At 58.1% G+C, this 57671-nt stretch carries 53 protein-coding genes and 3 tRNA genes (2 of these 56 running past the window's edge); 21 read left to right on the forward strand and 35 right to left on the reverse strand.

Translation table 11 applies throughout. The annotated features are described in order from the left end of the window. The 6 genes from GLP52_RS04795 to GLP52_RS04820 form a co-directional block, all read left to right on the forward strand. Positions 1–251, forward strand: the end of a protein-coding gene (locus GLP52_RS04795) for a DUF2927 domain-containing protein (RefSeq protein ID WP_093732158.1). It extends 1114 nt beyond the left edge of the window; only the last 251 of its 1365 coding nucleotides appear in the window; its start codon lies off the left edge, out of view; it ends in the stop codon at positions 249–251. Between the two features lie 18 nt (positions 252–269). After that, positions 270–443 carry an apolipoprotein acyltransferase gene (locus tag GLP52_RS04800; protein WP_093732157.1) on the forward strand — a complete coding sequence of 58 codons (174 nt, stop codon included), beginning with the start codon at positions 270–272 and terminating at the stop codon, positions 441–443. Between the two features lie 3 nt (positions 444–446). Further along, a complete protein-coding gene (locus GLP52_RS04805; protein ID WP_237271694.1) occupies positions 447–1634 on the forward strand; it encodes a vWA domain-containing protein in 1188 nt (395 codons plus the stop codon). 67 nt (positions 1635–1701) lie between these two features. Then, a complete protein-coding gene (locus tag GLP52_RS04810; protein WP_237271695.1) occupies positions 1702–2916 on the forward strand; it encodes an IS256 family transposase in 1215 nt (404 codons plus the stop codon). Positions 2917–3058: 142 nt separating this feature from the next. Then, positions 3059–3484, forward strand: coding sequence for an OsmC family protein (locus GLP52_RS04815; RefSeq protein WP_093733835.1), 426 nt, complete (start codon positions 3059–3061; stop codon positions 3482–3484). Between the two features lie 112 nt (positions 3485–3596). Next, positions 3597–4280 carry a M48 family metalloprotease gene (locus tag GLP52_RS04820; protein WP_093733836.1) on the forward strand — a complete coding sequence of 228 codons (684 nt, stop codon included), beginning with the start codon at positions 3597–3599 and terminating at the stop codon, positions 4278–4280. Here the strand turns inward: GLP52_RS04820 and GLP52_RS04825 are convergent. The 5 genes from GLP52_RS04825 to GLP52_RS04845 form a co-directional block, all read right to left on the reverse strand. After that, on the reverse strand, positions 4277–4822 hold the full coding sequence (locus GLP52_RS04825; protein WP_414718545.1) for an RSP_2648 family PIN domain-containing protein: 546 nt from the start codon (positions 4820–4822) through the stop codon (positions 4277–4279). The two genes, GLP52_RS04820 and GLP52_RS04825, sit on opposite strands and share 4 nt — an antisense overlap. After that, a complete protein-coding gene (locus GLP52_RS04830) occupies positions 4819–6048 on the reverse strand; it encodes an RSP_2647 family RNA methyltransferase (protein WP_237271696.1) in 1230 nt (409 codons plus the stop codon). The genes GLP52_RS04825 and GLP52_RS04830 overlap by 4 nt, the downstream gene beginning before the upstream one ends. 57 nt (positions 6049–6105) lie before the next feature. Next, on the reverse strand, positions 6106–6735 hold the full coding sequence (locus GLP52_RS04835) for a DUF6778 family protein (protein WP_093733839.1): 630 nt from the start codon (positions 6733–6735) through the stop codon (positions 6106–6108). A gap of 148 nt (positions 6736–6883) precedes the next feature. Continuing rightward, the gene (locus GLP52_RS04840; RefSeq protein WP_093733840.1) at positions 6884–7156 is read right to left on the reverse strand and encodes a hypothetical protein; all 273 of its coding nucleotides are present in this window, start codon (positions 7154–7156) and stop codon (positions 6884–6886) included. Then, positions 7153–9966: a bifunctional [glutamine synthetase] adenylyltransferase/[glutamine synthetase]-adenylyl-L-tyrosine phosphorylase gene (locus GLP52_RS04845; RefSeq protein WP_237271697.1), complete on the reverse strand. Its 2814-nt coding sequence runs from the start codon at positions 9964–9966 to the stop codon at positions 7153–7155. The genes GLP52_RS04840 and GLP52_RS04845 overlap by 4 nt, the downstream gene beginning before the upstream one ends. A 227-nt stretch (positions 9967–10193) precedes the next feature. On the opposite strand from GLP52_RS04845, the gene GLP52_RS04850 reads away from it, so the two are divergent. The 3 genes from GLP52_RS04850 (at position 10194) to GLP52_RS04860 (ending at position 12006) form a co-directional block, all read left to right on the forward strand. After that, the gene (locus GLP52_RS04850; RefSeq protein ID WP_093733842.1) at positions 10194–10601 is read left to right on the forward strand and encodes a DUF2852 domain-containing protein; all 408 of its coding nucleotides are present in this window, start codon (positions 10194–10196) and stop codon (positions 10599–10601) included. A gap of 70 nt (positions 10602–10671) precedes the next feature. After that, a complete protein-coding gene (locus GLP52_RS04855) occupies positions 10672–11118 on the forward strand; it encodes an RDD family protein (protein ID WP_093733899.1) in 447 nt (148 codons plus the stop codon). Positions 11119–11184: 66 nt separating this feature from the next. After that, complete coding sequence (locus GLP52_RS04860; protein WP_237271698.1) at positions 11185–12006, forward strand: arginyltransferase; 822 nt, start codon at positions 11185–11187, stop codon at positions 12004–12006. Positions 12007–12106: 100 nt separating this feature from the next. Here GLP52_RS04860 and GLP52_RS04865 read toward each other — a convergent pair whose 3' ends face one another. The 3 genes from GLP52_RS04865 to GLP52_RS04875 all read right to left on the reverse strand — a co-directional run bounded on the left by GLP52_RS04865 (position 12107) and on the right by GLP52_RS04875 (position 16675). Continuing rightward, entirely contained in the window at positions 12107–14461 is a 2355-nt protein-coding gene (locus GLP52_RS04865; protein ID WP_237271699.1) for a TRAP transporter large permease, read from the reverse strand. 15 nt (positions 14462–14476) lie between these two features. After that, complete coding sequence (locus GLP52_RS04870) at positions 14477–15445, reverse strand: TRAP transporter small permease subunit (protein ID WP_093733845.1); 969 nt, start codon at positions 15443–15445, stop codon at positions 14477–14479. Between the two features lie 141 nt (positions 15446–15586). After that, entirely contained in the window at positions 15587–16675 is a 1089-nt protein-coding gene (locus tag GLP52_RS04875) for a TRAP transporter substrate-binding protein (RefSeq protein WP_093733846.1), read from the reverse strand. 261 nt (positions 16676–16936) lie between these two features. On the opposite strand from GLP52_RS04875, the gene GLP52_RS04880 reads away from it, so the two are divergent. From GLP52_RS04880 to ilvN, 4 genes are all read left to right on the forward strand, one after another. Next, positions 16937–18340, forward strand: a complete 1404-nt coding sequence (locus GLP52_RS04880; protein ID WP_093733847.1) for a cache domain-containing protein — start codon at positions 16937–16939, stop codon at positions 18338–18340. 76 nt (positions 18341–18416) lie between these two features. Beyond that, positions 18417–19037 (forward strand): response regulator, encoded by a 621-nt coding sequence (locus tag GLP52_RS04885; protein WP_237271700.1) that lies wholly within the window; start codon positions 18417–18419, stop codon positions 19035–19037. A gap of 335 nt (positions 19038–19372) precedes the next feature. Then, positions 19373–21124, forward strand: a complete 1752-nt coding sequence (locus GLP52_RS04890) for an acetolactate synthase 3 large subunit (protein ID WP_237271701.1) — start codon at positions 19373–19375, stop codon at positions 21122–21124. 74 nt (positions 21125–21198) lie between these two features. Beyond that, entirely contained in the window at positions 21199–21759 is a 561-nt protein-coding gene (gene ilvN, locus GLP52_RS04895; RefSeq protein WP_093733850.1) for an acetolactate synthase small subunit, read from the forward strand. Positions 21760–21789: 30 nt separating this feature from the next. Here the strand turns inward: ilvN and GLP52_RS04900 are convergent, their stop codons facing one another. Further along, the gene (locus GLP52_RS04900) at positions 21790–22143 is read right to left on the reverse strand and encodes a hypothetical protein (RefSeq protein ID WP_237271702.1); all 354 of its coding nucleotides are present in this window, start codon (positions 22141–22143) and stop codon (positions 21790–21792) included. Positions 22144–22351: 208 nt separating this feature from the next. Here GLP52_RS04900 and GLP52_RS04905 point away from each other — a divergent pair, with 208 nt between their 5' ends. Then, positions 22352–23134: a helix-turn-helix domain-containing protein gene (locus GLP52_RS04905; RefSeq protein ID WP_093733852.1), complete on the forward strand. Its 783-nt coding sequence runs from the start codon at positions 22352–22354 to the stop codon at positions 23132–23134. Between the two features lie 8 nt (positions 23135–23142). Here GLP52_RS04905 and GLP52_RS04910 read toward each other — a convergent pair whose 3' ends face one another. From GLP52_RS04910 to GLP52_RS04930, 5 genes are all read right to left on the reverse strand, one after another. Continuing rightward, a complete protein-coding gene (locus tag GLP52_RS04910) occupies positions 23143–24555 on the reverse strand; it encodes an amidase (protein WP_237271703.1) in 1413 nt (470 codons plus the stop codon). 115 nt (positions 24556–24670) lie between these two features. After that, positions 24671–25792, reverse strand: coding sequence for a peptide chain release factor 2 (gene prfB, locus GLP52_RS04915; protein WP_093733854.1), 1122 nt, complete (start codon positions 25790–25792; stop codon positions 24671–24673). Positions 25793–25895: 103 nt separating this feature from the next. Then, the gene (locus tag GLP52_RS04920) at positions 25896–28448 is read right to left on the reverse strand and encodes a penicillin-binding protein 1A (protein ID WP_093733855.1); all 2553 of its coding nucleotides are present in this window, start codon (positions 28446–28448) and stop codon (positions 25896–25898) included. Between the two features lie 129 nt (positions 28449–28577). Then, positions 28578–29792 carry an N-acetylmuramoyl-L-alanine amidase gene (locus tag GLP52_RS04925; protein ID WP_237271704.1) on the reverse strand — a complete coding sequence of 405 codons (1215 nt, stop codon included), beginning with the start codon at positions 29790–29792 and terminating at the stop codon, positions 28578–28580. A 68-nt stretch (positions 29793–29860) separates the two neighbouring features. Then, complete coding sequence (locus tag GLP52_RS04930; protein WP_093733857.1) at positions 29861–31003, reverse strand: pyridoxal phosphate-dependent aminotransferase; 1143 nt, start codon at positions 31001–31003, stop codon at positions 29861–29863. Between the two features lie 139 nt (positions 31004–31142). Between GLP52_RS04930 and GLP52_RS04935 the strand changes: the two genes are divergently transcribed. Together GLP52_RS04935 and GLP52_RS04940 are read left to right on the forward strand one after the other, a co-directional pair. After that, positions 31143–31886 carry a DsbA family protein gene (locus GLP52_RS04935; RefSeq protein WP_093733900.1) on the forward strand — a complete coding sequence of 248 codons (744 nt, stop codon included), beginning with the start codon at positions 31143–31145 and terminating at the stop codon, positions 31884–31886. 1 nt (position 31887) lies between these two features. Then, positions 31888–32370: a disulfide bond formation protein DsbA gene (locus GLP52_RS04940; protein ID WP_237271705.1), complete on the forward strand. Its 483-nt coding sequence runs from the start codon at positions 31888–31890 to the stop codon at positions 32368–32370. Between the two features lie 3 nt (positions 32371–32373). Here GLP52_RS04940 and GLP52_RS04945 read toward each other — a convergent pair whose 3' ends face one another. The 5 genes from GLP52_RS04945 to hemA form a co-directional block, all read right to left on the reverse strand. Next, on the reverse strand, positions 32374–32913 hold the full coding sequence (locus GLP52_RS04945) for a GIY-YIG nuclease family protein (protein WP_093733859.1): 540 nt from the start codon (positions 32911–32913) through the stop codon (positions 32374–32376). Further along, positions 32910–34064 (reverse strand): DNA cytosine methyltransferase, encoded by a 1155-nt coding sequence (locus GLP52_RS04950; RefSeq protein WP_093733860.1) that lies wholly within the window; start codon positions 34062–34064, stop codon positions 32910–32912. Before GLP52_RS04950 ends, GLP52_RS04945 begins: the two co-directional genes overlap by 4 nt. Before the next feature lie 60 nt (positions 34065–34124). After that, positions 34125–35258, reverse strand: coding sequence for a flavodoxin-dependent (E)-4-hydroxy-3-methylbut-2-enyl-diphosphate synthase (ispG, locus tag GLP52_RS04955; protein ID WP_093733861.1), 1134 nt, complete (start codon positions 35256–35258; stop codon positions 34125–34127). Positions 35259–35356: 98 nt separating this feature from the next. Next, entirely contained in the window at positions 35357–36610 is a 1254-nt protein-coding gene (locus tag GLP52_RS04960; protein ID WP_093733862.1) for a helix-turn-helix domain-containing protein, read from the reverse strand. A 117-nt stretch (positions 36611–36727) separates the two neighbouring features. Then, positions 36728–37951, reverse strand: coding sequence for a 5-aminolevulinate synthase (gene hemA / locus GLP52_RS04965; RefSeq protein WP_093733863.1), 1224 nt, complete (start codon positions 37949–37951; stop codon positions 36728–36730). Between the two features lie 337 nt (positions 37952–38288). Between hemA and GLP52_RS04970 the strand changes: the two genes are divergently transcribed. After that, positions 38289–39665, forward strand: coding sequence for a M20/M25/M40 family metallo-hydrolase (locus GLP52_RS04970; protein ID WP_237271706.1), 1377 nt, complete (start codon positions 38289–38291; stop codon positions 39663–39665). 75 nt (positions 39666–39740) lie between these two features. Here the strand turns inward: GLP52_RS04970 and GLP52_RS04975 are convergent. The 10 genes from GLP52_RS04975 to GLP52_RS05020 form a co-directional block, all read right to left on the reverse strand. Then, positions 39741–39817 (reverse strand) — tRNA-Asp (locus GLP52_RS04975). Positions 39818–40034: 217 nt separating this feature from the next. After that, positions 40035–40111 (reverse strand) — tRNA-Asp (locus GLP52_RS04980). Between the two features lie 185 nt (positions 40112–40296). Beyond that, on the reverse strand, positions 40297–40656 hold the full coding sequence (locus tag GLP52_RS04985) for a Na+/H+ antiporter subunit G (protein ID WP_093733865.1): 360 nt from the start codon (positions 40654–40656) through the stop codon (positions 40297–40299). Next, entirely contained in the window at positions 40649–40918 is a 270-nt protein-coding gene (locus GLP52_RS04990; protein WP_093733866.1) for a K+/H+ antiporter subunit F, read from the reverse strand. The genes GLP52_RS04985 and GLP52_RS04990 overlap by 8 nt, the downstream gene beginning before the upstream one ends. Then, entirely contained in the window at positions 40915–41406 is a 492-nt protein-coding gene (locus GLP52_RS04995) for a Na+/H+ antiporter subunit E (RefSeq protein WP_093733867.1), read from the reverse strand. Before GLP52_RS04995 ends, GLP52_RS04990 begins: the two co-directional genes overlap by 4 nt. 1 nt (position 41407) lies before the next feature. Beyond that, complete coding sequence (locus GLP52_RS05000; RefSeq protein WP_237271707.1) at positions 41408–43057, reverse strand: monovalent cation/H+ antiporter subunit D; 1650 nt, start codon at positions 43055–43057, stop codon at positions 41408–41410. Further along, positions 43054–43431, reverse strand: coding sequence for a Na+/H+ antiporter subunit C (locus GLP52_RS05005; RefSeq protein WP_093733869.1), 378 nt, complete (start codon positions 43429–43431; stop codon positions 43054–43056). Before GLP52_RS05005 ends, GLP52_RS05000 begins: the two co-directional genes overlap by 4 nt. Before the next feature lies 1 nt (position 43432). Beyond that, entirely contained in the window at positions 43433–46294 is a 2862-nt protein-coding gene (locus GLP52_RS05010) for a monovalent cation/H+ antiporter subunit A (RefSeq protein ID WP_237271708.1), read from the reverse strand. Between the two features lie 248 nt (positions 46295–46542). Continuing rightward, a complete protein-coding gene (locus tag GLP52_RS05015) occupies positions 46543–47331 on the reverse strand; it encodes an RlmE family RNA methyltransferase (RefSeq protein WP_093733871.1) in 789 nt (262 codons plus the stop codon). After that, positions 47331–48446, reverse strand: coding sequence for a Ppx/GppA phosphatase family protein (locus GLP52_RS05020; protein ID WP_093733872.1), 1116 nt, complete (start codon positions 48444–48446; stop codon positions 47331–47333). The genes GLP52_RS05015 and GLP52_RS05020 overlap by 1 nt, the downstream gene beginning before the upstream one ends. 262 nt (positions 48447–48708) lie before the next feature. On the opposite strand from GLP52_RS05020, the gene GLP52_RS05025 reads away from it, so the two are divergent. The 4 genes from GLP52_RS05025 to GLP52_RS05040 all read left to right on the forward strand — a co-directional run bounded on the left by GLP52_RS05025 (position 48709) and on the right by GLP52_RS05040 (position 53205). Continuing rightward, entirely contained in the window at positions 48709–49005 is a 297-nt protein-coding gene (locus tag GLP52_RS05025; protein WP_093733873.1) for a virulence factor, read from the forward strand. A gap of 33 nt (positions 49006–49038) precedes the next feature. Beyond that, complete coding sequence (locus tag GLP52_RS05030; RefSeq protein ID WP_237273427.1) at positions 49039–49983, forward strand: methylenetetrahydrofolate reductase; 945 nt, start codon at positions 49039–49041, stop codon at positions 49981–49983. Positions 49984–49999: 16 nt separating this feature from the next. Next, on the forward strand, positions 50000–51076 hold the full coding sequence (locus GLP52_RS05035) for a dihydropteroate synthase (protein WP_093733874.1): 1077 nt from the start codon (positions 50000–50002) through the stop codon (positions 51074–51076). A gap of 275 nt (positions 51077–51351) precedes the next feature. Continuing rightward, positions 51352–53205 carry a sensor histidine kinase gene (locus GLP52_RS05040; protein WP_237271710.1) on the forward strand — a complete coding sequence of 618 codons (1854 nt, stop codon included), beginning with the start codon at positions 51352–51354 and terminating at the stop codon, positions 53203–53205. A 41-nt stretch (positions 53206–53246) separates the two neighbouring features. Here GLP52_RS05040 and GLP52_RS05045 read toward each other — a convergent pair. The 6 genes from GLP52_RS05045 to sufC form a co-directional block, all read right to left on the reverse strand. Then, a tRNA-Arg gene (locus GLP52_RS05045) sits at positions 53247–53323 on the reverse strand. A 58-nt stretch (positions 53324–53381) separates the two neighbouring features. Beyond that, positions 53382–54602 carry a cysteine desulfurase gene (locus GLP52_RS05050; protein WP_237272653.1) on the reverse strand — a complete coding sequence of 407 codons (1221 nt, stop codon included), beginning with the start codon at positions 54600–54602 and terminating at the stop codon, positions 53382–53384. Beyond that, the gene (locus GLP52_RS05055; protein ID WP_237271711.1) at positions 54595–55194 is read right to left on the reverse strand and encodes a Yip1 family protein; all 600 of its coding nucleotides are present in this window, start codon (positions 55192–55194) and stop codon (positions 54595–54597) included. The genes GLP52_RS05050 and GLP52_RS05055 overlap by 8 nt, the downstream gene beginning before the upstream one ends. Next, on the reverse strand, positions 55191–55676 hold the full coding sequence (locus GLP52_RS05060) for a YIP1 family protein (RefSeq protein ID WP_093733877.1): 486 nt from the start codon (positions 55674–55676) through the stop codon (positions 55191–55193). Before GLP52_RS05060 ends, GLP52_RS05055 begins: the two co-directional genes overlap by 4 nt. After that, positions 55676–56959 carry a Fe-S cluster assembly protein SufD gene (gene sufD, locus GLP52_RS05065; RefSeq protein WP_093733878.1) on the reverse strand — a complete coding sequence of 428 codons (1284 nt, stop codon included), beginning with the start codon at positions 56957–56959 and terminating at the stop codon, positions 55676–55678. The genes GLP52_RS05060 and sufD overlap by 1 nt, the downstream gene beginning before the upstream one ends. Then, positions 56959–57671, reverse strand: the 3' portion of a protein-coding gene (gene sufC / locus GLP52_RS05070) for a Fe-S cluster assembly ATPase SufC (protein ID WP_093733879.1). It continues 43 nt past the right edge of the window; only the last 713 of its 756 coding nucleotides appear in the window; the start codon falls outside the window, past its right edge; the stop codon is at positions 56959–56961. The genes sufD and sufC overlap by 1 nt, the downstream gene beginning before the upstream one ends.

Below are 57671 nucleotides of genomic sequence, written 5' to 3' on the forward strand. Positions count from 1 at the left end.
CCAAGGGTCAGGGTGACGAAGCGCTGCGTCTGATCGCGCCCCATATCAACACCGCACGCTTGCGCGAAAATGCCGCCTTGCTCAGCACCTTGCTGTTGTTGCGTGCCGAAGCGCTTGAACTGGAAAACCGCGCGGCCGAGGCGCAGGCCGTCAGGCTGGACAGTCTGGGCTGGGCACGGTACGGATTTGGCTCTGACTGGGCTGTGCGGGCCAAAATGCGCGAGATCGCGTCGCTTAACCCGCTCAAATAATTAGCGAAACGGGTTAAAATGATCGTCATACTTCTCGCCGTGATCGGCGCTGTTATCGGGGGGCTGACCGCCCGTAAACGCAACGGAAACCGCAAGGATATTGCTCAATACGCGGTGGGCTTTGCGATGGCCTTTATCATCGTGGGCATGATCCTTACAGTCGTTCTGGACCGAGTCCTAACCGGAGCGTAATATATGTTTCTGCCGTTCTTTGAGCAACTGCGCCAGCATAAGGTGCCTGTGTCCATGCGCGAGTTTCTGGCGTTTCTCGATGGTATGTCGGCCGGGCTTGCGACCTATGACGTAGACGCGTTCTACTATCTTGCGCGCACCAGCATGGTCAAAGACGAACGCAACATCGACAAGTTCGACCGCGCCTTTTCGGCAGCCTTCTCTGGTCTTGAAAACATCAGCCTCGACGAGGTGATGGAGGCGGTGGATATCCCGCATGAATGGCTGGAAAAGATGGCTGAAAAGCATCTGACCGCGGAAGAAAAAGCCGAGATCGAAGCCGCGGGTGGTTTTGACAAACTTATGGAGACGCTGCGCAAGCGGCTTGAGGAACAAAAAGAACGGCATCAGGGCGGCAACAAATGGGTTGGAACGGCGGGCACCTCGCCTTTCGGCGCATATGGCTACAACCCAGAAGGCGTACGCATCGGCCAGAATGAATCGCGCCATCAACGCGCGGTCAAGGTCTGGGATAAACGCGAATTCAAGAACCTTGACGATTCCGTTGAACTGGGCACCCGCAACATCAAGGTCGCGCTAAAACGTCTGCGCCGGTGGGCCCGTGACGGAGCGAATGACGAATTCGATCTGGGCGGCACGATCCGCGCCACGGCAGAACACGGCTATCTCGATGTGAAAACCCGCCCCGAGCGGCGCAATGCGGTCAAGGTCTTGCTGTTTTTGGATATTGGCGGCTCTATGGACCCGCATATCAAAACCGTCGAAGAACTGTTCAGCGCCGCCAAGTCCGAATTCAAACACCTCGAACACTTCTATTTCCACAACTGTCTCTACGAAGGCGTCTGGCGCGACAACCGTCGCCGCTGGACCGAACAGCTGGACACAATGGAAGTTCTGCGCACCTACGGTTCTGATTATAAATGTATTTTCGTCGGCGACGCATCCATGTCCCCCTACGAGATCGCCTATCCCGGCGGGGCCAACGAACATTGGAATGCCGAAGCCGGATCAGTCTGGCTGTCACGCGCGCGCGAACAGTGGACCAGCAACCTTTGGATTAACCCGATCCCCGAGAAATACTGGCCCTACACGCAATCGATCAAAATGGTGCAGGAAATCTTTGGACAGGATGCCATGGTGCCCATGACCCTCAAAGGGCTGAGCCGCGGGATGAAGACGCTGACCCGGTAATCAGGAGAGTGTCCGATCTTCTGTGTAACTGCGATCTGGTCCATGCTTCCTGAGAGGAGCAAGGACGATGACCATATCCGAGGAACTGCTGGACGAACTACTGAAGGGCTGCGAGCGGCCTGAAGACCTGCTTGGCGATGCCGGTCTAATGAAAGAGCTCAAGATCAAGCTGATGGAGCGAATGCTCGGTGCTGAGTTGACGTCACATTTGGGCTATGAAGACGGCAAGGATGCCCCGCCTGATCAGACCAACCGTCGCAACGGGTCATCCGCCAAGAGATTGAAGGGGCAAGACGGCGAACTGCCTATCGCTGTGCCACGGGACCGGGACGGTAGCTTCGAACCTGAACTGGTGAAGAAGGGTCAGACCCGCATTGATGGGATGGATGACAAGATCATTGGCCTCTACGCAGCCGGTCTGACGGTCCGCGATATCCGTGCTCATCTTGAGGACGTCTATGGCCTGCAAGTTTCGCCAGACTTGATCAGCCGCGTGACCGATGCGGTGCTGGATGAGGTTCGGGAATGGCAGTCCCGGGCGCTGGACCGGATGTATCCCATCGTCATTTTTGACGCTCTACGGGTCAAAATCCGTGACGCCGATAGCCGCATGGTCAAGAACAAAGCCGTCTACGTGGCCCTTGGCGTCAGCAAGGATGGCGTGCGCGAGGTTCTCGGTCTTTGGATCGCTGACAACGAGGGCGCCAAATTTTGGCTCTCCGTGATGACAGAGCTTAAGAACCGTGGGCTGCAAGACATCCTGATTGCGGTCGTAGACGGTCTCAAGGGCTTCCCTGATGCCATCACAGCAGCCTTTCCGGACGCGACCGTGCAAACGTGCATTGTCCATCTCGTGCGCCACTCGTTGAACTTCTGTGCCTGGAAAGATCGCAAGGAAGTGGCCGCTGATCTACGGCGGATTTACAGCGCCCCTACAGCCGATCAAGCTGGTTTGGAGTTGGATGCCTTCGAGGAAAAATGGGCCGGAAAATATGCCTCCATCGCACCGGCCTGGCGCAGGGCTTGGCAGGAAGTGATCCCGTTCTTTGCTTTTGATCCCGCCATCCGAAAGATCATCTACACCACCAACGCAATTGAAAGCTTGAACCGTGTAATCCGCAAATCGATTAAGACGCGGGGATCGTTCCCGACCGAAGACGCAGCCACGAAGCTGATCTACTTGGCGATCCGCAAGTTTGAGAAAGGCGGCCGAAATGTTCGAGAATGGTTTGCGGCCCGCAATCATTTCGCCATAATGTTTGAGGATCGCTTCAATGCGTGACTGTATCTAAAACCCGCATGGGCCAGACCAGATACACAAAGTTCATGACACTCCCGTAATCAGCCGCAACCCCACCACAGATCGGAACATTCCACCGCGCCTTGCGTTTTCACCAAGAACCCAAATGGTGAAAGGACTTTCCATGATCAAGAAATCAGGCTCCGCAAAATGGACAGGCAACCTCAAAGAAGGCAAAGGTCACGTCTCTACCCAGACCGGCGTGATCAGTGACCAGCCCTACGGCTTTAACACGCGCTTTGAGGGCAAAGACGGCACCAACCCCGAAGAGCTGATTGGCGCGGCCCATGCGTCCTGCTTTTCTATGGCCCTGTCGATGATCCTTGAAGACTACGATCTGATCGCGGACAGCATCGAAACCAAAGCCACCGTATTTCTCGAACAAAAAGATGGCGGCTTTCACGTGCCGAAAATCCACCTTGATGTTGAATGCGTGATCCCAGATGCCACGCAAGAGCAGTTCGAAGAGGCGACAAAAACCGCCAAAGAAAACTGCCCGATTTCCAAGCTGATGACCGCAGAGATCACGATGGACGCAAAACTGTCCTGACCCTGCCCAAGGAGGGCCGCGCTTGCCGCGGCCCTTGCACTTCCCCCTTCACCCTTTTCTCAAATACTCATTCCACCCTTGCACCCCGCGCCCCCCCGTCCATATTGGACATATGATCCGCATCCTCCCCATCGTCCTCGCCGTGCTCTTCGGGCTTGCCATGTACCGCTTTTCTGCGTGGCGCACCGCCAAGGAGCTTGACGAGAAATCGACCGAGCTTTTGGACCCTGCCCTGCGCGAAATGACATCGAAACTGGCCAGTGCCCTCGATCTGCCGCGGATCAAGGTCCATATCTACGAGGTGGCCCCCGTCAACGGTCTTGCAGCGCCGGATGGGCGGATCTTCATCACCCGCGGCTTTTACGATAAATTCAGGTCCGGTGCTGTCACTGCCGAGGAACTTGCCAGCGTGATCGCGCACGAGCTGGGCCATGTGGCCTTGGGCCATTCCCGGCGACGGATGATTGATTTTTCCGGCCAGAATGCCATGCGTGCAGCACTTGGCATGATTTTGGGGCGCATTATCCCGGGTGTCGGCGTCTGGATCGCCAACATGCTTGCGAGTTTGCTGGCAGCACGGCTATCGCGCGGTGATGAATACGAGGCGGATGCTTATGCCGCCGCTCTTTTGACCAAAGCAGGCATCGGCATCGCGCCGCAAATCTCTTTGTTCAAAAAGCTTGAAGCGTTAACACAAAGTAACCACGGGACGTCGCCCGCATGGTTGCTTAGCCATCCTAAAACGGCGGACCGGATCAGTGCGTTGACTGCGTTGAAATCCGCGTGGGACCGCTAACCGAGCGCTTTGGCAAGCCGCGGCAAACGCGCTTTTTTCAGCAGCGGACGCATTTCCCATGGCTGCCCCGACAGGCGGCGCGCTTCTTCCAGAACAGAACCGGCAACCTGTTGAATTAGCTCCGGCTGGGCCAGCCAGACACCGTGCAGATAGCTATCGGGATCCACCCGTGCCAAGCCTTCTTCGGCCAGAGTGCCACGGGGAAAATCCTTGGCATTCAGCGTCATGATGATATCGGCATGGCCGCTGATCGCGGCGGCCAGCACGTGTATGTCGTTTTCGTCCGGCAGGTACAACCGTGCCGCCAGACCGGGGCTTGGGGGCACTTCTGCCTTGGGCCAGGCGGCGCGCAGCAACGCAATCTCTGCGCGGGCCTGCGCCTCGCCCTCGGGGCCAAGCTTGATCGCGGCGCGCGCCCATTCCTCCAACAGGCGCGCTGACCATAGCGGTTCAAATACCCCCGCCCGCGCCGCACCCATCACCATTTCACGCATCACGGTGGGATAGAGGACGCAGGCGTCGATCAGGATGCGCAGCGTCACGACAGACGGAAGAAAAGTGACTTTAGGTATCCGGTTTCGGCCAATTGTGGCAACTGCGGGTGGTCCGGACCGGCGAAACCGGTGTGCAGCAACGCCGCTCGACGTCCTGCACGTCCAATACCGCGCACGGACGCAGTGCGGAACTGCGTCAGATCGGCCGCGTGTGAACAGGAACAAAGTCCCAGCACACCATTCTCTGCGACCAGCTGCGCTGCCAAACGGGCAACACGTTCATAGGCACGCAGCCCTGCTTCAAGCGCAGGCTTGCCGGGGGCAAATGCGGGCGGGTCACAGATCACGACATCAAATTCTTCGCCCTCGGCACGCAGGGCAGTCAGTATATCAAACGCATCCCCCTGCCGCGTCGCAAAACGGTCCGATACGCCCATGGCATCGGCACCCTGCTGGGCCAGTTCCAACGCCGGAGCAGACCCATCGACCGCAACCGCAGAGGATGCGCCATTTGCCAGCGCTGCCAAAGAGAACCCACCGACATGCGCAAACACATCCAGCACGCGTTTGCCCTTGGACAGGTTGGCCGCAAAGGCGTGGTTGGGGCGTTGATCGTAGAACAGTCCGGTTTTCTGGCCACCTGTAAGGTCTGCCATATAGGTCGCGCCGTTCATCGGCACCGGCACTGCCGCGCCAGGCGCGTCGCCATGAAGCACACCGCTGACGTCGTCCAACCCTTCAAGGCTACGCGTCCGGCCCGCTGCGTTTTTCAACACGTGGCGCACGTCGGTTTGTGCGACCAGTGCTGCGGTCAGCGCGTCGATATGAACGTCGGCCCAAGCGGCATTCGCCTGAATAACAGCCGTATCGCCAAAGCGATCAATCACGACACCGGGGAGCCCGTCGGCTTCGGCGTGGATCAAACGGTAAAACGGCGCGTCATACATTTGGTCACGCAATTGTACGGCGCGCTTGATATGGGCCTCGAACCAGCTCTGGTTCACCACCGCTTCGGAATTCTGGTCCAGCATCCGGCAGAAGATCTTGGAGGCCGGGTTCACCGCGACCACCCCCATCACCTGACGCGCACTGTCTTCCAGCAGCGCGAGGCTGCCGGGGGTCAACGCTTTGGTGCGGCGGTCGGTGACCATTTCATTGGCATAGACCCAAGGAAACCCGTGCCGAATGGCGCGGGCATTCGCCTTGGGCAGCAGGCGCACCACAGGCAAATCGGAAGGGTCGGTCGAAGCGGGAGGGGAAAGGGGCGTTGTCATACCGCCCCCATTAGTCGGTTCCACGCGTTTGGGGAAGCGCAGACTTCACCGTTACGCTTAGTAGGCGGCAAGTTTCGTGCGTTTGTAGCTGCCCGGTGTCGACAGCTGCTGTTCGATCGCGCGGGCAAGATCGTGGATCAGCACTGCGTTATCTGGCTGCGCTTCGGCAACGGGCGGAGCAAAACTGTTGAGTTCGACCGCGACCTGACGGGGCTCTGCCAGCGTCTTGCCGTTGCGCGCGTCCACTACGGTCAGAATGAACTCGGCCGATGGTACGGCTGTCGCAGACCCTGCAGCGGGATTGTGAAAGCGCAGGACCTCTACCTCGAGCGTCGCTGGAACGGGTCCATAGGCGGTGACGGCACCCTGTTGGATTGCGGCCTCAAAGATAGCACGCACCTGATCGCGGTGATCGGCGTTGGCTGCGTCATGCCAGATGATGTCCGCCGATTGCAGCAAGTTGGTTTCTTGGGCGACACGAAGATGATTGGGCAAAAAGACATTGGTTTGCTGGATATGAACAGCATCCAACAGCGTATCGGGCTGGTAAGAATTAAGGTTATCCAGCAAAGACATACGGGACGAGGATGTATCATACATCGCATTCCGGCTGGCAATATCCGCCGGTGCACAACCGGACACGGCAGCGGCAAAGGCCAAAGCGATCAACAGGTTTTGATGTTTCATATTCCCCTCCAAAAGCTGCCGGTGAATAGGACTGTGCAGCGTTGATATTGTAATGCCGTCCAATTAAGGCGGGAATGGGGCGAGAATGTTCAGAACTTAAGGCAACATTTGGGTATTTCGGCACGTTTGCGTCTTATTGTAGCGTTATTTAGCTTCGAGGGCGTGTTTTCCACCCGCCACGCCGTCGGGGCGTGGCCATACCGATCAACCCCTCCTGCATTACACCTGTCATCGGATGGTCCCTATTTTCCGGTGCAACCTGATCCAGCAACGCGCGTAAGGCAGCCTTGGTATCTGCCTCCATCGGCAAGCTCAGGGCCCAATCCAGGAAGATCGACCGGCACTCTGGCGGCGAGATATCCGGTATGCGGTAGGATTCATAGATCAACCCCTTAGGGTCGTTCAGATCACCTTTGGTCATGACTGTCCCCTGTCGGCCTTATCAACGTAATCGGCCAATGCCTCGCCAATGATCGCCGCGGCCTGCGCATAGCTCCGAGTCAAATGGTCGTGCAGTTCTTTCGGCGTCTCGACCTCATGCGTGCGACACAAGAACCGCAAGCCCGCCTGCCCCAACGACTCCTCGCGCAGAACCGATGGTGACAGCAACCGCGTCGCGGCCTGCAAAGCCCAGCACGTGTGATACACCTTGCGCAACACCTTTGCCTGATCGGCACTGACGATCTTTTGCTGTTCCGCATGCGCAATGCCGCTGGCGATATCGCGCGCCGTTGTCCCTGCCAGCAACGCACCCGCCTGCGCCAACAGCTCGATATCCTGCAAGCGCCCCGGCCCGTTTTTGGCGTCCCAAATGCCGCCCGCAGCCTTGGCTGTGGCAAGGCGCGCGCGCATGGCGGCGACCTCGTGCAAGGTATCGGCGCGGTCGCGCGGGCGTGCGAGCACCTTGTTACACAGCCCCGACACCTCCTGCATCAGGTCATCGGGGCCTGCCACACATTCGGCTCGGGTCAGCGCGAGATGCTCCCAGACCCAAGCCTGCCCCATCTGGTAACTTTCAAAGCTTGCAAGACTGGTCGCTACCGGGCCTTGCGTGCCGGAGGGGCGCAAACGCATGTCCACCTCGTAAAGCTTGCCTTGGGCCATGGGGGCGGTCATCGCAGTAATCATCGCTTGGGTCAGGCGTGCGTAATACAGCCGCGAGGCAAGCGGCCGCTTTCCGTCAGAGCTTTCGACATCGGCGGAATCGTAGACGACAATCATATCAAGATCAGAGGCCGCGGTCAGGCGGCGCGCACCAAGCGACCCCATGCCCACCAATACAGCGCCGCGTCCCGGTGGCGGGCCATGACGCCGCGAAAATTCGTTAATCACCACGGGCCATAGCCCACGCAAAACAGCCCGCGCGAGATCGGCATATTGTGCGCCCACCGTCGCGGCATCAAGCAACCCGCGCAGGTGATGCACACCGATCCGAAAGTGCCATTCCTTTGCCCATCGACGGCAGGTATCAAGCCGCGCTTCGTAGTCCTCTTCGGCCTCCAACGCTTCTGTCAGGCTCTCGAGCAACCCATCTTCACCGGGCCAATCGCTAAAGAAATCGCCGCCGATCACGGCATCGAACACTGACGCATTGCGCGATAGATAAGCCGCCAAGGCGGGCGATGCACTAACGATATCTACAAGTAAATCAGACAGTTGCGGGTTGATCTTCAACAAAGAGAATAACTGTACGCCCGCGGGTAGCCCTCCTAGAAATCCATCAAAGGCCAAAAGCGCCTCGTCCGGCTTGGTGGCCCGTGCCAGCCGCGCCAGTAGGCCGGGCTTGAGCTCTGCAAACAGCTCTGCCCCGCGGGGGCTACGCAAAGCGGGATAACTCAGCCAACGATCAACAATGGCGGCGTCAAAGACATGTTCGTCAGGGGCGGCAGCCGGTGTAGGGCTTGAGGTCGAGCCCGCAAAGAACCCTTCGGTCAGCTGGTGGACCTCTTCCAGTCGCCGTTCAAGATCGCTGCGCAAGGCCGGCAGATCCATGTCCATCATCGCGGCCAAACGGTCAAAGCCTTCATCGGACTGTGGCAGCGTGTGTGTTTGCGCGTCGCGGATCATCTGTACCCGGTGCTCGACGGTGCGATGTGCGCGGTAATGGTCGCAAAGGGTTTCGGCCGCGTCTGCGGGGATCCATTCCTTATCGGCCAACACAGCCATGCCTTCGCAGGTGCTGCGCACCCGCAAGTCAGGGTCGCGCCCACCCGCAATCAACTGGCGGGTCTGGGTAAAGAACTCGATCTCGCGGATGCCGCCGCGCCCGAGCTTCATATTGTGGCCTGACAGCGAAACCTTGCCCCCCAGCCCTTTGTGTTCGCGAATGGCAAGCCGCATGTCATGCGCATCCTGTATAGCGGCAAAGTCCAGATGCTTGCGCCAGACAAAGGGGCGCAGGACCGACAGAAACTGATCCCCCGCCGCCAGATCCCCGGCCGCGGGTCGCGCCTTGATATAGGCTGCGCGTTCCCACGTCCGGCCTAGACTTTCATAGTATCTCTCGGCGGCTTCCATCGCCATGCAGACCGGCGTGACACCGGAATCGGGCCGCAAGCGCAGGTCGGTGCGAAAAACATACCCCTCGCCCGTGAGATCGTTGAGCATTCCGCTCATGGCGCGGGTGGCGCGCACAAATGCGGTGCGTGCGTCGTGGAAATCAGTCGGATCAAAACGGGTCTCGTCAAACAGGCAGATCAGATCGATGTCAGAGGAGTAGTTCAGCTCGCGTGCGCCCATCTTGCCCATGGCAAGCACGACCATCCCCGCGCCGGTATTGGCGTCCTCTTCGGTCATGCCGGGCAGTTTGCCGCGTTTGACCTGCGCCTTCAGCCCTGCCGTCAGCGCGGCTTGCGTCGCGGCATCGGCGAAATCCGTCAATGCACCGGTCACGTCCTCCAGCGACCACGCGCCTGCCAGATCGGCCAGCCCCGTCATCAACGCCACACGCCGCTTGCCCTGACGCAGGTGGTTGGCAAGCTGGTCGGGGGCCACATCGCCTGCGCCGTCAATCACCCGTTGGACTGCTGCAGCGGGATCGTCGAACGCCTTGCGACACCAGTCGGTTTCCTTTTGCATCAACGCTAACAGGTATGGCGACGTCGACCCTGCACCCGCAACAAGAGCTGAAATCTCGGGGGGCGCATCAGGAAACAACGCGCGCGCATCCTGCGCCTGATCGGTCGTAAAAATGCGGGGACAGCGGGTGATCTGACGGGCAAGTGTTCTCATATGCCCAGCATTCGCTGGTTACTGGGGCTTCGTCAATGGGCGGAAAGACAGTGCTAAGCCCCAACAAACGCGGCCAAAACCAAATAATGTAAAAAACATTTACATTAAACCTTGCAAAGCAGGTCTAGCATGCCGATCTATTGTAATGTGAAAGGCATTTACATTGCCCACCACCGCACCGGCCCGCAGCGTTCAGGGCCACCACACTCTGACCGAAAGGGAACTTGATGACACAGAGCTATGCACCCTCGTACGCCGCACAACGCAGTTGGCTGGGCCGTGCCGAGGATTTTCTTGACGACAAGGGCAAAGGGGCGTGGATCGCCGCCATGGTTGTCGGCTTTATCGCATTCTGGCCGCTTGGCCTCGCCGTTCTTGCGTATATGATCTGGAGCAAACGCATGTTTAAATCTATGTCTTGCAGCAAACGTGCCCGCCGTGGCGTTGTCACCGGACGTTCTACTGGAAACGCCGCATTTGACGCCTATAAGGCCGATACGCTTGCCCGTCTGGAGGAAGAGCAAACCAACTTTGAAGCCTTCCTGACCCGCCTGCGCGACGCCAAGGACAAGGCCGAGTTCGACCAGTTCATGGCCGAACGGTCGACCGATGAAGATGATGCGCAAAAGGCCTAAGGCTTTGCGCAAAGACAACCGTGCCCTCCGCCATGGCGGGGGGACACCCATTCTTGAGGGACGAAACATGATGACCCCCACCACCCCTGATCCATTCGACCAGCCAGAATTCTATAGCGGTATCCCGACCAAACGGTTCATGGCGTGGGTTGTTGATGCTTTGTTGGTGCTGATTGCCAGCGTGCTAATCGTGCCGTTCACCGCCTTTATCGGGTTGTTTCTATTCCCGTTGTTGATGCTAATCGTGGGCTTTACCTACCGTGTTGCGACGCTTGCCAGCGGGTCGGCCACATGGGGGATGCGCCTGTTCGGCATGGAACTGCGCACCGCACGCGATGAACCGCTTGATCTGGCGTCGGCCTTTTTGCACACGGCAGGCTATAGCGTAAGCGTTGCCATGATGCCGTTGCAGGTGATTTCGATCATCCTCATCTGTTCCACCTCGCGCCACCAGAGCCTGACGGATGTGATCCTCGGCACGGTCCCGCTGAATCGTCGTGCCGAAAGCGTGAACTGACCCAAACTTGTACTTGGCGCGGTTTGGTCCAGTTGTTAGGATTTCGCGGAACAACAACGGATTTTCATGCGCCATACACTCCCCATCGCACCGCAGTTCTATGTCACTGCGCCGCAGCCCTGCCCTTATCTTGAAGGTCGGATGGAACGTAAGCTGTTCACCGCCCTACAAGGAGAGACTGCGACCAAGCTGAACAACAGCCTGTCGGGTCAAGGGTTCCGGCGGTCGCAGAATGTGCTGTACCGCCCGTCTTGCGCCGATTGCGCGGCCTGTATGTCCGCGCGCATCAACGTGGCCGACTTCAGCCCGAGCAAGGGCCAAAGGCGCACGATCAAACGCAATGCCGGACTGGCACGACGGGCCACGTCGCCGTGGGCCACAGAAGAACAATACGATCTATTTCGCACCTATCTCGACAGCCGCCATGCGAATGGTGGCATGGCGGATATGGATGTTTTCGAATTTGCCGCGATGATAGAGGAAACACCGATCCGCAGCCGCGTGATTGAATATCATGACAAGCAGACCCGCGATTTGATCGGCGTGTGCCTGACAGATGTGCTCGAGGATGGGGTGAGCATGGTCTATTCTTTCTACAGTCCCGATCGCCCCCGTGACGGGTTGGGCAACTACATCATCCTCGATCATATTGAGATCGCCCGCTCGGCGGGCCTGCCCTATGTCTATCTAGGCTATTGGGTGCCCGGCAGCCCCAAGATGGGGTATAAAGCTAAGTTCTCGGGACTTGAGGTCTATATGGGGGGCGCGTGGCAAAAGATGCGTAACCCCGATGATTTCTCCCCCGACCAGCATCCGCTGAACACCGTTCCAATTGCCGAGCAGGTCGCCAATATCGCGCTGCCCGATCTAAGCCCGACCCGCCGCTGATATGCGACTGCGCTGCGCTATTAACTACTCTCATTCTCAATGAAACGAAAAAAGGCACCCCGAGGGGTGCCTTTTGTTTTAGCAAAACCGTGCTGCCCGTTTAGTTCGGGATCAGGTCCGGCACGATTGTTACGATCACCGGGAACATCCACAGCAGCGCCAAGGCCCCGACCTGGATCAAAACGAAAGGAATGATCCCGCGATAGATGTGCGACGTGGTCACGCTCGCCGGCGCAACGCCGCGTAGATAGAACAACGCAAAGCCAAAGGGCGGCGTCAGGAACGACGTTTGCAGGTTCACCGCGATCATGATCGTCACCCACTTCGGATCAAAGGTGCCGCCGTAGATCACCGGCCCGACAATCGGGATCACGATGTAGATGATCTCGAGGAAGTCGAGCACGAAGCCCAGCACAAACAGCACCAGCATCACGATCAGGAAGACCGTCAGCTCGTTGTCGAAGCTTTTCAGCCACTGCTGGATGTAGTGTTCCCCACCAAAGGAGATCACCACAAGGTTCAGCAACTGCGACCCGATCAGGATGGTAAACACCATCGAGGTCACCTTGGCCGTCTCGCGGACCACGGGGCTTAGCACGCCCGAGGTATAGAGGATCCAGCACGAGAACAGCAGACCGAACACCGCGTATAGATACGCGCCATAGGCGACGAAGAAGGCAAACCAGCTTTCGACGCTCACGCCCTCTTGGTTGATGCGCAGGTCAAAGTTCACGCCCACAAGGATGCTGATCAGGATCGCCAGCGTGGACCAGATGATCACCTTGGGTGAGCGGTCCATATCCTTGAGCTTGCGATAGGCCGCCAGCATGATCGCACCACCTGCCCCCAAAGCCGCAGCAGGCGTCGGGTTGGTGATACCGCCAAGAATCGACCCCAGCACCGCAACGATCAGGACCAGCGGCGGAAAGACCACGCGGATCAGTTCGTTACCTGCGCAAAGCTTCAGCGCATAGACCACACCATACATCACAGCCACGAACGGCAGCGCCATCAGCACCACCAATCCACCCGATGACGTTGCAGGGCCGATCAGCAGGATGTCCACCAGCACGGCAAGAACCAGACCAATGCCGCCGATGATCAAGGGGCGCTTGTCCGCCGAAGGTGCCACACCGCGACCCGTCGTCATGACCAAGGCCAGCAGGATCAGGATGATTGCAACACCGGTGCCGATCGGCGCGGCGTCAGCGATCTTGTCTGCCTGCTTTTGGGCCAGGGCTTCTTCGGTCAGCTTTTCGCTGGCCTGTTGACCACCAGCGGCTTCGATCGCGGCTTGTTCGGTCACCGCTTGATCCCATGCACTTTGGCCGTGCAGTTCGATCATCGCGGCCTGACAGGTTTCACCGACGTTCGTGCGCAGGCTGGCACCCTGCCCGATGTCGCTAAAGCTTGAAACCACTGTCGACTGGTTGCCCACCATACCAAGGTTGCCCAGAACAATCGTCCCGACGATCAGCAATGCCGGCATACCAAGGAACCACGTAAAGCCTTCGCCCCGTGTGATGGGTTCGGCATTGGTTGCCCCCATTGGCACAGCAGGTGCATTTTCAGGGTTCAGCAGCGCGTACACAAAGGCATAGAGCGCATAAAGCAGCGCCAGCATGATCCCCGGCAGCAATGCCGCTTGAAACAACGTGCCCACAGACACGACCGCAGGCTCGCCCAGATAGGTCAATGCATCCGTACAGCCAGCCGAGGTTGCCCGTGCTTCTTGCGCCGCTGAGTACAAGTCACCAGCCAATGTGCCCAACAGAACAATAACAATGGACGGTGGGATAATTTGCCCCAAGGTACCAGACGCGGCGATGACACCGGTTGAAAGCTCGGGCGAATATCCGTTCCGTAACATCGTCGGCAGGGCAAGCAGACCCATGGTCACAACGGTCGCGCCCACGATCCCTGTCGAAGCCGCAAGAAACGCGCCAACAACGACGATCGACACGGCCAGACCACCGGGCAATGGGCCAAACACCCGCGCCATCGTGGTTAGCAAGTCGTTAGCAATCTTGGAGCGTTCTAGCGTGATGCCCATCAGAACGAACATCAGAACCGCCAGCAGCGTCTCGATCGACTGCCCCGCGAGGACGCGTTCGTTCATCCGGTTCACGATAAAGCTGACGTTCCGGTCGAGTGCGACTTCCCACCCTTGCGGGAAAACCGATTCACCGATGAGCGGTAGATCGGGATAGCGGAACTTGGACACCGCATCATTGGGAACGCCAGAGTTCACCAGATCACGATAGGCTTGGGACGATTGGTCAATCGCCTGATGCACCATCAGACCCGCACTATCGAGTGCGGCGATGATGCCGAAAGAAATGATACCAGCACCACCGATGGCAAAGGCCACCGGAAATCCGGACAGGATGCCGCCAAAGAGGCAGGCAAAAACAATGATCAGGCCAACTTCGACCCCGTCGAGACCAAATAGCATGGGACGCCCCTTGAATTAATGTGTGCCCTCATAGGCTTCTTCGCCCTCGCCCAACGTATCGCGGTCGAGATATTTATCTGCGCTCTCAGGCCCTTCGCGGAACTCTAACAAAGCACGATAAAACACTGATATTGCTTGCAAGATCACCATTGCGCAGAAGGCGCACAGCAGGATTTTGAACAAGAAGTAGCCATTGAACCCGTTCGGCGAAAAGCCGATGGTTTCCACATTCCACTTCAGCAGTCGCGCCTTGCGCAGCAACAGCTCTAGCCGGTCAGATGCCGACGGGTTCGGTGTCACCAGATGGCGCCACAGGAAGAACCAGCCATAAAGCCATGTGACAATCGCAAAGGGGATCATGAAGAACAGCGCGCCGAACATGTCAATCACGCGCTTGGTGCGGAACTTGGCACCGGCATAGAACAGGTCAACCCGTACGTGGCCGCCTTGCACAAACGTGTAAGACACACAAAGACACACGACCAAGGCGTTGAAAAGCTTTAGTTCTTCGGCAAACCAACTGATGTCGAATTGCAGCGGAATACCAAAGCCGATAGAGATATCAGGCCGCGTAAAAATGCGCTGCATGAAGACGATGATGATCTGTTGCAGCACCATCAGCAATCCGGCCCATGCAAAGAAACGCCCCGTTGCATTGGCGAAACCTTCCAGCCCGCGCACGCACGCCCACATAACGCTGCGCTTCCAAATCCCTATGGCCGTGACAATCACCAGCCCGATCAGCAGGACAAAGAACAGCTCTGCCGAGGCACCGTAGTAGATGAACCGCATCAGCGCTTCGCCATTGGACCAGTCCAGCCACATGGACGGGTTCAGCAGCGCTGCAAAGAAGTTGTAGAATGCCTCGAGTAGGTTGCCCAGAACAAAGCTGATCAGGTTGCCCTCTTGGAACTGGTCCAAGCAGCTGATTTTGGCCCCTTCCGCCGCGCGGAAAAATCCTGCGCAAACTGCATCTTCTGCCATTGATATCCCCCCTTCGCCCGCCCGGTTTCAGCGCGGGCTTGGTGCGAAAATTATCCTCGCTTTGCGTGCCCCGTTTCAGGGATGCAAAGTCGCGTGTGGGGCCGCCCAAAGGCAGCCCCCATGTCGTCCCAACGGGATGGCTTACATTTTGCCAAGAACGCGCTGGCGCTGTTCGACATAGTAGGCGTCGGATTTCGACAGCCATTCGGCCGATGCGGACAGCGAGGATTCAAAGCTGGTACGGATGTCGGCGAACAGGGTATCGTCCATGTTCTCGTCCATAACCTCTTTGGAGGCAGCACCGAACGCATCCCAAACATCGTCGGGGAACTGCATGGTTTTAACACCCTGCTGCTGCAAACGGGACAATGCGGCACCGTTATTAGCCAGCGTTTCGGCCAGACCTGTGTGCGTCGTCGCCATCGATGCATATTCGATGATCTTTTGCTGTGCAGGCGTCAGGTCGTTGAACACATCAAGGTTGACCGATGCTGTCAGGCCCGAACCTGGCTCGTGGAAACCAGCGGTGTAATAGATCTTGGCAACTTCCTGGAAGCCAGCGCGTTCGTCCGCAAATGGGCCAACCCACTCAAGACCGTCGAGCGCGCCCGACGACAGCGCCTGATACAGTTCACCACCGGGGATGTTCTGAACCGATGCGCCCAGTTTACCCAGAACCTTGCCGCCCAGACCGGGCATGCGGAATTTCAGGCCATTGAAGTCTGCGGCAGAGTTGATTTCTTTGCGGAACCAGCCACCGGACTGCGAGCCGGAGTTTCCGGCGAGGAACATCTTCATGTTGAAGATTTCACCGATCTGGTTGTGCAGATCATGGCCGCCACCGTGCAGGTACCAGTTTGTCAGCTCCTGGGCTGTGGCACCGAAAGGCACGGCGGTGAAATATGCCAGACCGGGGTGCTGGCCGATAAAGTAATAGTCGGCGGCGTGGTACATATCCGCCTGACCGGAGGATACGGCATCAAAGACTTCGAACGCGCCGACAAGCTCGCCGGGGGCTTTCTTTTCGATGGTCAACGTGCCGTCAGACATTTCGTTAACCATATTGTTCAGATAGGTGGCAGCGTCATCGAGCACGGCAAAACCACGGGGCCAAGCGGTGACCATGGTCAGTGTGCGTTTGCCTTGGGCATAAAGCGGTGCGGCCAGTGTGGTTGCAGCAGCGGCAGACCCGCCAAGCGCGGATGTCTTCAGAAATGAACGACGGTCCATGTTGGATACTCCTCCCGAGTAATATGAGGGTGCCCGCGCTTCATTATATGCGCGCAGGTCATTTCAAGTGACACTCAATTTACGCAAATGCCCGAACATGAAAATACCAACTACTGCGTAGACAGCACAGTTTTACCGCCCAAATATGCTGCAGACGACTGAAGTGACCCGCCATATCTTGTGCACCCGCACGCATAGCGGGTGAAAGGCTCGCTGCATCTAGCACTTTGATTCGCGAGGATTTCCCAGTATCAGCCATGCATGCGCCGCCCGTCATTCCTGATCGCCCCCACCTATGCTCAAAAGCTGACGCTCATTGCTGCCGTCCCTTTGGTGCTGGCAGTGACGGCGATTGCCTTTGTGGTGGCATTACAGGCTCGCGCCGTCGCGAACCGCGAAATCTCGACGTTAGAACAGCAACTGATCGACGCCAAAAAAGTCGAGCTGCGCAACTATGTCACCCAAGCACGCAATGGGTTTTACTTTGTCTACGGCTCTGCCTCGCCCGATGACGGGGCAGCAAAATCGCAGGTCGCACAGATCCTGTCAGCGATGATTTATGGCGAAGAGGGGCAATTCTTTGTCTACGACTACGACGGCACCGCGCTCGTCAGCCCGCGCCAAACCGACCGGATCAACCGCAACTTTGCCGGCGAGACGGACAGCCAGGGCACTGCTGTGGTGGACGAACTGATCCGCATCGCGCGCAATGGCGGCGGGTATCACACCTATATGTGGCCTAAACCGTCGACCGGTGAAGACGCACGCATGATCACCTATGTGACGTCGTTTCCAAGTTGGCAGTGGGCTGTGGGCACGGGTGTATTCATCGATGACGTGCTCGCCAGCGGTGCCACCGCCCGTTTCGACGTCTTGGCGCGGGTGCATCGCACGTTCTTCTATATTGGCGCGATCACGGTCACCGCGCTTTTTCTGGTCTTCGGGTCGGGCATGCTGGTCAACCTGCGCGAACGCCGCCTTGCGGATGCCAAGCTCAAGAAGCTCACCCAACGGGTATTTGATGCCCAAGAAGAAGAACGCGGGCGTGTGGCGCGCGAATTGCACGACGGGATCAGCCAGATTCTTGTGGGGGTGCGCTATGCGCTCGACAATGCGCGCCGCAGGCTTGAACGGGGCGACACCCGCGCAGCAGAGCCTTTGGCCAAGGGGATCGACAGCCTTGCCGAAGCCATCGCAGAAGTCCGCCGTATCAGCCGTGAGCTACGCCCCAGCATCCTTGATGATCTAGGCCTTGGTCCGGCGCTGAAAACTCTGGTAGAACAGTTTGCACTACGGACAGGCGTGAAATGCCAATTCAACACCGTGGTGTTTCGCAACCGTCTGGACGACGAGGCTAAGATTGCACTGTACCGGATCGCACAAGAGGCGCTGACCAATATCGAACGCCATGCCCGCGCCACAGAAGTTATTGTCGACCTGCGTGGACACCGGCAGGGGGCGACGCTCTCTATCTCTGACGACGGGTTGGGGCTATCCAAGACGCGCTCTGTTTCAGGCGGGTTGGGGCTGCGCAATATGCAAGAAAGGATTGAACAGCTTGACGGGACGCTGACGCTGCAAGCCTCGGCCCAAGGCGGCACCCAGATCACCGCCACCGTACCACTGACCCATATGCTGCGCCCGCCGCCGATCGCCCTGCCCTGACCCCGATGAACTTCCTCCTGCCGAAAGCAACCTCATGCCCCCTTTAGCCTCTCCGCCATCCCAAATGATCAAGGTCATGATTGTCGACGATCACCCGATGGTCGCCGAAGGCATTCAGTCGATCCTAGAAAGCTACGATGATATCGAGGTGGTTGGTTGTCTGCCCAACGGGCGCGCTGCCATTGATAGCGTCGCACAACTGGCACCGGATGTGATCTTGATGGACCTCAACATGCCCGAGATCGGCGGACTTTCGGCGACTGAAATTTTGCTGGAGCGCGAACCTGATACCCGCATCGTGATCCTATCCATGCACGATAATCCCGAATATATCTCTTCGGCGCTGAGCCACGGTGCTTTGGGCTATATCCTCAAGGACGTGCCCACCGACGAGATCAAGCTGGCGATCGATACAGTGATGGCCGGCAGTCGCTATCTATGCACCGGTGCGCAAGGGTCGCTTGAACCCAAGGACGCAACGCGTGAATCCCTGACCGAGCGGGAGCAGACGATCCTGCTACAGCTGGCACAGGGCAAATCCAACAAAGAAGTCGCGGTGACCTTGGACATCTCCGTGCGCACCGTGGAGACACACCGCAAGAACATCAAACGCAAGCTCGGCATTTCGTCGACTGCGGGGCTGACGCGTTATGCGATGGAACATGGAGTGTTGCAGGGAACGGGTGTCCGGCTTTAGCGCCGCAAAACCGGTTTAAACGGCTACAGTTTTTCAAAAATTAGAAAATTTACGATTTCACGCAACAAATGAAAAGATTTCCAGCCCTCAGCGACACTTTTAGATCAAATATGCCATTGACGCCCCTTTGCGCCGCTCATAATGTCCATGGACGCAACGAAGGGCCTTTGGTTATGACAGACCTAGCGATTACATATATCGTCGTCATTCTAAGACACACGCGCATGGGCCGGTAACGGCAGACCATACCAGTCACCATGCGCCCCCGTCAAAATCGGGGGCTTTTTTTTGCGCAACGCACCTTTTGTTAAACCACCGCCTGACGGAGCACCAAGATGACACGTAAAATGACCGGAGCGAAGATGATCGTTCAAGCCCTGATTGATCAGGGTGTCGATACCGTATTTGGCTATCCCGGCGGCGCTGTCCTACCGATTTATGACGAGGTGTTCCAACAAAACAGCATCAAACACGTGTTGGTGCGCCACGAACAAGGCGCGGTTCATGCCGCCGAAGGCTATGCGCGCTCGACTGGGAAACCGGGCGTTGTGCTTGTGACCTCTGGCCCCGGTGCCACCAACGCTGTGACTGGTCTGACGGACGCCTTGCTCGATTCCATTCCGCTTGTGGTTCTGACGGGGCAGGTGCCGACCTTTATGATCGGCTCTGACGCCTTTCAGGAGGCCGACACCGTGGGCATCACCCGCCCCTGCACCAAACACAATTGGCTGGTGAAAGAGACCGACAAACTGGGCGCCGTCCTGCACGAGGCATTCCACGTGGCCACCAGCGGACGCCCCGGTCCAGTTCTTGTCGACATCCCCAAGGATGTGCAGTTCGCCACGGGGCAATACACCCCCAAGAAACCGTCGACCTCGCATTATCAACCGCCCGTCAAAGGCGACATGACCGAGATCGCCGCACTGGTAGAAGCCATCGAATCTGCCAAACGCCCTGTCTTTTATACTGGCGGCGGCGTCATCAACTCTGGTCCCGCGGCCTCGCAACTGCTACGCGAATTAGTCGAGGCGACAGGCTTTCCCATCACCTCTACGTTGATGGGCCTTGGCAGCTATCCTGCGTCGGGCGACAAATGGCTGGGAATGCTGGGGATGCACGGTCTTTACGAGGCCAATATGGCAATGCACGACTGCGATCTGATGATCAACATCGGCGCGCGTTTTGACGACCGTATCACCGGCGTTGTCGATCTGTTCAGCCCGAAGTCGAAGAAAGCGCACATCGACATCGACCCATCGTCGATCAACAAGATCATCCGTGTCGACATTCCTATCGTCGGTGACGTGGGCCATGTGCTGGAAGACCTGCTGAAAGTCTGGAAATCCCGCGGCCGCAAGACCAACTCCGACGCGGTTGCCAAATGGTGGAAACAGATCGAGGAATGGCGCAATGTTGACTGCTTGAAGTTTGAACAAACAGGCAAGATCATCAAACCGCAATACGCGCTCTCGCGGCTTGAGGCGCTGACCAAGGATCACGACCGCTATATCACGACCGAAGTGGGCCAGCACCAGATGTGGGCGGCACAATACCTGAATTTCGAAGACCCGAACCGCTGGATGACATCCGGTGGGCTTGGCACGATGGGCTACGGCTTTCCTGCCTCCATCGGTGTGCAGATGGCCCACCCCGACGCGCTGGTGATTAACGTCGCGGGCGAAGCGTCGTGGCTGATGAACATGCAAGAAATGGGCACCGCGATGCAATACGGCCTGCCGGTCAAACAGTTCATCCTGAACAATGAACGTCTGGGTATGGTACGACAGTGGCAGGAATTGCTGCATGGCGAGCGTTATTCCCAAAGCTGGTCTGAATCCCTGCCCGACTTTGTAAAGCTGGCAGAGGCTTTCGGGGCCAAGGGCATCATTTGTTCCGACCCCGATGATCTGGACGATGCCATCCTGGAGATGTTGAACTACGACGGCCCCGTTATCTTTGACTGTCTGGTGGAAAAACATGAAAACTGTTTCCCAATGATCCCGTCGGGCAAAGCCCACAACGATATGATGCTGGCGGGTGCCGGTACGCAGGGTGTGATCGACGCCAAAGGATCGGTCTTGGTCTAAGCCGCGAACGGCACAAGCAAACACATCGGCGCGGCCGCGCGCCGACATTGAATACATCTTAAAAGGACAGTGTCATGTCAGCCCTAAAGATCAAAAAAGGCGCCACCAGCCATTCAGCCTACAACCTGCGTCCCAACTTTTCGGATGTGATTGAACGGCACACGCTTGCAGTTCTGGTTGAAAACGAACCAGGCGTGCTGGCGCGTGTCATCGGCCTGTTTTCAGGCCGCGGTTATAACATCGACAGCCTCACCGTTGCAGAGGTCGATCATACAGGCCACCTAAGCCGCATCACCATCGTCACCTCGGGGACACCGCAGGTCATCGAACAGATCAAAGCGCAACTGGGTCGGATTGTACCGGTACATGAGGTGAATGACCTAACCGTTGAAGGTCCGGTGGTCGAACGCGAGCTTGCCATGTTCAAGGTCAGCGGCACAGGCGAGAAACGCGTCGAAGCACTGCGTCTGGCGGATATCTTTCGTGCCAATGTCGTTGACAGCACGTTGGAAACGTTTGTTTTCGAGATTACCGGCGCGCCCGAGAAGATTGATGCCTTTGCCGAATTGATGCGCCCCTTGGGGCTGGTCTCTGTCGCGCGGACTGGTGTTGCAGCGCTGTCTCGCGGCGACTGATGCGCTCACTACGCCCGGGGTCGGCCTAGCCTATACAGGCTGGGCCAGATTCCGTTGACGAAGCGCTGCGGGCGGTGTGTTTCTGGGCCGGAAATGCAAGACATCGCCCCCGAGAGTATCCCTTACGGTCGTGTTTGAGTGCTGCATTAGTTTTTCCGGCAGATCGGCATCCGCTTTGCTTTTCACGATGGTGGGATTGAACGCCTTGCGCAGCTTGGCATCCTGATAGACTTCGAATTGAACCAGGTCGCCGGCATCAAAGGGTGTTTCGGAAAGGTCTAGGCTGTCCGGATCGCCGTGAAAGTAGGCGAGATCGCCGTGATCTTCACACCAGAAGACGGCTTTATTGGCTCTCGCGTCGCTCCAAAGCACTACTCCGTACATTTCCGAACCCCTCCTAAATACTTCTAGACATGAGATATACTCGCGCCATTTTGATAAATTGTCGATTTTTTTACGAATTCAATTTGTGTCGGCCGCTACTTCATTTGACGCTAATCAGCGTCAAATGACATCCAATAAGGGCAAACCCACTTGCCAATTCACTCAAAGGTTGTGATGTTTAATTACTTTATTCTAATGGACTTCTTTTATGACAAGCCCAGCTGATATTAGAACGATTTTTGGCGAAAATTTAAAACTATTAATAGCAGACTACCCGTCGGTGACCTACCTCGCACATGAGCTCGGCGTCAACCGGACCCAGTTAAATCGCTACCTCTCCGGGGACAGTTTCCCCCGGCCCGACGTTCTGGCCAGAATTTGCAAGTTTTTCGGCGTCGACGCCCGGATTCTGTTGGAACCTCTAAATGACATAAAAAAACCTACGCCCCCGTCATCTGGACTGATGCGCGATTTTGTAGCGGCCCGCGCGCTGGATCTTCCCGAAGCCATGCTTCCCAGCGGGTTTTACCGCTTTTCACGCCGAAGCTTCCTGATCCCGGAAAAATTCGCTGTCGGGCTTTTGATGGTCTTTCGTCGCGGTCGCAGAACCTATGTGAGAGGCTATGAAACAACGATGGCTATGCGCATGCAGGGGTTACCGCTTAAACCTGAGTTTCGTGAATATCGCGGTATTGTCTTGATGCAGGAAGAAGGTATCGCAATCATCGCCTCACGGCGCGGCGCGATGACGTCATCTTTTAACTATCTTGGTCGCATCGGGACGTTCAACAATAATTTCTGGGTCGGCTATATTACCCGTACCGTACCCGAAAGCGCCATTGGCCTGCGTGCAACCCGCTTAGTTTATGAGTACCTGCCCCAAACACTGCCAGCGGCGCTGAAAGTCGCCCGTAGCGGCGGCCTATTTGCCGAGGAAGAGCTTGAGCCCTTCCATCGGCGTTTGCTGCGCACCGAGCACGCGTTTGAATAATCCGCGCGCTAGGCGAGTTGTGGTCGGCGGGCTTGGGGCCAATGGGTCGTCTCGTGCCAATGCTGGGCAAGTTGCAGCAGCTTCGTGTCGCTCCCGCGGGGCCCGATAAGTTGCAGCCCTGCTGGCAGTCCTGCCGCGCTAAACCCGGCGGGGATATTAACGACAGGCAGTCCGATCAGGCCAGCCGGCACCACCACCTGCATCCAGCGATGATACGTATCCATATCACGGCCCGCGATCTGCGGCGGATGTACTTGATCGACGTCAAAGGGCCACAGCTGGGCGGATGGCAGCACCAGCACATCGACCTTTTCAAACAGCGCGGTCACACAGCGGTACCAATCGGACCGCGTCAGGCTGGCCTTTTGTACCTCATGTGCCGCAAACCCAAGGCCGCGTTCTACCTCCCACTGGGCGGCGGGTTTAAGGTGCGCACGCGTTTCCTCGTTTTGGTAAAGGGGGCCAAGTCCGTCTGCTACGGCAAAAGAGCGTAGGGTAATCCAGCTTTCCCACATCGCTTCCGCATCGAAGGGCGCGGGAAGATGGGTGATTTTGTGGCCCAAGGTCGCCATCTGGCCCAATGCCGCTTGACTGGCCGCGTCGATCCCGTCCTCATACGGAAAAGCCCCACCCCAATCCCCCAGCCACCCGATGTGCAGCGGCCCAAGCGAAGCGTCCATTTCGGGAAGGTTTGGTTCTGGCGACAGACCCAGTGGCTGATCGGGGTCGTTACCGGTCATGGTATCCAGCAAAGCCGCCAAATCACGCGGGGTGCGCGCCATCGGTCCTGCGGTGCTGAGCTGATGCAGGAACATATCCCCGTCAGGCTCTGCCGGAACAGTGCCCCAGCTTGGCCGCATACCATAGACGTTGTTCCAGCCAGCGGGATTGCGCAGGCTGCCCATCATATCTGAACCGTCCGCGACGCTCAGCATACCGCAGGCCAGCGCTGCTGCCGCCCCGCCCGACGATCCACCAGCAGAGCGGGACAGATCATAGGGGTTCCGCGTGGCACCGTAGACCGGATTGAACGTATGGCTGCCAAGTCCGAATTCGGGCGTGTTGGTTTTGCCGATGATGATGGCCCCCGCCGCACGAATACGGCTGACGAACACACTGTCCTTCTGCGCTATAGTGTCGGCAAACAGAGGTGAGCCTTTGCTGGTGGGCAACCCCTTGGCATCAGACAAGTCCTTGATCGCAATGGGAATACCGTGCAGCCAGCCGGTTCTGGGCGTTGCATCGGCCTGTGCGGCCTCTGCCATCAGGTCTGCCCGGGGACGCAGCGCGACGATTGCATTGACCTGCCCGTTGACGGCGTCAATGCGCGCCAAGGTTGCCTCCATCAGCGTGACGGCGGTCAAGCTCCCGTTCGCCAGCGCTTCGGATTGGGCCAACGCCCCGATGTCTAGGATATTCATGGCTGTTTCCTCCGTTCGGGTCATAGAACGAAAGGCGGCGTCCAGATGCAAGGGGCGGCAACGCGAATGTCGCACGTCATCTCTGCGACCACGCGGTGCTGCCTAGAATATGGCCTTAGCCTTGCGCCTCGGCGCGGGACTTACCCGATACCGCAAGCGCCAGTGCGGCCCCCATCAACCCGTCAAGATCACCGTCCAGAACCCCTTTGGTGTCCGAGGTTTCATAGTTGGTGCGCAGGTCTTTAACCATCTGATAGGGCTGCAGAACATAGGACCGGATCTGGTTGCCCCAGCCTGCGTCGCCTTTATTCTCATGGGCTTCGTTGATGGCAGCGTTCCGACGATCAAGCTCCATCTGATACAGCCGCGATTTCAAAGCCTTCATTGCGATGTCACGGTTCTGGTGCTGCGATTTCTCAGAGCTGGTGACGACGATCCCCGTGGGGTGGTGTGTGATCCGCACGGCAGAATCCGTGGTGTTCACGTGCTGACCACCGGCACCGGAAGAGCGGTAGGTATCGATGCGGATATCGCTGGGGTTGATGTCGATTTCAATATTATCGTCGACCACCGGATATACCCAGATAGAGGTAAAGGACGTGTGGCGTTTCGCAGCGCTGTCAAAGGGGCTGATCCGCACCAGACGGTGCACACCGGATTCCGATTTCAGCCAACCATAGGCGTTCAGACCGCTGATCTTGTAGGTGGCTGATTTAATCCCTGCTTCCTCGCCCGCGCTTTCGGATTGCAGCTCGACCTTATACCCCTTCTTTTCGGCCCAACGGACATACATCCGCGACAAAATATTGGCCCAGTCACAACTTTCGGTGCCGCCCGCGCCGGCGTTGATCTCGAGGAAGGTGTCATTCGCGTCGGCCTCGCCGTTCAGCAACGCCTCGAGCTCTTTTTGGGCGGCTGTTTCGGCCAGTGACTTCAAAGAGGCTTCGGCCTCGGCGATCACCTCGTCATCGCCTTCCATCTCGCCCAATTCGATAAGCTCGATGTTGTCGGCCAGCTCTTGTTTGATGCCCTCATAGGTGGCGATTGAATCAACCAGCGCCTGACGGTCGCGCATCAGCTTTTGCGCGGCATCGGGATCATCCCACAGGTTGGGGTCCTCGACGCGGGCATTGAATTCTTCCAGCCGGTAGGGCGCGGTTTCGACATCCAAACGCTGCGCCAACAGCTCCAGCGATTTGCTGATCTGATCTGCTGTGTTTTGTGCATCTGCGCGCATGGTGTCCTGCCTTAAAATAGATCGCGGCCCCGAATAGCCGGGGCCGCGTTTCAAATAGACCAGCGCGGCAACTTGGGCAAGCGCTAGGGCGGTTCGTGTACCGTCAGTACAATCCGCCAGAATTGATCGAGCCAAAGCTGGCCTTGGGCCCCACGCGCGCTTTTTTACCGGTGGAGGTCGTAACCTCGCGTGCGCCGCTGCTAGACTCGTTCACCAGTGGCAGATCGGCACCCATCGCGAAGCCACCGTCAAAGGTGATCCCGAACAGGGGCTCTTCGCCATCACGGAAATATTCAGCCACAACATTCGAGCCCGAGGCACTGTCAGACAGGCGCGCACCGCTGAAGCGGTCAATCTTGATAAAGCGCCCACCGGGGGGCACTTCGAACGGACCGCCACCATATTTTTGAATCGCCTCGCTCATGAAGCGCTGGAACACCGGACCGCACATACCAGCCCCATATGCCCCACGCCCCAGCGAGCGCGGATTGTCGAAACCGATATAGCAGCCTGCTACGATGTTGCTGGAAAACCCAACGAACCAAACGTCTTTCGCATCATTTGTCGTACCGGTTTTGCCTGCGATTGGCACTGGCAGGTTCACCGCGCCGCGGGCCGTCCCGCGATCAACCACGCCCTTCATCATAGACGTCAGCTGATAGGCGGTAATCGGGTCCATGACCCTTTCGCGGTTAGAGATAATGCGCGGCCCGACACCGGGGGCAAGCGTTTCCAACTGGCAGTCGTTACAGATCCGCTGGTCATGCTTATAAACGGTGCGGCCATAACGGTCCTGCACACGGTCAACCAAGGTCGGCTGCACCCGTTCGCCGCCATTGGCGAACATCGCATAAGCTGACACCATCTGGTACAGCGTTGTTTCCTGCGAGCCGAGCGCGTTAGCAAGTACCGGCGACAGGTTGTCGTACACCCCGAACCGTTCGGCGTAATCGCCCACGGTGTTCATCCCGACCTCTTGTGCAAGCCGGATGGTCATCAGGTTGCGCGACTGTTCGATCCCCGTCCGCAAGGGCGTGGGCCCGTAAAACTTGTTCGACGAGTTGCGCGGCCGCCACATGCCCTGGGGTGTATTGATCTCGATCGGCGCATCTACGACGATGGTCGCGGGGGTATAGCCGCTGTCCAGTGCCGCAGCATAGACGAAGGGTTTAAAGCTTGACCCCGGCTGGCGCTTGGCCTGCGTGGCGCGGTTAAACACCGATGCCTGATAGGAAAAGCCGCCCTGCATCGCGATCACACGACCGGTGTTCACGTCCATTGCAACAAAGCCGCCCTGCACTTCGGGAATTTGACGCAAGGTCCAGCGGATAAATGACCCGTCGCTATCGGTGGTCATGCGACGCACAAGCACCACATCCCCGACCTCAAGCAGATCTGCAGGCACCTGTGCCCGCGGGCCAAGCTTGCCGTTTTCCAGACGTTTGCGCGCCCACTGGACATCCTTGGCAGGAATGGAATGACCGCCCTCTACTTCGTCCACGCCTTCGATCCCGATACGGGCGGCGCCATTTTCAAGGTTTAGAACGACCGCCGGATACCATTGATTTTCCAGATCGACATCACGCGGCACCCGCACGTCAGACAACGCTTCGCGCCAATCTGCCTCTGACGTCAGCTTTTCAGTCGCGATTTTCTTGCCGGTGCCGCGATAGATACCAATGCCCCGGTCATATTGTTCAAGTTGAAGCTGCAGGGACTGTGCCGCGATGGGTTGCATTTCGTTGTCGATGGTGGCGCGCACGGTCAGACCGCCAGTGAAAAATTCACCCTCGCCAAAGTTTTCAGACAGCTGGCGGCGAATTTCATCGGTAAAGTAATCACGCGGCGGCAGTTCTGCCTTAAAGCTTTCGAAATCACCATTCTGCACCGACCGCAGGGGCTGCGCGACTTCGGTGTCATAAGCAGCGGCGGTGATATAGCCGTTTTCCTTCATCTCACGCAGAACAAAGTTCCGACGCGACAGCAGCCGCTCTTTTTGGCGGACAGGGTGATAGTCAGACGGCGCTTTGGGCAAGGACGCGAGGAAGGCGGCCTCATGCGGGGCCAGCTCCCCCAGTGTCTTGTTGAAATAGGTCTGCGAGGCCGCAGCCACACCGTAGGAGTTTTGGCCAAGGAAAATTTCGTTCAGGTAAAGTTCGAGGATTTTCTCCTTCGGGAGCGTTTCTTCAAGGCGGGCGGCAAGGATGATTTCCTTTACCTTGCGCTCTGCGCGTCGGTCGCCAGACAGCAAAAAGTTTTTCATAACCTGTTGCGTGATGGTCGACGCACCGCGCACGTCCTTGCCCCGTGTGCGCACTGCATCCACCGCAGCGGCACCGATGCCGCGCAGGTCATAGCCTTCGTGGATGTAGAAGTTCTTGTCTTCGGCCGAGATGAAGGCCTGTTTAATCAGGGGCGGGATCGTGTTGGCCGGCGCGAACAGGCGGCGTTCCTTGGCGAATTCGTCGATCAACCGCCCCTGCCCCGAATAAATCCGGCTGATCGTCGGGGGCGTGTATTGCGCAAGGGATTCGTGGCTGGGCAGATCGCGGCCATACATCCAGAACACCGCGCCGATGGTCAGCGCGACCATACCGATGCTCATGGTGAGGGTGGTAAAAATACCCCCGAAGAAAGACAGGATCAAACGAAACACGGCTGGCAGTTCCTTGCAAGGAGGGTTGGTGACCCGTCTATACGCAACCCTGCGGGAATCGTCAAAACACGATGCAGTGGCCCTGTGCGGTAACCCGCGCACCAATACTGCGATTATATTTGCTGTGGATTACTGGCGAATCAAAGGCTTAAGCGCTGCATCCGCGTCGCGCCACTTGGCAATTGAATCGGCAATCGCCGAGACCATTACAGCACGCCAGATCGGGTCCCGCAGATTAGCCAGATCCCGTTTGGAGCTGAGAAACCCGATTTCGATCAGGACCGACGGAATATCGGCGGATTTCAACACCGAAAAGCCCGCATTGCGCAACGGGTGCCGGTTCATTGGCCCGCCGGCAGCTTTCATCCCCTCAAGCAGCGCGGTGGCGGCAGCGACGGACCGTGGCTCTGTCTCTTGGCGGGCGAGGTCTAGCAGCACGCTGGCCACCTGATCGTCCGAACCGGTCAGATCAGCCCCCGCGATAATATCCGCGCGGTTGTGACGGGCCGCCAGATGATCTGTGGCAGAATCACTGGCGTCATCCGACAGCGTGTAGACCGTCGCACCTTTTGCCCCGCCTTGGGGCAAACTATCGGCATGAAGCGAAATAAACAGATCCCCCTCTGCCTGATGCGCGATGGCGACACGAGTTTCCAGCGCAACGAAGTGATCGGTATTACGGGTCAGCACTACATCGATCCCGTCGCGCACCAGCGTGTCCCGCAGCGCTTGGGCAAAGGAAAGCATCAGGTCTTTCTCTAAGATACCGTCGGTTTCAGCCCCCGGATCGACCCCGCCGTGTCCGGGATCCAGCACAACGCGGAACGGGCTGGCTTTGGTATCGGCCTCAATCTTCGGCGGCGCAGCAAGCGCCATGGTCCACGCGGGATCCACAGGCGCACCAGCGGCTTCGGCAAACTCTTCGACGGTGGCCGATTTCAGCTTGATCTCGAGCGTGGCCTGACCAGAGCCCTTGTTCACCGGCATCCCGATTTCGCGCGGGACCATTGGTTCGGCCAAATCCGCCACCAGACGTGACCAACCGGGCTGGAACGGTCCAAAGCGCAATCCGCTGATCCGCCCCGGCTCTGGCAGCAGGTCTTGGGTGTTGACCCCGCTCCAATCGGCCTCGCGAAAATCAACCACCAACCGTGCCGGATCATCCAGCAGGAACACGCGAAACGGCACGCCCTGGCTTAGCCCCAACGTCAAGGTTGTCCCGCCGAACCATCCATCCGAGATCGCACTTTTGTCCGGTTCAACCCGCGCAAGCGCCGTCAGATCCTGCGCCGAAGCAGGCAAAGACAGCGCGCAAACCGTTGCGATGATGGGGAAAATACGCATGCCTGTCACCGTTCTGCTTGGGGTGGTTGCGGCGGGTATAACATTCCGCCGCCCCCCGAACCAGCCTTTCAGCGTGCTGCCATATAGGCCTTGAGCCGCCCAAGACCCTCGGCGATGTCTTGTGTGCTGCGCGCATAGGAAAAGCGTAGCGTCTGATGCCCGCGTACCGGATCGAAATCCAGCCCGGGCGTTACAGCCACGCCAGCCTTGTCCAGAATGTCACGCGCCAATTCGCGGCTGTCCGTGGTCAGCGACGACACATCCGCATAGACATAGAAAGCCCCGTCAGGGGGAGCAAAACTGGTGAACCCGGCGTCGCGCAGGCCCGTGATCATCATCGCACGATTGGCGCGGTAGACGTCCATGTTTGCCTCAAGCTCTGCCGTGCAATCCATCGCAGCAAGGGCGGCCACCTGACTGGCGTGCGGTGCACAAATAAACATATTCTGGGCGATCCGCTCAACCACGCGCACGTGATCCTCGGGCACAACCATCCAGCCCACACGCCACCCCGTCATAGAGAAATACTTGGAGAAGGAATTGATCACATAGGCGTCGTTCGAAATCTCAAGCGCGGTAACGGCTTTCTTTTCATACTCGATGCCATGGTAAATCTCGTCCGAAATAAAGGACGCACCCTGCCCTTGGGTCGCGTCAATCAGCGCAGACATCGCGCCATGGTCCAGCATCGTCCCCGTCGGGTTGCCCGGCGAGGCGACCAACAGCCCCTGAAGGTCCATATCGGCGAAATCCGACGGCACCGGCTGCAAACGGTTCTCGATCGAGGTCGGCAGATCAACCGGTGTGAGGTCCAGCGCCTTGAGAATTTGGCGATAGCTGGGATAGCCCGGCGCACCGATACCGACGCGATCGCCCGTATCAAACAGCGATGTGAACGTCAGAATAAAGCCGCCCGACGAACCAGAGGTGATCACCACGCGGCTTGGGTCCAGATCAACATTGTACCACTCGGCATACATCAGCGCGATCCGCTTGCGCAGCGCCGGCAGGCCAAGCGCGACCGTATAGCCAAGCGCGCCCTGCTCCATCGCGGCTGTCAGCGCGGCGCTGGCCCCTTTGGGCGCGCCGGTGCCCGGCTGACCGACTTCCATATGGATGATGTGGTGCCCCTCTGCCTCGGCGGCAGCGGCGGCCTGCATTACATCCATCACGATAAAGGGATCGACCTGAGAACGGGTTGAATTGCGCATGAGCTTGATCCTACTGTTGGGCTTGGACCTTTCACCGCACCCCGCTGGTGCCGTCAACCCTTGTGCGTGCGTCCAAAATCGCGCACCAACCCTGCAACCGGTGCCTGCACCCCCGCGCAACAACAAGCGAGTGACCCTGATGAAAAAGCTGATCGCCCCCGCCTTGATGGCCCTGTCCCTGACAGCCCCCGCCCAAGCGATGGACCTGACCGAACTGACCGACGCCGAGCGCGCGCAATTCCGCGCGGAGGTTCGCGCCTATTTGATGGAAAACCCCCAAGTCATCATGGAAGCGGTCAACCAGCTACAGCAACGCGAGGCCGAAGCGCAGGCGCAGGCAGATTTCACGCTGGTATCTGACAATGCAGCGGCGATCTTTGATGATGGCTATTCCTATGTCGGCGGCAACCCTGACGGCGATTTAACCATCGTCGAGTTCATGGATTACCGCTGCGGCTACTGCAAAAAAGCGTTCTCCGAAGTCGAAAAACTGGTGAACGGCGACGGCAACATCCGTTTTATCGTGAAAGAGCTGCCGATCCTGGGCGAGCAATCCATGGTCGCCTCGCGCTTTGCCATCGCGACCAAGATCGTGGCGGGCGATGAGGCCTATAAATCTGTTCACGACGCCCTGATGAGCTTTAACGGTGACATTACTCAGACGTCGCTGAGCCGCTTGGCCAGCAGCTTTGATCTGGATACCGACGCGATCCAGAAAGAAATGGACAGTGCCGAAGTCACAGCCGCGATCGCAAACACACGTGAGCTGGCTCAAGCGATGCAAATCTCTGGCACCCCGACGTTCGTAATGCAGGATGAACTGCTGCGCGGCTATCTGCCCTACGACCAGATGAAAGCCATTGTCGCAGAAAAGCGCGACTAAGATGCGTCTGGCACTGGTGTTTTGCGTGACCGCCCTTCCGGTGGTCGCGCAAACCGACTTTGGGGCGCTGACGGATGCTGAGCGTTTGGCGTTCGGAACAGAGCTACGTGCCTTGTTGCGTGCCGAGCCGGAACTGGTCGCTGCTGCAGTGACACCCCCGAACTACGCGGCCGAGGCATATCAAGAGAAGGCGCAAGCCGATCTCGACCTTATTGCGTCCCTCACACGGCAAGTGCTGGCGGGCACGCAGATTGCGTTGTTTACCGGTGAAGACTGTACGGACTGTGCAAATGCTCTGGAAGAAACTAAAGCGATATCAGATACATACGACGTGACGTTCAAGCATCACGTTATGTCCGATCCGGCAAGCGCTGCCTTGGCAGAACAGCTCGGGATGACAGATGTTCCGTTTTACGTCATGCCCGACCGTATCCTGCGCGGCCATATGCCTGACATCGTCCTGCGGCGCTATTTGACGCAATAGCGGCTAAAGAAAGCGCTGGTGATAGCGCACCATGCGTTTGAAGTGCGCGTCCAACGACCGCTTGAGATGCGGCGCTTCCTTCACGTTAAGAATGTAATCGACCAGTAGATCATATTGCTTGATCTGACGCGGCAGGCGGTTTGACGGGGTCAGCCGTGACTGCCGTTCCTCTTCGTCGATGACCTGCACCACCTGCTTTTCCGGCCATTCCAATACCGGCGCGTTGGCCACCATCGGCTTGCCGTTCATCAAGGGCAATTCGGCGTCGTAATGGGCAAAGATCGACCGCTCTAATGGCTCCACTTCGGATTTGGTCGCGACGGGCCACGCCCAGACAAATGCGATTTCCCACACGTCAATCTGACGGTTTGCAATCACGTCCGAGCGTGCGGACGTCAGATGCCGCCGCACCCGTGTACGGATGCCATCAACGGACTGGCCCACGTAAATTGGATTGCCGTCTAGATCGCACAGCGCATAAACGCCGATTTGATTGGTCAGCGCCGCCAATGCTTTGCCACGAAACGCCTGCGCCGCGTTCATGCCACTGCGCCCAAGCTTTGGCGTTCCAGAATGGGGGCGAACAGCACCTCGTCCAGATAACGCACCACCGGCACAGCAACGCCGTCCCCTGCCACGCGGTAGGCATTGTTATAGGTGTCGGGCATCTTGTAGCTATCGGGCAGCCCCATCAGCCGCGCCACCTCGCGCGAGGACACAAGCCGCGCCTTGGTCTGGTTGCCTTTGATAAACATCAGGATTTGCCGCGATGATCCGCCCGCGGGCGTCCGTAGGCACCCTGCGATCCCGTCGGTGCGCAGCTCTGCCCGCTGACGGACGTTGCCGTCTGCATCAGGGCGACCACGTTTATAAATCGTACCGACGACCGTACGACCTGCCTTACGCGCCACACGCAGCCGTTCAAGGCTGGGTGGTGACATCAGTGTCAGCAAACGGTCGGTGTCCGCTGCACTGAACCACGGCATCGTGGCGCGGCGTTCTAGCACGCCCTCTAGCGCTTGTTCATCGGCGGGGGCGTCGTCAAGCTTCCACCAGACCCAGTTCGACCGCACAGGACGCGACGCAGAAGCCAGGAACTTTTGCAACTTTTTGCCGTGAAAGACGTGGGACGGCTTTGGCACCGTCAGACCCGAAATGTCGATATCCTCGCGCACACAGACCACGAACAGTCGCGGGCGGCTTTGTGGCAGGAACCGCCGCGCGTCAATCTCGAGCGCACCAACCTTGTATCCAAGCCGCACAAACGTCGCGAGCACCGTGTTCATATCAGCGCCACTGTTGCGTGACACCAGCCCGACCACATTTTCAAAGGCGATGATCCGCGGCGCAAAGCCCGCTTGGATCGCCGTCGCGATCTTGTCTGCCCAATGCGCAAAAACGCCACTGCGCGCGCCGCTGAGCCCCTGGCCCTTGCCCGCGAGGCTAAAATCCTGACAGGGACTGGAGGCCCAATACATATCCACCTGACGCGATAGCAAATCATCCGGCATCTCGGCAATATCGCCGTGATGCAGCGCATCCTGCCCCCAATTTCGGGCATAGACCTTGCATTTCATTGCATCGATATCATTGGCCAGCACACAGTCCCACCGGCCCTGCAAAGCCGCACGCACCATGCCACCGCCGCAGAAAAACTCGGCGTATGTAGGGGTCTTGGCGGCGTGATCAGGCATATCTATTGATATGGAATACGCAAATATCTGTCGATGGCAAATGCGCCGCTTTGGGCAAAGTCACTCGGCTGCTTGCTCGGCCGCTCGGGTCTCTGCCTCGATGGCTTCGGCGCGGGCTTCGACCTGTTCGACGATGTGGTCGATCATGCCCTCGTTGCCCAGCTTGTGACTTTGCTTGCCCGCAAGATAGACCATGCCCGACCCGTTGCCGCCACCGGTAAAACCAACATCCGTCATCAGCGCCTCGCCGGGGCCGTTGACGACGCAGCCAATGATGCTCAGGCTCATCGGTGTTTTGATATGTTCCAACCGCCGCTCCAGTGCTTCGACGGTTTTGATGACGTCAAAGCCCTGACGCGCGCAGCTGGGGCAGCTGATAATATTCACGCCACGGTGGCGCAGGCCGAGGGATTTCAGGATTTCGTAGCCGACCTTCACCTCTTCGACGGGATCAGCAGACAATGACACACGGATCGTGTCACCAATGCCCATCCACAGCAGGTTACCCATACCGATCGCCGATTTGATCGTGCCCGACGTCAACCCGCCAGCCTCGGTGATCCCGAGGTGAATGGGCGCATCCGTGGCTTCTGCCAACTGTTGATAGGCAGCGGCAGCCATAAAAACGTCGGATGCCTTGCAGCTGATCTTGAATTCGTGGAAATCGTTGTCTTGCAGGATTTTGATGTGATCCATCCCGCTTTCGACCATCGCGTCGGGGCAAGGTTCGCCATATTTCTCAAGCAGGTGCCGCTCAAGCGAGCCTGCGTTCACGCCAATACGGATGGAACAGTTGTTGTCCCGCGCGGCCTTGATCACCTCTTTGACGCGTTTTTCGTCGCCGATATTGCCGGGGTTAATCCGCAGACAAGCGGCCCCTGCCTCGGCGGCCTCGATCCCGCGTTTGTAGTGGAAATGGATATCGGCCACGATCGGCACGGTCACTTCGCGCACGATTTCTTTCAGCGCCTTCGAGCTTTCCACATCAGGTACCGACACCCGCACAATATCAGCGCCCGCATCAGCAGCAGCCTGAATCTGCGCGATGGTCGCTTTGACATCGGTGGTCAGCGTGTTCGTCATCGTCTGCACAGTGATCGGCGCATCCCCCCCGACCGGCACATTTCCCACCATGATCTGGCGGGATTTCCGACGGTAAATGTTGCGCCACGGGCGAATGTGATTGAGGGACATGCAAAGCTACCTTTGGCAATGAAACAGTCGAAGGATCGGTCAGGGCCGGTTCGCCCTACACCTATTCAGCCCGTCGCGTTGTTGCAATGGTAACCGGCTTATTCAGTCGGCGAAGTCGCGGCATTCTTCAGCTCGGCCACCATCGTGGCAAGCGCGGAATTCTCTTCCAGCACCGCAGGTTCATAAAGTTCAGCCAAGGCCTGGCGATGCAGTGGCAAATTGGACGTCACAGCACCGCGATCACCGACAGGTCCAAAATACTGACCATCCATCGCGAAATAGAGCGCACCAGATTCGCCCGTCCGCAATGTTGGGGGTTCTTCGGTTGCGGGGATATCCCAGCTGTCGCCCTTGTTCATGATGCCTTCAAAGATGACCTTGCCGTCGGCAGCACGGACCCGCACCCAAGACGGATAGGCCGCAACCATACGCACCTGCGGCGCGGAATCTTCGACCACCTGCGGTACGGTACCGGGGGCCACATCCACCACATCGCGCTGGATATCATCATTTTGCGCAACACGTTGCGGCGTCACGCCAACCGCTGGTGACGGCGATCGCGAGATCGAAGCAAAGCTGCCGATGCTGCGCGGGTCAATCGTGGAAATCGGCGCATCACGGGCCACAAGCACGGGAACATCCAGCGCCGCCGGACGATAAAGCCGATCAAGCGCATCCGACCGCGGGGCGGCCATCGTTGCCGGAACGTCGGGGTCCTCGGCTGTGTCGGGCGCAGCGGCAAGCGCGCCCTGCAGCGGGTCAAGGTCGGACAGTACAACGGGGGTTTCGTCCACGGGGGACACCTGCACGCGCTGCACTTCTTTCAGCACGCTCCAACCGCCATACCCGATCCCGCCAATCAGCGCGACCAGCACCAGAACCGACCCCAATGCACCGGGTTCGATTCGTGCCAGAAAGGAGTCTCCCACTGGCGTGAAGGGGGTCGCGGGGCGGGAAAAGATGTCGCTTTCACCGGTATGTTTCAGACGTTCTTCGCGGGACGGCTTTTTAACAACCGAGGCTTTCGACGACATGCCATGCGCGACAGCAAAGCCGGATTCAGCACAGAATGCGGCAAAGGCCTTGTCGGGGTCCATATTCAGATAGCGCGCATAGGAACGCACATAACCCGCAATAAAACCAGGTGTATCAAAGGCTTCCGGGTCAGCATTTTCAATTGCCGCGATATAGGATGCTTTGATCCGCAGTTCGCGCTGCACGTCCAAGAGCGATTTACCAAGGGTCGCACGTTCGCCCCGCATCAAATCACCTAGGCGCAAGTCGAAAGCGTCGAAGCCTTTGGCTTCAACTTCCTCGTCATCTGCTGACTTGAAGGACCACCGCCCAATCATAAAAATGTCCCGTAGCTATGCCCGCTGCCCTTAATCGAAACAACATGTTGATTCGAGATTAGGCTTTTCTTTCGTTATCGGTAGCATAAATCAACGGACTATACGAAATATTCGGGGTCACCCCGCCATTTCGGCACGATTCAGCGCACAATGGGACCATAGGACGTCCATCGCGTGAACCAGCCCTTCGATTTCCAGCGGGCCATGCACAGGCGACGGGGTAAAGCGTAAGCGCTCTGTTCCGCGGGGGACTGTGGGGAAGTTGATCGGCTGCACGTAAATGCCATGATCTTCCAGCAAGCGGTCGGACAAAATCTTGGTATGAACAGGGTTCCCGACGATCACAGGGACGATATGGCTGCCGTGATCGATGATCGGCAAGCCCAACCCCTTCAGCCGCAGTTTAAGCACTTTGGCCTGCTGCTGATGCTTCTCGCGCAGCTCGGGCGCGGTCTTGAGAAATGCGACCGATGCCGCAGCGCCTGCAGCCACCGCAGGCGGCAACGACGTGGTAAAGATAAATCCCGGCGCGTAGGACCGGATCGCATCACACATTTTGGCGGAGGCCGCGATATAGCCACCCATCACGCCATAGGCCTTGGCGAGCGTGCCGTTGATAATATCAAGCCGGTGCATCAGGCGGTCACGTTCCGCAACCCCTGCCCCACGTGGTCCGTACATCCCTACGGCGTGGACTTCGTCGATATAGGTCAGCGCGCCGAATTCGTCTGCAATGTCGCAAATCGCCTCGATCGGGCCAAAGTCGCCGTCCATCGAATAGATTGATTCGAACGCGATCAATTTGGGCGCTGCGGGATCGTCAGCGGCCATTAGCTCGCGCAGGTGATCCACGTCATTGTGCCGGAAGATACGCTTGGCCCCGCCATTGCGGCGCACGCCTTCGATCATAGAGGCATGATTCAACGCGTCGGAATAAATGATCAGACCTGGAAAAAGCTTGGGCAGCGTGCTCAGCGTTGCGTCGTTGGCGATATAGGCGCTGGTGAACAGCAACGCGGCTTCTTTGCCGTGCAGATCGGACAGTTCTTCCTCAAGGCGCTTGTGGTAGATCGTGGTGCCCGAAATGTTGCGCGTCCCGCCAGAGCCAGCCCCGGTCGCATCAAGCGCCTCGTGCATGGCTGCAAGAACAACGGGGTTTTGACCCATGCCAAGGTAATCGTTCCCGCACCAGACAGTGATGTTTTTATCCTGCCCGTCAGGTTGCGTCCAGACGGCGTGCGGAAACTGCCCGTTGCGGCGCTCAATGTCGATAAAAGTCCGGTAGCGACCTTCCTCGTGCAGCCGGTCAATCGCCACATCAAGCTGTTTGGTATAGTCCATTGCGCCTTGCTCCTTCGTCGGTGGCGGGACCAGCAAAGGCAACCGGATCATTCGCCATATTCGTGCCTTGGAATGAATACCGTTTAGAACCATTCAATTCAATGCTTTAATGGGCACCGATTGTCGCAGGCCCTGCCGCAAGGCCCCCCGCAGCACGACCAGATGATGCGCATCGGAAACCCATGAGCTGCCCTGCGCACTGCAAGCGGATGTTTTCCAAGCGATTCTCGTACGGTTTCTGTGGTGACACCCCGCGCATGTAGCCCACCACTGGACACAGCCAAGCGCGCTGATACGGTCGCGCAAATATCCACCCCGATAGAAAGGTTTACCTCACATGTCCCTACCCGACGTATTGGCACGCATCGACAGCGATCTGGATGCGGCCACCGACCGCCTGCTGGAACTGCTGCGCATCCCCTCTATTTCAACCGACCCCGCCTTCAAGGAAGACTGCGACCGCGCCGCCGACTGGCTGGTCGAGGATCTGAACAGCATCGGTATCGAGACCACCAAACGCCCCACCCCCGGTCACCCGATGGTCGTGGGTCATGTCGACGGCCCCGCAGACAAGCCGCATATCCTGTTCTATGGCCACTATGATGTGCAACCCGTTGATCCGCTAAACCTGTGGAACCGTGATCCCTTTGATCCTGCCGTTGAAGACACAGCAAAGGGCCGCGTGATCCGCGGACGCGGTGCGGCGGATGACAAGGGCCAACTGATGACCTTTGTCGAAGCGTTGCGGGCGTGGAAAGCCGTGAACGGTGACTTCCCCTGCCGGATGACGTTCTTCTTTGAGGGCGAAGAGGAATCGGGCTCGCCATCGCTCATCCCGTTCATGAAGGAGAACGCCGAAGAGCTGCGCGCCGATTATGCGATGATCTGCGACACGGGCATGTTCCAGTCCAAGGTGCCCTCTATCGTGACCATGTTGCGCGGATTGATGGGCGAAGAGGTCACCATCACCGGCCCCGATCTGGACCTGCATTCCGGCATGTACGGCGGCGTGTCGATGAACCCCGCGCGCGTCCTGTCCAAGGTGATCGCATCGCTGCATGACGACGCAGGTCGCATCACCGTGCCGGGATTCTATGTGGGCGTGCCCGAGCTGCCCGACGATATTCAGGCCCAGTGGCAGGGCCTCGCCTTTGATCACGACAGCTTTCTGGGCGACGTTGGCCTGTCCAAACCCGCCGGCGAGCAGGACCGTATGCCGATCGAGATGATCTGGTCGCGCCCCACCTGCGAAGTCAACGGTATGTGGAGCGGTTACACAGGTGCGGGTTTCAAGACCGTGCTGCCGTCGCAGGCCCATGCCAAGATCAGCTTCCGTCTGGTCGGCACGCAAGACCCCCACGTCATCCGCGAAAGTTTTCGCAAGATGGTGACCGATATGATGCCCGACGACTGTACAGCGAGCTTCCACGCGCATGGGTCAAGCCAAGGATCAGTGTTTGAAACCACCGCCCCCGCGTTCGAGGAGGCGCGCAAGGCACTGACAGACGAATGGAATGTGCCCGCCGCCTATGTCGGGTGCGGCGGGTCGATTCCCATTGCAGGCCACTTCCAGAAAATTCTGGATACCACGCCGGTGTTGATCGGATTCGGCAAGGATGACGACGCCATCCACTCTCCGAATGAAAAATACGATCTGGAGAGCTTTCACAAAGGTATCCGAAGCTGGGCACGGATACTGGATGCAATGACATAAGAAAACGGGCGGGCCTCGCGGCCCGCTTTTCCCTTTTTAGGACGAGGTAAATCAGACAATCTAAAAAGGGATAAGTGGCGCGGTTGACGGGGCTCGAACCCGCGACCCCCGGCGTGACAGGCCGGTACTCTAACCAGCTGAGCTACAACCGCGCAGTAAGGGCGGAATAAGATAACCAGCCCGGAGCGTCAAGCGATTAACCGCAGAAAATTACAAAGAATTCTGGAAAATTTCAGCGCAGACCGCGCAGGGCAAAATACGGCCTCGGGCACCTCAAAAATGGGTGAAAACCAAGGGCCTGAACGCACGAGCAAACCACGCCCCGAAGGGCGTGTGCTTGTCATCATGATGTATGATATAATGCAGCGGTGGCGCGGTTGACGGGGCTCGAACCCGCGACCCCCGGCGTGACAGGCCGGTACTCTAACCATCTGAGCTACAACCGCCCACTGCGTACTTCGTCGTTGCCGTCGAAGCGTTTGGTGGTGATAGGGTCTGCTCGCGATGGCGTCAAGCAGGGTTTTGCACCGAATGGCAGGAAAATTGAAATTTTCTCTGGGTGGCAGCAAAATGCCCTGCCCGCCCCTGTTCTAGCAAAAGAAAAACCCGCGCTTTGCAGCGCGGGTCTATGTCATTTCTCGGAGTACGTGCCCCAGACGTGGTCACTCGGGGCTGGCGGCATATCCTTGGTTTGATGCAGCCGGTGCAGATTTACTTTGGCGATAAGATGGCCGGTGATCGGTGCCGTCACAAACAGGAACGCCATCACCAGAACTTCGTGCAGCGACCCTGTCTCGGACGCAAAGGAATATATCATCGCCGCCATCAACAAGGACCCGACACCCAGTGTCGACGCCTTGGTCGGCGCGTGGAGCCGCGACATGCAGTTATCGAGCTTGATCAACCCGATCGATCCGACGAGCGTGAAAAACCCGCCTACGATCAACAGGGCAGAGATGATGATTTCGGGGATTAGGGGCAGATCACTCAATGATATCACCTCGTAGGACAAAGCGCGCGATGGCCACGGTGGATACAAATCCAAGCATGGCAAAGATCATCGCGCTTTCAAAATAAATGTCGGTACCCAAGCGGATACCCAGCAAAATGATCAGTGCAATCGCGTTCACCACCATGGTATCCAGCGCCAAAATACGGTCACCGGTGTTCGGGCCTTTCAGCAATCGCAACATCGCCAACAACTGCGAGATCGACACGGCAGCAAAGGCGATATTCAAAGCAATCAGAATCATTCGAAAATCTCCTTCAAGCGCCGCTCGTAGCGCTGTTTGATATCGTCGCGCACTTCGTCAGGGTTTTCAGCATCCAGCGCATGGACCAACAAGGCTTTTCCGTCTTCCGACACATCCGCCGACACAGTCCCTGGCGTCAAGGTAATCGTGCCAGCCAGCATGGTAATCGCCTCGGGTGTGCGCAGCTCCAACGGGATCACAACCCAAGCGGGGCGCATGTTCTTGTTCGATTTAAACAAGACAATCATAGCGACCACGACATTGGCCACCAGAATATCCCACATCACCATGACCAGATATCCCACCAACTTGACCGGCTTGGCAACCGGAGGGCGGTCAGGCCAATAAGCGGCAGTCGCAATAGGGATTAACAGTCCAAGCATGACGCCAAACACAACGGTGCCCAGCTTGATTTCATTGACCAACAGACACCACGCGATCGCAAGGATCGCGGTCAGCATCGGGTGCGGAAGCAGTCGGGACAACATATCAGTGATCCTTTTCTGGTGCAGCGGCGGCGTCTGCGCCTTGGTCATCTGTAGCATAGCCTGATCCGTCGGCGTCACCGTGAGTGTCTTCGCCGTGATCGTCGGAAATCTCTTTACCCGGCGTGGTCAACACCACGGATAGATAGCGTTCGGGATTAAACAGCTGTGCCGACGTCGCCTCTAGCACGCGGGTGACGGGGCCCGCCGCAACGGTCAGCGCGACAAGAAGCGCCAGCAGGCCGCCAACAGAAACCATCGGCAAAACGCCCTGCCCCTCAGGTACCACCGGCGCGGCGGCGTCATCCTCTACCGGCGTTTCAGCCCGCTGATGCGCGTTCCAGAAAATCTGGCTGCCAGCCCGAGAGAAACCAACCACCGCGATCAACGACCCGACAAGGATCGTCGCCCAGACCCACCACATCAGATCAGCGCTGCGTGCCGCATCCAGAATCAACAGCTTGCCGACAAAACCTGAAAGTGGCGGCAGGCCTGTCATGGCAATCGCCGCAACAAAGAACATGCCCGCCACCAGTGCGCCACCTGTCATGGGGGGGGCATCCACGAAAGAGACCTCTGCCGCGCCGCGCCGACTGCGGATCACATCGATCAGCATGAACAGCGCCGCAGCGGCAAATGTGGAATGGATCGCATAATAGAGTGCGGCGGAAATCCCTGCGGGGGTAAAGACCGACACGGCAGCCAGCAACATTCCCATGGATCCGATCACCGAAAAGGCGACCATCCGGTCGGCCCGCTTGGCTCCCAGCACGCCCGCCATCCCAAGCGCCACGGTCAGCAACGCCGCAGGCATCAGCCAGACATCAAACAGACCTTGCGTGATCTCAAGGTCTGGTGGGAAGACCAGTGTGTAGAAACGGATGATACAGTAAGCGCCAACCTTGGTCATGATCGCAAATAGCGCCGCCACGGGTGCCGGTGCTTCGGCATAGCTGGCGGGCAGCCAGAAATGCAGCGGCAGGATCGCGGCTTTTACCGCAAAGACCAGCAACAGCAGAACGGCCGCAACGCGAATACCAGCGCCATCGGCTGCGTCCAATGTCGCCACGCGCATTGCCAGATCCGCCATGTTCAGCGTGCCGGTTTCTGCATAGATCGTGCCAAGCGCGAACAGGAATAGCGTCGAGCCCAAAAGATTATAGAGCACATATTGCGTGCCCGCCCGTAGACGCCGCTGCCCGCCCGCATGGATCATTAATCCGTAGGACGCAATCAGCAGCACTTCGAAAAACACAAAGAGGTTGAACGCATCACCGGTTAAGAAAGCGCCCAAGATCCCCATCAACTGGAACTGAAACAGCGGATGGAAATGCCGCCCGCGATTATCCCAGCCCGACCCGATCGCATACAGCAACACCGGTACCGCAAGCACACAGGTCAGCAGCACCATCAACGTCGACAGGCGATCCGCGACCAGAACAATGCCAAAAGGCGCGGCCCAATTGCCAAGCTGGTACAGGCTCACCGTGCCGTCAGAGGCCTGCCAGAACAATCCAACCGCCAGCATCAGCAGCGCCAGCGTGCCCGCCACTGACAAGACGCGCTGGATCAACAGATGATAGCGTGCGGCCAATACCATGAAAGCCGCCAACATGGCCGGCAGAACGATGGGAAGAATAAGCCAATGGGTCATGCCTTGCCTCCTCCGCGCTGTGAGGGTTCGGCGTTTTTGGTTCCTGCCAGAGTGTCGGGGTCGTTCACCAGATCATCGCCCGCGCTGAGGTAGGACCCGACCGCGATCATCACGACCACGGCTGTCATCCCGAAGGAAATAACAATTGCCGTCAGTACCAGCGCTTGGGGAAGCGGATCGGTATAAACCTCTACCCCGTCCCGCAGGATCGGGGGGGCATTCAATGCCAACCGGCCCGAGGCAAAGAGAAAAACATTGACCGCATAGCTGACCAGCGACGTGCCGATGATCACAGGAAAGGTTCGCAGACGCAGGATCAAATAGACCCCGGCAGCAGTGAGAACGCCAATGGCGGAAGCGACTAAAAGCTCCATATCAGGTCTCCGTCTCGGTTTTCGGTTCATCCCGTGACGGGTCGATATCCATAGCGTGTTCACTTTCCTCGATGCCTGCACGACGCCCCAGCCGCGAGAAGCTTTCAAGCGACAGCATCACCGCGCCGACCACCGCAAGGAACACCCCAAGGTCAAAGCCCATCGCGGTTGCCAGCTCAAATTTCTCCATTGGAGGAATGCGGAAATAGCCGAAAGCAGAGGATAGGAAAGGCGCACCGGCAAACCACGCACCGATGCCGGTCAGGCCAGCGCAAAGCACCCCTGCCCCGATGATGCCGTGATAAGGATAGCGCTGGCGGTTGTCGGCCCAGGCAAAGCCGCTGGCCATATATTGCATCACGACCGCAATCGCCACGATCAGACCGGCGACAAACCCGCCGCCCGGTTCATTGTGCCCCCGCAGGAAGATATAGACACCGACCAGCAACACGACAGGCATCAAAACACGGGTCAGCACCACCATCATCATCGGGTGGGCGTCGCCCGCGCGCTTTTCCTCATAGCCACGGTTCAGCAAACGTGCCCGCACGGGGCCGGACAAGAGCGCCTCTGTCAGGGCATAGATCACCAGCGCGGCAATCCCGAGCACGATGATTTCGCCAAAGGTGTCAAAGCCACGGAAGTCTACAAGGATCACGTTCACCACATTGGTGCCGCCGCCGCCCTTGTAGGAGTTCGCAAGGTGGTAGTCGGCGATAGAGGCAATTGGGAAATCCGACATCAGGATCGAATAGATCAAGCCCGCCGCGGCCAGCCCTGCCACAACCGACACCACGATATCGCGGCTGCGGTGCAAAACAGTGCTTTCCTTAGGTGTGCTGTTGGGCATGAAGTTCAATGCCAGCAACAACAGCACGATCGTCACCACCTCGACCGAGATCTGGGTGAGCGCAAGATCGGGGGCCGAGAAGTAGTTGAACCCGACGGATACCATCAGGCCGATGATCCCCATCAGGATCAGAACCGCCAGACGGTTGCGGTGCACCGTGACCAAGAACCCCGTTGCGATCATCAACATCAGCCAGCCGGCAAATCCAACCGGCGTGATCGGCAGCATCTCGCGCGTAGGTGCGCCGTCGGTGCCGGTGAACCATGCGTGTGCCCCGATGGCGACGACGGCGGTCACAAAGATCGCGGCATAGCGGGTGAAGGACCCGTTGTGCAGACGCTCCGACACGAGGCTTGCGAGCCCGACAGCGCCTGCGATGATCCGATCAAAGATGTCCTTTGCCTCGGGGCGCGGGGTCGCGGCCCAAAGACGCGCCAACGGGTTCCACGCCGCCAGCAAGATCAAACCACCGACCACAGCAATCGCCGACATCCCGAAGGCGGGCACAAACCCATGCCACAGCTTGATATGTTCGCTTGGCATTTCAGCAGCAGAGCCAATGACGGCTTGCGTCACGGTACGAACAAAAGGTTCCGCCAGAAACGGCGCCACACCGATCACGATCACGGGGATGATCAGCAAGGCGGGCGAAATCCACAGACCGAATTCGGGATCGTGGGGCTTGGCCGGATAGTCGTTCCGGACCTTGCCAAAGAAGGTATGCGCGATAAAGCGGAAGCTATACGCAGCGGAGAACAATGCCCCCAGCGTCGCCACAGCCGCCACCAGATAGGGCGAACCGAACAACGTTGTGCGCAGCGCCTCTTCCAGCATCATCTCTTTTGACAAGAACCCGTTCAGCAACGGGATACCCGCCATCGACAACGCGGCCAGCGTTGCAATCGCAAAGGTGATCGGCATCAAACGGCGCAGCCCACCCAAACGGGTCATGTCGCGGGTATGGACCGCGTGATCGACAATACCGGCGCTCATGAACAAGGCCGCCTTAAAGCTCGCGTGGTTCAGAATGTGAAATACAGCCGCCATCGCGCCAAAGGACGTGCCAGTGCCCAGCAGGAACGTGATCAAACCCAGATGCGACACGGTGGAAAATGCCAACAGCGCCTTGAGGTCGTTTTTAAAGATCGCGATCAGCGCACCAAGGACCATCGTGATCAACCCGGCAGAGCAGACCAACACGATCCAGATTTCCGTGCCCGACAGAACCGGCCACATCCGCGCCATCAAGAACAGCCCCGCCTTCACCATCGTGGCAGAGTGCAGATAGGCCGACACAGGCGTCGGCGCGGCCATGGCGTGTGGCAGCCAGAAGTGGAACGGGAATTGCGCGGATTTGGTGAAACACCCCAGCAGAATCAGGATCAGCGCGGGGATATACAGCGGCGACGCCTGAATAAGGTCACGATTTTCAAGGATCACCGTCAAATCATAGCTGCCCACAATCTGCCCCAGCAGCAGCATGCCACCGATCATCGCCAGACCGCCCATACCTGTCACGGTCAACGCCATCCGCGCGCCTTGGCGCCCTTCGGGAAGATGCTTCCAGAACCCGATCAGCAGGAAGGACGATAGGGACGTGAGCTCCCAGAAAATGAGCAACATCAGGATGTTGTCAGACAGAACGATCCCGACCATCGCGCCTTGGAACAGCAGTAGATAGGTGAAGAACGCGCCCATATTGTCGTCACGCGACAGGTAGAACCGCGCATAAAGGATGATCAACATCCCGATCCCAAGGATCAGACCCGCAAACATAAACCCCAACGGATCGAGAAAGAGGTTTACGTTCAACCCCAGCTGCGGCAGCCACGTGAGGCTGGCGGTCACGACCTCGCCCGCTAGAACAGCCGGCGCGTGTGTCGCAAGGCCGATCGCGGCGCAGGCCGTCACCAGAAAGGTCACCAAAAAGCAGCTTTGCCGGCCTGCCTGATACATCAGGCCGGGCAGCAAGGCGCCAAGAAACGGGAGGGCTATAATCAGGAACAATGACATGGCCGCAACTATGTCATGAGCCGCGATAAAACGACCAGCCCTCTTTTACCAAATTACGATGGAAAAATACGGATTTATGAGCGCTTCTTGTCGCAGCAACTGAACTTTGCTGCGGCACGATGATTTAATTTAGGTCCATTTCGCGAATATGTAAGAGAGCAACCGCATCCGCCGCACAAAAAAATGCGGCAGTCGTCTAACTGCCGCAGCACATTTTATAATTCCGCGCGCCTTGGGGCGGTGCGAGTTTACAGATTCTCTAGGTCTTCGGGTAGCGCCCCTTTGAAACCGGTGGCGACCACGAATTTCTCGGAACTGTCGGACCGGCTGGCAGGTGGCTTGATGTTGGCGACCTTGGCAAACCGACGCTTGAGCAGCTGCTGCAAATCGCCCTCCGCCCCGCCGGCCAGCACTTTGGCGACAAAGGTGCCGCCGTCTTCCAGCACATCAAAGGCAAAGTAAGCCGCAGCCTCGCACAGGGCAATGATCCGGTTGTGGTCAGTCTGTTTGTGCCCCGAGCTTGAGGCCGCCATGTCCGACATCACCACATCGGCCTTGCCACCCAACCAGCCTTTGACGATCTCGTCTGCGTCGTCTTCCATGAAATCAAGTTGGTGCAATTCGCAGCCTGCAATCGGCTCCATCTCTTGTAGGTCGATCCCAAGAATCGTGCCGACGTTCTTGCCCTTCTTTTCGCCCAGAACATTGCAACGTTTCACCGCGACCTGACACCAGCCACCAGGGGCTGCCCCCAGGTCAACAATCCGCGCACCCGGCACCAGAAAGCGGTATTTGTCGTCCAGTTCCATGATCTTATAGGCGGCACGCCCGCGATACCCTTCGGCATTGGCGCGTTTAACGTAGGGGTCGTTTAATTGGCGCTGCAACCAGCGGGTCGAGCTCAGCTTGCGCCCGCGTGCTGACTTTACCTTGACCTTGAGGTCACGTTGACCGCGCCCCGATGTGTTCTTGCCTGTGGGGGTCTTCCCGCCCGCAGCACCGCCCGTTGGCGTCTTGCCTGTCGGAGTTTTCGCCATCAGCCTAATCCTTCTTCCAAAACGCCGTCCGCGCTCATCTGGGCATATAACAGCCCCTCGCGCAGACCCCGGTCTGCAACACTTAATCTATCTGTCGGCCAGCACCGCATCAACGCCTGCAAAATCGCGGCCCCTGACATGATCAACGCCTGACGGTCCAACCCGATACGCGGATCGGCGCGCCGGCCACCCGGCCCCATCGCAAGATAGGAATGGATCACCTTGTCGATCTGCGCCGAGGTCATCCGAAGCCCGTCCACTTTGGTCCGGTCGTAGCGCTTTAGACCCAAATGACTGGCAGCGACAGTGGTGACCGTCCCCGAGGTGCCAACAATCTGGAACCGATCCTGGGATTGAATGGATTGATAGGGGGTAAAGTCCGTCAGGTTCTCCTCGAAGAACCAGCTCATCAAGGCGAAACGCGCGGCGTCGTCTTCCACATCAGAGAATTGGTCGCGCAAAGTCGCCACACCCAACGGCACACTGATCCAATCGACCACACGCGCGGCAGGCACATCAGTTTTCGCCTGATGGAAGCCGCCATGCAGCCGCATGATGGACTGCGCACGGTCGGCTTTGGGCACCTTGGAGATGTCGATCCAGACCAATTCGGTCGAGCCGCCGCCAATGTCCACCACCAGCAGGTTGTGGGTTTTGCGGTTCACCAGTGGTGCGCAGGAAATTACCGCAAGCTGCGCTTCTTCCTCGGGCTTGATGATATCAAGTTTTAACCCCGTCTCGCGCTGGATACGCTGCATAAATTCGGCACCGTTGGCGGCACGACGACACGCCTCGGTCGCAACAAGCCGCATACGCCGCACCTTGTTACGGCGCAGCTTTTGCTGGCAGATGCGCAATGCCTGAATGGTACGCGTCATCGATCCGCGCGACAATCGCCCGGTTTTCTCAAGCCCTGCCCCAAGCTGGACAGACTTCGAGAAGCTATCGACGACATGGAAACCGCTGCCTTTTGGCTGTGCGATCAGCATGCGACAACTATTTGTGCCCAGATCAAGGGCCGCATAAAGTTCGGTCGATCTGGGCGGAACTGGCGCGGGGCTCAGAGCCGGCGGTACATCGAGCGCGCCCGCACCTTTGGGACGCTGTGGCGCCATGATTGCGCCTTTCATATTGAGTTACCCCCAAGGTAATGTTTCTGCGGGCAAGGAGCAAGCGGGAAACCTGAAAACAGGCACGCTCAAGCCTATCGTCAGCCTCACAACCATCTTGAGAATTATGACACCCCGCCCCCCTCGCCTGTGGCGCGGGCGCGCTGTAATGTCGTCACGTCGCAGACGCCGTTTTGAATGTCGAAAAATGGCGTCGGGGACAGATCAACAGCCGCTAAGAAAAACAAGCACAGCAGAGGAATCAATCATGCCCGAAGTTACCATCGTCTATTGGCGTGACATTCCAGCACAGGTCATCGTTGGCAAAGGCCGGCGCGGATCAAAGCGCCCGCTGCCCGAACGGTTTGAACAGGCCATCGACCGCGCCGCGATGAAAATCGGCGCGGATGACAGCGATGCCTATCTTGCCGAATGGCGCAAGGCCGATCCCTATACGGTCGACGGCGATCCCGACGCCGTGGCCGATGCCGAAGTCGTACGTATCGATGCCGAATACGACCGCGACCGCATCAAGACATTGATTGCCAATGACGGCTGGGCCTGACCGCCTCTTGCCGGTGCAAAAGTTGATCCCCTCATGAAAGAAATGCTCATGTCCCTTTTGAACTTCCGGCGCAAGGAAGCCCCAGCGTTTGAATTTCCCACTCCCGAGGTCGCGGCCTTTTTGCAGGACTATTCGATCGAGGTGATGCCCCGCACGGCGGAAAAGGTCGAAGACTTCCGCGATCTGCTGCCCGAGGGGACACGGGTCTATATCGCGCATATCGATGGCACCCCGATCGAAGACATGGTCGCCACCGCAGCACGTCTGAACGCCGACGGCTACAAGGTCATGCCCCACTTTCCCGCGCGCATCATCAAGGATCGCGCGACGCTGGAAAACTGGATCGCCATGTATCAGGGCGAGGCTGACGTAAAGCAGGGCTTGCTGCTGGCCGGCGGCGTCACCACACCGCACGGGGATTTCAGCGATTCCATGCAGCTGATGGACACGGGCCTGTTTGACAAACACGGGTTTGAGCGTCTGCACATCGCAGGCCACCCCGAAGGCAACCGTGACATCGACACCGACGGCACCCGCCTGCGGGTCGACGATGCCCTGCGCTGGAAACAGGGGTTCTCCGAACGGACCGACGCGAAAATGGCCATCGCCACGCAGTTTGCGTTCGAGGCACAGCCAATCATCGAATGGGCCGAGAGCCTGAAACATGCGGGCATCGACCTGCCGATCCACATCGGCATTGCAGGCCCCGCCAAGCTGCAAACCCTGATCAAATTCGCCATCGCCTGCGGGGTCGGCCCGTCACTGAAGGTGCTGCAAAAGCGCGCGATGGACGTTACCAAACTGCTGTTGCCCTACGAGCCGACAGATGTGATCACCGAACTGGCCGCCCACAAAGCCGCCAACCCAGATTTCAACATTACCCATGTGCATTTCTTCCCGCTGGGTGGGATCAAAACGAATGCAAACTGGGCCATCGAGAATGGCGGACCTGCTGCGCAACCAGCCAATTCCGTCTAAGGAAAGACTGAACACCATGACCAGAACCGTCGTCGAATCCAAAACCAAAACAGCAATCATCGGCTTTGACGAGCCCTTCTGCGTGATCGGGGAACGTATCAACCCCACCGGCCGCAAGATCCTCGCCGAAGAGCTGGAGCGTGGCGATTTCAGCCGCGTCGAGGCCGACGCCATCGCACAGGCCGCAGCAGGGGCAAATATCCTGGACGTGAACTCCGGTGCCGTGTTCTCGAATAAAATGGCCGAAGATCCGCGCTACGCCGACAACAACTTTGTCGAACCGATGCTGATGCCTGAGCTCATCCGCGTCGTGCAAAACGCTGTTGATATTCCGATCTGTATCGACAGCTCTGTTCCTGGCGCGTTGGAAGCGGGTCTTGAGGCCTGCGAAGGCCGCCCGCTGCTGAATTCGGTCACAGGCGAAGAAGAGCGGCTGGAACTGGTGCTGCCTTTGGTCAAGAAATACAACGTGCCGGTGGTGGCGATCTCTAATGATGACACTGGCATCTCCGAAGATCCCGATGTGCGGTTTGAAGTTGCCAAGAAGATCGTTGAACGCGCCGCAGATTTCGGCATTCCAGCCCACGACATTGTGGTTGATCCACTGGTGATGCCGATTGGGGCGATGGCGACGGCAGGGCATCAGGTTTTTACCCTCGTGCGTCGTCTGCGCGAGGAACTGGGTGTGAACACCACCTGCGGCGCGTCAAACATCAGCTTTGGTCTGCCCAACCGCCACGGCATCAACAACGCCTTTCTGCCCATGGCGATGGGGGCTGGCATGACCTCGGCGATCATGAACCCGATCACGCTGGCGGTGAACCCGACAAAAATTGCCGAGAAGAAAGCCGAACTGGTCGCGGCGGGCATCATTCTGCCGGACGAGATCGACGACGAGACATTTGTGACGCTGCTTGGCATGGGATCGACCAAACCCACCCCCGGCAAAGAGATGGAAGCGATCCGTGCTGCTAACTTCTTGTTCGACCGTGACCCCCACGGCACCGAATGGATCAAGTTCAACAAGGTCGCGCCCAAGGCCGGCCAAGAGGGTCGCGGACGCGCGGGCCGCAAGGGGGGCCGTCGCCGGTAATGGGGATTCTCCCTACCGCCAAGAACAAAAACCTCGCAAACTCTGGTTTGCGGGGTTTTCTTTTGGGGCGAAAGGCTTTTTTCCGGCAATCAGAGGTTGACCGCATACCTCAAGCAGGCATGATCTAGGCGCAAAGCCGAAAGGGCTTTGTATTATCCTAGACACTGGTAACGACCACCTCACATGGCGCATTCCGGCAGTCCAAGTTCGGTCAAAAAATGAACACAACTGTGTGGCTACTATGAAATGGCAAGACGCGACCCGTAGGTGGAACCATGATGACATGCTTTGAGGGAATTACCACGCAGCCCGTTTTTTGGGCGGCTGGCAGTGTCGGCCTTATTGCGGCGATCGTCATGATTTCTATGCTTTGGGTCCAGCGCTTTCGTGGCAAGCTTTACTACGCGCTCACCTTCTTTGCGATGATCTATACGCTGCTTATCGTTGGCGCAGAAGCCTCAGCGGTGGCCTTTGATTGTCAGTACAAGTTAGGCGTTGCCGCGTGGCTCGGGAACGCGCTGGTGCCGGTGGCGTGGTGTTTCTTTGTCTACGCTTACGTCCATCAATCCAGCTGGCTTGGCAAAAAACGGGTTGTTGCAGCACTTGTGCTCGCGCCTGTGCTGTCCTTTGCTTTTGCTGCGACAAATACACATCACGGGCTGGTCTACGATCACGCGACCACGATCCCACCAGGCGCGCGCCAGATCGACTACATCCACGGGCCCGGGTTCTACGTCATTATGGCCGTGCTCTATGCCTTTGTTGGTGCCACCTACTATGGTCTTTACAAGGGGTTCAGGCGGTCGCGCCGGTCAGCGTGGCCGCTGCTCACGATGCTTGCCGTCGTAACGATGACCCCGCTTGCAGCAAATGCAGCCTATATCTTTCTTGGCTTCACCATTTTCGGACTGGACCCGACATCGTTTATGTTCAGCGTCGGTATCTTTGCCTTCACGTTTATGCTGCTCACAAACAAAACGTTGGATATGGCGTCGGTCGGGCAATCTGTCTTGTTCAACACCATGAGCGAAGCTGTCGTCCTTGTGGATAATAACAAAAACGTCGTCTTGATGAACACAGCTGCAAAGAAACGCGGCTTCTGCAAGGTCCCTAAGGACGAAGCCGCCGCCCTTCTCGCCACTATCGATACCCGTAGCCTAAGGACCACCGAGGCATCCGTGACCATCGACGAACGCGTCTATGATCCTCGGGTCCAAGAGATCGAAAGCCCGTTGGACCCAGACGGCACCATTTTGGGCTGGAGCGTCACGTTGGTCGACATTACCGACCGCATCGCCATCACCCGCGCCCTCGAAAATGCGTTGCTACGTGCGGATGAGGCCAATCGTGCCAAGGACGAATTCATCTCGGCTGTCAGCCATGAGCTACGTACGCCGCTGACGTCGCTCAAGGGGGGCTTGGCGCTCGCCCTCAGTGGCCGCCTGGGTGATATGGACGACCGCGTACGATCTCCGCTTGAAATCGCACAGCGCAACGGTGTGCGCCTGTCTCGGCTGGTCGACAACATTCTCTTGTCCCAGAAAATCGATGGGGACGCCCTTAGCCTTGATCAGCAGCCGGTCGATCTGGGGGCCCTTTTAAAAGACAGCCTCGAGGAAAACCAAATGTTCGCTGCCGAACAGCGGATCAAGCTCGTCCGGCCCAAGGGTGATCAATCCGCGATTATCACCGGTGACGCCTTCGCACTTCGGCAGATCATCGACAACCTTGTCTCGAACGCGATCAAATTCTCTGATCCCGACAGCATCGTCGAAGGCGCGCTGTCGGTCTCTGACGGCCACGTGCGCCTGTCGATCAAAGACAATGGGCGTGGTATTCCTGATGGGATGGAAGATCAGGTCTTTGGCCGGTTCGCGCAGGTCAAAAACGGCGGCCAATTCGCGACGCAGGGCTCCGGTCTGGGGCTGCACATCTCGCAGCAGCTTGCCCAGCAGATGTCGGGTAAAATCTTTTACGAAAGCGAAGTCGGCCAAGGCTCGGTATTTCACATGGACTACGCCACTATCGCGGCACACCAAGCAAAGGTTATCCACGCAGCAGATCCCGATGCGACGGACGCATCTGCCCTTCAGCACCGTGGCGACCTGCCGGAAAACGCACAGGTATAATGCCCGAAACGAGTTCGTAAGTATATCAGGAATAAAGGATATGGTGGTCCCAGCTGGATTCGAACCAGCGACCTCTCGCTTCGGAGGCGAGCACTCTATCCAGCTGAGCTATGGGACCATATGGGGGCGGTATAGCCAGACTGCCCGCCCCCTGCAATTACAAAATCAGTTCATTTTCACGCAAAGAGATCATGCGCCAATTCAAGCGCTTCAATCAGCGTGTCGATCTCGGCATTGGTGTTGTACATCCCAAAAGAGGCGCGGCAGGTGGCGGTTTGCCCCAGATGTTGCATAAGCGGCCCACAACAATGCTGCCCCGCCCGTACGGCAACACCCTTCTTGTCCAAGATGGTAGAGATATCATGCGCATGCGCCGCCCCGTCCAGCGTAAAGCTGAAGATCGCGGCCTTATCCGGCGTGGTGCCTTGAACCTGCAACCAGTTCAATCCTGCCAGACGGGTCACTGCATAGTCACGCAAGGATGCTTCATGGGCCGCAATATTCTCCATTCCGACGTTCATCATATATTCTAATCCGACACCCATCCCGATGGTCTGCACGATGCCGGGGGTGCCCGCCTCGAACTTCATGGGGGCGTCGTTATAGATAATGCCGTCTTTGGTGACTTCGCGGATCATATCGCCGCCGCCCAGAAACGGGCGCATCTCGGCCATGCGGTCGGGGTGGATATAGATCGCACCGGACCCTGATGGACCATAGAGCTTGTGACCGGTGATCGCATAGAAATCGCAGCCTATATCCTGCAGGTCCACGGGCATGTGAACCGCCGCCTGCGACCCGTCGACCAAGACGGGCACGCCTTTGGCATGGGCCCCTGCGGTGATCGCCTTGACGTCCACCACCGTACCCAGAACATTCGACACCTGCGTCACGGCAATGAGCTTGGTCTTGGGGGTGATGGCGTCGATCACGGCTTGGGGATCAAGCGCACCGGTCGCATCCACATCTACCCATTTGATCACCACGCCTTGGCGTTCGCGCAGAAAATGCCACGGCACGATATTGGCGTGATGCTCCATCACCGACAGGATAATCTCGTCGCCCGGTGATAGGTTCGGCATGGCCCAACCGTAAGCGACCAGATTGATCCCTTCTGTCGTGCCGGAGTTGAAGACGATGTGATCCTCGTTCCCGACGTTTAAGAACCGCGCAACGGTTCCGCGCACGGATTCGTACTGGTCGGTCGCCAGATTAGAAAGATAGTGCAAGCCGCGGTGAACATTGGAATATTCGTGGCTATAGGCACGGCTGATCGCATCGATCACGACCTGCGGCTTCTGCGCCGATGCACCATTGTCGAGATAGACCAGCGGCTTGCCGTTCACTTCACGGGACAGGATCGGAAAATCGCGGCGGATGGTGTTTACATCATACATCAAGAAGCACTCCTTGGGCAGCAATGCCCACGATAGAAAGAAGCAGGCTCATCCCCAGAACGACAGCCGCCATAGCAATCAGCAAAACGCCAATCGCCTTGCCCAAACCAGTGAAGTCGAATGCCGCGGCAATGAAGTTCACCAATATCCAAAGACCGATGATCCCGGTCGCCAGTGATGCCAGTACCGACACACCAGGAGAGATGTACATAAGCAGAAAAATTGCCACTTGCGCAATAATGCGCAAGACCTGCAAGAACACGACCAATGCCAGTATATCGCCAAGGTTCCCGTCACCACCAAGCGCGCGGCCTGTCCAGAACAGCCCGTGCGTGGTGATCACCAAGACCCCTGTCAGCAGTACGAACATCGCCAAGGGACTGGTAAAGAACGCGGGCATGCCTGGAGTCGGCTGCAGCACAAGGCTGACCGAGAAAATCAGCGTGTTCACCGCCGCCGCCAGCGCAAGCGCGGTCCACAATACATTGCGATCAAGCCGCCAGCCGATAATCTGCTGTGCCGCCGCGCGAGGGTTGCGCAGGCTTAAAATGACCAACTCGGACAGAACCGATCGTATGTCAGGGGCGTTCATGGGCGTGTCCGATATGCGACCAGCAAGCCGCTGATCCAGAACCATAAAAATACGCAAAGCCAGATCAATCCGACAATGCGCAGCTCGATCCCTTCGCCGACGAACCCTGCCGTAAGTCCGTGCAGCAATACAAGGGGGCTGGACGCCAGCAAGGCCCAGAAAAGCGCAAGACGGGTGCTATACCCGCTCGGGCGACCGCGCATCACCTTGAGGATAATTTGCGTGCCGGCCGCGAGCATATAGAAAATCAACGGCGCGATGAACAGCCATGCCATCAGGGTCGCCCCCAGCAACATGTCCAGCTCGGTGCCGTTGACATGGGCTTCGCGGGCCAGACGCGGGGTCTGGGCCACGAAAAAGATCAGACACGCGACCATCAGATAGATCAGGTTGCGATCCTCCCGCGGGCCCTGCCCCAACAACCGCCGCACAACGGCGGCGGGGTTGCGGTAGCTGGCCACGATATCGCGTGTCGCCGCCATCAGGCTGCGTGCCGCTCAAGCCACTCGGCAAGCCGTGCGGTGATCTCTTCGCGCAGAGTTTCGTCCTCGATCTCTTCGACAGCCTCGGCCAAAAACGACAAGGTCAGAAGATCGGTCGCGACGTTATGCGGTACACCACGCGAGCGCAGATAAAACAGCGCGTCCTCGTCGATTGCCCCCGAAGTGGAGCCGTGAGAACAGGCCACATCATCGGCGTAGATTTCAAGCTCGGGCTTGGCGAGGAACTGACTATCTTCATCCAGCAGCAACGACTGGCTGATCTGATAGCCATCGGTCTTTTGCGCGTCTTTCTTGACCAAAATCTTGCCTTGGAACACGCCGGTTGCCCCGTTACGCAGAACCTTTTTGAAGACCTGACGGCTTTCGCAGTTCACCGCATCATGGGTGATGAACACCGTGTCGTCGTGGTGGAAATCACCCCCGTCGCCCACACAGGCCCCCGCCACATGGGCAGCAGCATCATCACCCGTCAGTTCGATCACGCAATCGTTGCGCGTCATCACGCCATTGGCGGTCAGCGTAAAGGATTTGAACGCGGATTCAGTCCCCAGACGGGTAAAGATATGCGTTGCTGCGCGTTGTTCATGGTCACGCCCTTGGGCGCGCACATGGTGGAACGCAGCGTTGTCGCCGACCTCGACTTCGAGCACACCGTTAAAGCGCGCAGCCACAGGGCCGTTCTCCAGCAGCGTGAATTCAGCACCGGCATCCAGCTTAATGACGTTGTGCAGCATGACATCAGCGGTCTCGGAGGTCCGGCGATAAACGATGTTCACCGGCTTGGAGACTTTGTCTGTCACATGGATCAACACGCCATCCGCGGCAAACGCCGTGTTCAGCGCTGCCAAGGGGCGCGCCACAGGCGTCTGACCGTTCTTTTCCAGCGTCCCATAAAGATCACGCGCCCAATGCAGGTCAGCGTTCGCTTGGGCCAGCCGTTCGATGGTGATGCCCTCAAGCGTCAGATCGTCCGACGCATCTGCATCGAACACACCGTCAACGAACACCAGCTTGAGCCGGTCGATCTGATCAAACAGAGCCACGTCTTCCGACGCGCGCACCGCGGCAGAGACAGCCTGCGGCTGGGTCAGCGTATCAGGGCGGGTGTATTTCCAGTATTCGTCACGACGCTCCGGCAGACCTGCCTGTTGCAGCCGCGATAGTGCGTCTTTGCGTGCCGCATCGGACCAGCCCCCTTGGGGCAGATCCAACGTGGCGATCAACGCCTCGGTCGGGGTTTGTTGTGTCGCTGCTTCGGCCATTACGCCACCTCGGACAGGATGTCGGCATACCCGTTGTTTTCAACTTCAAGCGCCAGCTCGGGACCACCGGTTTTGATGATCCGACCGTCAGCCATAATGTGCACAACGTCGGGTTTGATGTGGTCCAGCAGACGCTGGTAGTGGGTGATCACGAGGAAGCCGCGCCCTTCGGTGCGCAGCGCGTTCACGCCGTCGGCAACCAGTTTCATCGCGTCGACGTCCAAACCGGAGTCTGTTTCGTCCAAGATGCACATCTTTGGCTCGAGCATCGCCATTTGCAGGATTTCATTCCGCTTTTTCTCGCCACCGGAGAAGCCCATGTTGACGGGACGTTTCAGCATCTCTGCATCGATCTTCAGCTCTTTGGCACGGGCGCGCACAACCTTGAGGAACTCTGCCGCTGACATTTCTTCTTCGCCACGGGCCTTGCGCTGTGCGTTCACAGCCGTCCGCAGGAAAGTCATGTTGCCGACGCCGGGGATTTCAACGGGATACTGGAACGCAAGGAACAGGCCTGCGGCGGCACGCTCTTCTGGCTCGAGGTCCAGCAGGTCAATGTCACCCAGATGCGCGGAGCCTTCTGTGACCTCGTAGCCGCCTTTGCCGGACAGCACATAGGACAGCGTGGATTTACCGGAACCGTTCGGCCCCATGATCGCGTGAACCTTACCGGCTTCGACTTCCAGATCGACACCCTTCAGGATTTGCTTAT

Origin of the sequence: Sulfitobacter sp. M22, from assembly GCF_021736025.1 — a bacterium.
Lineage (GTDB): Bacteria > Pseudomonadota > Alphaproteobacteria > Rhodobacterales > Rhodobacteraceae > Sulfitobacter > Sulfitobacter litoralis.

Coding starts and splice junctions, on each gene's coding strand:
- GLP52_RS04800 (WP_093732157.1), top strand. CDS start 270: ATGATCGTCATACTTCTCGCCGTGATCGGCGCTGTTATCGGGGGGCTG.
- GLP52_RS04805 (WP_237271694.1), top strand. CDS start 447: ATGTTTCTGCCGTTCTTTGAGCAACTGCGCCAGCATAAGGTGCCTGTG.
- GLP52_RS04810 (WP_237271695.1), top strand. CDS start 1,702: ATGACCATATCCGAGGAACTGCTGGACGAACTACTGAAGGGCTGCGAG.
- GLP52_RS04815 (WP_093733835.1), top strand. CDS start 3,059: ATGATCAAGAAATCAGGCTCCGCAAAATGGACAGGCAACCTCAAAGAA.
- GLP52_RS04820 (WP_093733836.1), top strand. CDS start 3,597: ATGATCCGCATCCTCCCCATCGTCCTCGCCGTGCTCTTCGGGCTTGCC.
- GLP52_RS04830 (WP_237271696.1), bottom strand. CDS start 6,048: ATGACAACGCCCCTTTCCCCTCCCGCTTCGACCGACCCTTCCGATTTG.
- GLP52_RS04835 (WP_093733839.1), bottom strand. CDS start 6,735: ATGAAACATCAAAACCTGTTGATCGCTTTGGCCTTTGCCGCTGCCGTG.
- GLP52_RS04840 (WP_093733840.1), bottom strand. CDS start 7,156: ATGACCAAAGGTGATCTGAACGACCCTAAGGGGTTGATCTATGAATCC.
- GLP52_RS04845 (WP_237271697.1), bottom strand. CDS start 9,966: ATGAGAACACTTGCCCGTCAGATCACCCGCTGTCCCCGCATTTTTACG.
- GLP52_RS04850 (WP_093733842.1), top strand. CDS start 10,194: ATGACACAGAGCTATGCACCCTCGTACGCCGCACAACGCAGTTGGCTG.
- GLP52_RS04855 (WP_093733899.1), top strand. CDS start 10,672: ATGACCCCCACCACCCCTGATCCATTCGACCAGCCAGAATTCTATAGC.
- GLP52_RS04860 (WP_237271698.1), top strand. CDS start 11,185: ATGCGCCATACACTCCCCATCGCACCGCAGTTCTATGTCACTGCGCCG.
- GLP52_RS04865 (WP_237271699.1), bottom strand. CDS start 14,461: ATGCTATTTGGTCTCGACGGGGTCGAAGTTGGCCTGATCATTGTTTTT.
- GLP52_RS04870 (WP_093733845.1), bottom strand. CDS start 15,445: ATGGCAGAAGATGCAGTTTGCGCAGGATTTTTCCGCGCGGCGGAAGGG.
- GLP52_RS04875 (WP_093733846.1), bottom strand. CDS start 16,675: ATGGACCGTCGTTCATTTCTGAAGACATCCGCGCTTGGCGGGTCTGCC.
- GLP52_RS04880 (WP_093733847.1), top strand. CDS start 16,937: ATGCGCCGCCCGTCATTCCTGATCGCCCCCACCTATGCTCAAAAGCTG.
- GLP52_RS04885 (WP_237271700.1), top strand. CDS start 18,417: ATGATTGTCGACGATCACCCGATGGTCGCCGAAGGCATTCAGTCGATC.
- GLP52_RS04890 (WP_237271701.1), top strand. CDS start 19,373: ATGACACGTAAAATGACCGGAGCGAAGATGATCGTTCAAGCCCTGATT.
- ilvN (WP_093733850.1), top strand. CDS start 21,199: ATGTCAGCCCTAAAGATCAAAAAAGGCGCCACCAGCCATTCAGCCTAC.
- GLP52_RS04900 (WP_237271702.1), bottom strand. CDS start 22,143: ATGTACGGAGTAGTGCTTTGGAGCGACGCGAGAGCCAATAAAGCCGTC.
- GLP52_RS04905 (WP_093733852.1), top strand. CDS start 22,352: ATGACAAGCCCAGCTGATATTAGAACGATTTTTGGCGAAAATTTAAAA.
- GLP52_RS04910 (WP_237271703.1), bottom strand. CDS start 24,555: ATGAATATCCTAGACATCGGGGCGTTGGCCCAATCCGAAGCGCTGGCG.
- prfB (WP_093733854.1), bottom strand. CDS start 25,792: ATGCGCGCAGATGCACAAAACACAGCAGATCAGATCAGCAAATCGCTG.
- GLP52_RS04925 (WP_237271704.1), bottom strand. CDS start 29,792: ATGCGTATTTTCCCCATCATCGCAACGGTTTGCGCGCTGTCTTTGCCT.
- GLP52_RS04930 (WP_093733857.1), bottom strand. CDS start 31,003: ATGCGCAATTCAACCCGTTCTCAGGTCGATCCCTTTATCGTGATGGAT.
- GLP52_RS04935 (WP_093733900.1), top strand. CDS start 31,143: ATGAAAAAGCTGATCGCCCCCGCCTTGATGGCCCTGTCCCTGACAGCC.
- GLP52_RS04940 (WP_237271705.1), top strand. CDS start 31,888: ATGCGTCTGGCACTGGTGTTTTGCGTGACCGCCCTTCCGGTGGTCGCG.
- GLP52_RS04945 (WP_093733859.1), bottom strand. CDS start 32,913: ATGAACGCGGCGCAGGCGTTTCGTGGCAAAGCATTGGCGGCGCTGACC.
- GLP52_RS04950 (WP_093733860.1), bottom strand. CDS start 34,064: ATGCCTGATCACGCCGCCAAGACCCCTACATACGCCGAGTTTTTCTGC.
- ispG (WP_093733861.1), bottom strand. CDS start 35,258: ATGTCCCTCAATCACATTCGCCCGTGGCGCAACATTTACCGTCGGAAA.
- GLP52_RS04960 (WP_093733862.1), bottom strand. CDS start 36,610: ATGATTGGGCGGTGGTCCTTCAAGTCAGCAGATGACGAGGAAGTTGAA.
- hemA (WP_093733863.1), bottom strand. CDS start 37,951: ATGGACTATACCAAACAGCTTGATGTGGCGATTGACCGGCTGCACGAG.
- GLP52_RS04970 (WP_237271706.1), top strand. CDS start 38,289: ATGTCCCTACCCGACGTATTGGCACGCATCGACAGCGATCTGGATGCG.
- GLP52_RS04990 (WP_093733866.1), bottom strand. CDS start 40,918: ATGATTCTGATTGCTTTGAATATCGCCTTTGCTGCCGTGTCGATCTCG.
- GLP52_RS04995 (WP_093733867.1), bottom strand. CDS start 41,406: ATGTTGTCCCGACTGCTTCCGCACCCGATGCTGACCGCGATCCTTGCG.
- GLP52_RS05000 (WP_237271707.1), bottom strand. CDS start 43,057: ATGACCCATTGGCTTATTCTTCCCATCGTTCTGCCGGCCATGTTGGCG.
- GLP52_RS05005 (WP_093733869.1), bottom strand. CDS start 43,431: ATGGAGCTTTTAGTCGCTTCCGCCATTGGCGTTCTCACTGCTGCCGGG.
- GLP52_RS05010 (WP_237271708.1), bottom strand. CDS start 46,294: ATGTCATTGTTCCTGATTATAGCCCTCCCGTTTCTTGGCGCCTTGCTG.
- GLP52_RS05015 (WP_093733871.1), bottom strand. CDS start 47,331: ATGGCGAAAACTCCGACAGGCAAGACGCCAACGGGCGGTGCTGCGGGC.
- GLP52_RS05020 (WP_093733872.1), bottom strand. CDS start 48,446: ATGGCGCCACAGCGTCCCAAAGGTGCGGGCGCGCTCGATGTACCGCCG.
- GLP52_RS05025 (WP_093733873.1), top strand. CDS start 48,709: ATGCCCGAAGTTACCATCGTCTATTGGCGTGACATTCCAGCACAGGTC.
- GLP52_RS05030 (WP_237273427.1), top strand. CDS start 49,039: ATGAAAGAAATGCTCATGTCCCTTTTGAACTTCCGGCGCAAGGAAGCC.
- GLP52_RS05035 (WP_093733874.1), top strand. CDS start 50,000: ATGACCAGAACCGTCGTCGAATCCAAAACCAAAACAGCAATCATCGGC.
- GLP52_RS05040 (WP_237271710.1), top strand. CDS start 51,352: ATGATGACATGCTTTGAGGGAATTACCACGCAGCCCGTTTTTTGGGCG.
- GLP52_RS05050 (WP_237272653.1), bottom strand. CDS start 54,602: ATGTATGATGTAAACACCATCCGCCGCGATTTTCCGATCCTGTCCCGT.
- GLP52_RS05055 (WP_237271711.1), bottom strand. CDS start 55,194: ATGAACGCCCCTGACATACGATCGGTTCTGTCCGAGTTGGTCATTTTA.
- GLP52_RS05060 (WP_093733877.1), bottom strand. CDS start 55,676: ATGGCGGCGACACGCGATATCGTGGCCAGCTACCGCAACCCCGCCGCC.
- sufD (WP_093733878.1), bottom strand. CDS start 56,959: ATGGCCGAAGCAGCGACACAACAAACCCCGACCGAGGCGTTGATCGCC.